This is a genomic window from Embleya sp. NPDC059237, assembly GCF_042754105.1.
In the GTDB taxonomy this organism is placed as follows: domain Bacteria; phylum Actinomycetota; class Actinomycetes; order Streptomycetales; family Streptomycetaceae; genus Embleya.
Map to the genome: position 1 here is coordinate 55,951 of NZ_JBHZAE010000021.1, position 54,590 is coordinate 110,540.

A 54,590-nucleotide genomic window follows, 5' to 3' on the forward strand; every position below is an offset into this window, starting at 1 on the left:
GAGGAGCCGGCCGACCCCGCCGGTCGGGACGGTGCCGGGCGCGGTCGACCACGCGCGGTGATGTCCGCGGTTCTTGAGCAGACCCTGGGCCACTGGTCGCGTGGCGGGCCGATCGCGTGCGTGGAGGCGGACTTCCACGGAGGAGACGGATACCAGATTGCCGCGGTGTGGCGAAACGGCGCGAGGGTGTGGGGTCCGGTCCATGCCCGGGACTTCACCGGTCCACGGGAGGACTGGCCGATCAACGCCGCGCTCGCGCTGCTCGATGTCGTTCCGGCCGGCATCGGGGGTGCGGATCACCACGACCTGTTCCTGGAAGTGGGGCTCGGTCGGGAGCAGGACACACACGGCTGGCAGTCGGCCGGACGGGCCGCGCAATGGGCGGCGACCTACGACGAGTGGCATCGGGCGCGGTCGGCGGAGGATGAGAGAACGGCGCTCGCCGCAGCGGAGTTCGAGAAATCCAGGAGACTCCCGAACGTCCCGGTGGCTCTGGACGGCAAGGCGATCATGGCACTGCTCGGCATACCTCCGGGCCCACTGATCGGTGCGGCCACTCGTCATCTACAGGATCTGCATCTCGAACACGGCCCCCTGTCACACGAAGAGGCCGCAACCCGGCTGCGAACCTGGGCCGCGAAACAGGACACGCGGCGGCCCGGCCGGTGATCCGCCTCGCTACAGACCGTTCCCCGACGAGCCGGGGCGCCGGCGGCCGACGATCTCGGCCGCCTCGGACGCCGGTTCCACGTTCCGCCGCCGCGACCCGTCTCGGTTGATGTCGACCGTGGTCACGGCGACAACGTAGGCGCGGCCCGGGCCGCGCCGGCATCTCGCGGCACGCGACATCGCCCCCGATTGGGTTAATGTCATAGTTCGTGCCGTTATGTCTGATGTGATCGTGCTTCGAGATTCGAGCACGAACCTTGGGAGAGAACATGCGTATTCGTACTGTCGCCGCGGCCGTCGTCCTGACCGGGATCACCGCGATCTTCGGGGCCGGCACCGCCCAGGCCGACGCCTTCGGCGGCCAGGAGTCCGCGACCATCGTCGCGTTCGGCGAAGGTCATCACGGTCAGGGCGAATTCTTCCTGGTCGGCGACGCCGACCGCGCCTTCGGCTTCGCGGGCTAACCGAGCAACACCCCCGGGGCCGACCTCGGTCCGCCCGAACGTCGCCCCGGGGCACCTCGGCCGTGCGGCGGTACGGCGCACCCCCGTCGCCGGGGTTGCGCCGTACCGCATCGGCGCGCCGCCGTCGGGCCTGTTTCGGGTGAATCTCGGACACCGGGCCCGGATCGGTGCCAGGGTGGCCGGGTGCCCGGTTGTGGGGTCCACACATTCGCCAAGCGGCGTGCCGTGCGGGCTGTGCCCCGCAGCCGGGCCGTAAGCGGGTCGCGGACGGGCGCCGGTCGGCACGACACCGGCGCCCGTCCGCGACCGACTGGATGCGGCTCGCCGCGCCGCGCCGGCGCATCGTCAGCCGGCGTCCTCGGCCCGCGTCGGCAGGGCCCGTTCGGCGTCGATCGCGGAGCAGCGGCCGACGATCTCGGCGGCCTCGGCCGCGAGTCGTGGAATCGGGAGTCACCGGCCGTCGGCGGGCGTGGTGGCTCTCAACGCCATTCGATCAGGTAGCGGTTGCGTGTTCCGGGCGGCAGGTCGACAACCTTGCGTGGGGTCGCTCCCGGGGCGAGGTCTTGTGTGTACAACGATTGCCGGTCGCCCTGGGTCGCGAGGAACGCGATGGAGGCGCCGTCGCGCGAGACCACCGGGTGATCGGGTTGGCGGTCGTTCGCCGGGAGTAGATCACGCGTGGACGCGACGGCGGAGTAGTCGTCGGCGAAGGTCACCAGGGCCAGGTTGTCGGCGGTGCGACAGATCAACCGATGGTCGTCGAGCCACAGTTGCGGCCCGCACATCGGGGCGGGCTTGTCGCCGGGCAGATACGTCGTCCCCGGAACGTTGCTCCGGTCGAAGGCGCGCGCGGACGACTCGGGTGCCTGCCGGGGTTGCAGAAGGGTCTCGTTGAACGTCGTGAACGCACCGTACGTGCCAGAGGGGTTGGCCGCGAAGCCGGACGAGCCGACGAAGGACGGCATCCAGTGGGTGTTCCCGGTCAGGACCAGACCGGAGCCCTGATCCGGCCCGTGGTCGGTCGTGGGTGCCGCTGCCGTCAGCGGTCGCGACATCACCTTGTGGGCAACCGCGTCGATGTACCAGAGGTCCCCGGTCCGGGGATGGATGACCGCATCGCCCTCCCTGGGCGTGCGGCCGAAGCCTTCATCGGCGGGTGTCGGGCCGACCACCGCCCCGGTGATCAGGTTCACTGCGCCGGCCCGCGCGCCGGTGCCGTTGCCCACGGGCAGCGCGACGGCGACGGTGGTCAGATCGCGATCGAACATCTGCCGCACCGACGAGGCGTTTCCGCCCGACCCGCACCCCCACGCCAGATCCGCCTTGTCGGGCAGGGGCACCTGGACAGCGGCCAATCGGCGACCGTCTCGCGCGGACCACGCCGACAGTTTGAATCCGGTTTCCGAACCCGGCTCGCCGAGACCGCACTCGAACACGATCAACGCATCGGCGGTGGCCAGTTTCGCACCGTCCACGCCGCCGTCCTTGGCCGTTCCACCGGGCGAGGGGCCCGTCCGTTCCGCGGGGATCGCCGGCTTCCCGCGCGAGTCCGAGTCGCCGCTGCAGCCTCCGACCGACACCGCCGCACCCAACACGGCCACGACGAACGACATCCTCGCGCGCAATAACCACGTCTGCATGCCGGAGATCGTAAGGAAACGAACACCTCCCCGGCACCCAAACCCGAACGTTGCCGAGCACCGCGCGACCACAGAGTCGGGAGTCGGCGGGCACGAGATCTCGACTGCCCGGCCGAGCCGAGGTCGAGGTCGGGGCGGGGTGAACAGCCACCCCACGAGGCCTGTCGGCGTCGCTGTGCGTCGGGGTCGCGCAGGCCGACTGCGTCATGCCGCCGGAACGGCTCCGCATAGACCAGCGTCCCCGTCATCCATGAAGCGGTCGGGTGTGCTCAGGTCTCGGGCAGGTCGAAAGCGGTGCGGTCGGCGGTGATCAGGTCGCCGAGCAGTGCGCTGGTGGTGGCGGCGAGATCTTGGAACGGGAGGTTCGGGGGCGGGTCGTTCTCGAAGGCGTGTCGGATGGTCCGCGCGAGCAGTTCGGCGTGCTGCTCCGGGCCGCCCGTCGCGGTCGAGCCCTCGGCACGCAGGAAGCCTTCGAAGGTCGCCTGGTAGGCGTAGCCGATCTCGTCCACGCTCAGGTCGTCGCGGAGCAGGCCGTGCTCGGCGAGCAGCGTGAGGTAGCCGCGCGCCGTCGCGGCATGCCGGTCGTCGCGGGCCGTGTCGGGCGAGCCGGCCAACTTGCCGAGCAGGTGGGGGTCGCCCAGGAGCAGTCCGCGCAGCAGCGGACGGTCCACGATCGCCAGGAAGTACACACGGGCGAAGTTGTGCAGCAGGCAGGTGTGCGGGTCCCGCTGAAGCGCCCGCCGCAGGCTCTCCACCGCGCGGAGTACCTCTCGCGCGAAGACCGCGCCGAACAACTGCTCGCGGGTCTTCCAGTGCAGGTAGACGGTGCCCTTGCCGATGCCCGCCTCGGCAGCCACGTCGTCCATGGTCACCCGCCGGTAGCCGTGGCGTGCCAGCAGATCCGCCGCGACGTCGAGGATGCGCGCGGCCCGTTCGGTGCGCTGATGCGGGTCGCGGAGTCGTTCGGGATGGGCACTCACACTCCCGAGCCTATGACTGGATTCGAGAAATCGTCAAACGACACTTGCGGTTGACTAACTTTCGATTTTCGTCATACCGTCACAGCCCGCTGGCGTCACCGCGACCGAGCGGCACCACCACGACAACAGGAGCCGAGACATGAACACCCCTTCCAAGCCCTCCCGCGGCAAGACGGTCCTGGTCACCGGCGCGACCGGGAACCAGGGCGGCGCCACCTCCCGCCACCTGCTCGCGGGCGGCTGGCACGTCCGCGCCCTCGTCCGGGACGACACCACGCCGGCGGCTCGCGCACTCGCCGCCGCCGGAGCCGAGTTGGTCTGCGGCAACCTGGACGACCGCGCCTCCATCGAGGAGGCGGCACGCGGTGCGTACGGGCTCTACAGCGTCCAGGCCGCGAACGACAACGAACTCGACCAGGGCATCAACGTCGCGAACGCCTCGAAGGTCGTGGGCGTGCGGCACCTGGTGTTCTCGTCGGTCGGCGGCGCGGAGAGCCAGAACCGCTTCTATCTGGAACGGGGTTGGGGGCAGATCGAGAAGTGGCGGATCGAGGAGCACATCCGCGCACTGGGCATACCCGCGACGATCCTTCGCCCCGCCGGGTTCATGGAGGACTTCACCAGCCCCGCGCGGTTCTTCCAAAACGGTTCACTGAACGTCCCGTGGCACGACGACCTGGTCATGCAGCTCATCGCCATCGACGACATCGGCGCCTTCGCCGCCTTGGCCTTCGCCGACCCGGACACCTACCTGGGCCGGGCCGTCGACCTGACCGGCGACCGGCTCACCGCCCCGCGGATCGCCGCGGAGCTCGGCGCGGCGGTCGGACGTCCCGTCCCGCACACCCGAATCCCGATCGACGTCCTGTGGGAACACGCTCCCGAGGCCGCGAAGGTCTTCACCTGGGCGAACGCCACCTTCTACGACACCGACCTCGCCCCGTTGCGTCAAGCCCACCCGGGCGTCATGGACTTCCGTACCTGGCTCGACCGCTTCGGCAGGGCCCGTCTGCCGACCCGGTTCGACGCCGCCGCGGGCCGACGCGACTGAGCAGACGGGCGAGGGGGCATGCGCGGCGCCCGGCCGCCGCCCGAAGTCTCAGACCTCGACCGCGTCCAGCGCGGGGGCGATGACCGCGAAGGCCCGGGCGGTCAGTTCGCCGGGATCGGCGGTGCCGTCGCCGCTGCTCCAGCGGTACAGCACGGTGTCGAACGCGGTGAGCGCCGTGCCCGCGGCAAGCCGGGGGTACAGCGTGGCGTCGGCGTCCAGGCCCTGCCTGCGGGCGAGTTCGGCGGCCAGGTCGTCGCGCCAAGCGGCCTGCTGTTCGAGGAAGCGAGCCCGCAGCGCGGGGGTGTCGAGGATCAGGCGCACGACGCGCAGCGCACGTTCGGCGTAGTCGTCGTGCCCGGCGCACGGGGCGAGGGCCGCCGCGACGGCGGCGTGCAGCGACACGGAAGGGGGTTCGTCGGGCGGGGCTTCGGCGAGCCGGGCGTGCATCGCGGCGCCCATGTCGGCGAAGAACCGGACGATGACGTCCTCTTTGGAGGCGAAGTACCGGAAGAAGGTGCGCTTCGAGACGCCTGCGGCGGCGGCGATCTCGTCGACGGTGACCGCGTCGTATCCGCGTTCGGCGAGCAGGGTGAGGGCGGATCGGCTCAGCTCGTCGGCGACGAGCAGGCGTTTCCGCTCGGCCAGGGTGGTCTCGGTTCGCGGGGTCACCCGCCGATCGTATCGCGATGCCATGCATGACGCATCAAGTCATGGTTGACACCGAGTGACATGGAAGGCAGTGTGTGCCGCATGTCTTCGGAAGCACCACGCCGGCGGTGGACCGCCGACCTCATCCCCGACCAGACCGGCCGTGTCGCCGTCGTCACCGGCGCCAACAGCGGCCTCGGACTGGCCACGGCCCGGGCGCTCGCCCGCCACGGCGCACACGTCGTCCTCGCGGTACGCGACCCGGACAGGGGCCGCCGCGCCGCGGACACGATCACCGCCGAGCACCCGGCCGCCTCCGTCGAGGTCCGCACCGTCGACCTGGCCGACCTGGACTCCGTCCGCGCGTTCGCCACGGCACTGCGCGTCGACCACTCGCGCATCGATCTCCTGGTGAACAACGCCGGGGTAATGGCGCCGCCCCGGACGCTCACCCGCCAGGGGCACGAACTCCAGTTCGCCGTACACCACTTGGGCCACTTCGCGATCACCGGCCTGCTGCTCGGCGCACTCGCGCGCGGACACGACCCGCGGGTGGTCACGGTCAGTTCCACCAACCACCGTCGAGGCCGCCTCCACTTCGACGACCCGACCGGCGAACGCTCCTACTCCCCCATGCGCTTCTACAACCAGGCCAAGTTCGCCAACGCCGTCTTCGGCCGGCAACTCCACCTGCGCCTGAGCGCCGCGGCCGGCCCGGTCCGCAGCGTGCTCGCCCATCCCGGCTACACCGCCACCAACCTCCAGACGGCGGCGCCGTCGGGCGTGGTCAGGCTGCTGTACGGCCGGATCCTGGCCCCGCTCGCCCAAACCCCCGACCGCGGCGCGCTCCCGCTGCTGTACGCGGCCACCTCGCCCGATGTCCGCGGCGGGGACTTCATCGGCCCCGACGGCTTCGCCGAACTCCGCGGCGCACCGACCCGCGTGCCCCTGGCCCGCGCGGCGTCCGACGCCGACACCGGACGCCGCCTGTGGCAGCTGTCGGAAGACCTGACCGGCGTCCGCTTCCCGATCCCGGAACCGGCCGATCGACCGGCGCCGCCCGGTCGGTAGGGCCTCGGGGACGCTACGGCAGCGGCTCGTGGTTGACCCAGACCACCTTGTACGGGTGGCGGCCCTGCCAACGCTTGATGAGGTCGACCGCCCCGGGCATGGCGAAGGTCGCGTTCAGGGCGTCGAGGTCGGTCAGGCGCAGTTGCAGGATGGCACTGGCAATGGCCACCGGAGCGTGGTCGTCGCCCGGGACGCGGATGTGATGCCGGGCCGCGAACGACTCGACCGGACCGGATCCGTTCACAAGCTCCTCGAACTCCTCCAGGTATCGATCCAGCTCACTCGCGGGAATCGGATTGTCGAAAGCGACGATCATCGTGTGGTGAATCATGCCCCCAGCGAACAGGCATTTTTCGCGCCCGTCCAAGATCCATCCGTTCTCGTTCAATGCCCTGGGGGAATGGATCGGGCGGTAGCCTGTCGGCATGGCCGAGCTGGAAACCCGCGAGTTGGAGTACTTCGTCGCGGTCGCCGAAGAACTGCATTTCGGTCGCGCCGCGGCCCGCCTGGCGATCGCGCAGCCGGCCCTGTCCAAGGCGATCCGCCGCCTGGAATCCCGACTCGGAGTGCAGTTGCTGGAGCGCTCCAGCAGGCACGTCGCCCTCACCCCCGCCGGCGAAGCGCTCCTGCACCATGGCCGGCACGCCCTCAACGCCGTCGGCGCGGCTGCCGAGAAGGCTCGCCGGGCCGGCGATCGGCAACCCCACCTGCGCCTGGTGATCAAACCCGGCGGTGACGCGAACCTCCTGTCCGGCATCCTGGCCGCCTACGCCGGCCGGCCCGACGCCCGCCAGGTGGACATCCTCTTCGGCGGAGCCACCGATCGCGCCGATCACGTCCGCGACGGCCGCGCCGATGTCGCCCTGCTGTACGCGCCGTTCGACGACATGACCGGCCTGGACCACGAAACCCTGACGGTCGAAGGACGTGTCGCGATCCTGCCGCCGGGCCACCGGCTCGCCACTCGCTCGCAGGTCACTCTCGCCGACCTCGCCCAGGAAACACTGCCCCGCTGGAAAGGCGTGCGCTGGACCGGAGTGCCCGAGGCCGGGCAGGGACCCGAGGTCACGGACGCGGCGCAAGCCCTGCACATGATCAGACTGGGACGCACCATCGCGATCCTGCCCCGCTCCCTGGCCCAGCCCATGCACCCCGACCTGGTCTACCGGCCCGTGATCGACGCCCCCAACAGCGAACTCGTCCTCGCCTGGTCGCAAAACGACCGCCGCAGACTGGTCGCCTCCTTCATCGCCGCCGCGGTGGACGCTGCAGGGACGACGTAAGAACACGGATGCTCCCGGCATCGACTGCCGTTCGCCTCGGCGACCATGGTCCGAGGGGCGCGCTGCCCGTCGGCGACAAGCACGGCCGGCCGGCGTCGGAGGAACGGGATACGGTCCGGCCCATGGCCGACACCGAACTGACCACGCTGCTCCACGTCCTGAACGGTAAGCGCCGGCACGTCCTGGGCATCCTGGAGGGCTTGGACGAGGAGGCACTGCGGCGCCCCGTACTCCCGTCCGGCTGGACGTGTCTGGGACTGGTGCACCATCTTGCCCTGGACGACGAGAAGTTCTGGTTCCGCGCGGTCGCCGCGGGAGAACAAACGGCGATCGAGGAGATCCTCGGGTCCGAGGACGCGTGGCGGCCCGCCCCCCGGAAGACGGCCGAGGAGATCTTCGCCCTCTACCGCCGGGAAGGCGAACTCGCGGACACCTTCCTGGCCGGCGCCGACCTGGACGCGGCCCCGAGGTGGTGGCCCGACTTCTTCGCCGACTGGCGGTACGACAACCTCCGCGAGGTCGTCCTGCACGTGATCACCGAGACCGCCACCCACGCCGGCCACCTGGACGCCGTTCGCGAACTCGTCGACGGCCGACAGCGACTGGTCATCACCTGACGAGGGAGCCGCGCGGCCCACGGGTTGCGGCGGTGGTCCCCGTGGTGGGCTACGCGACAGCGTCGAGCGAGGTGATGAGGCAGATCCGGCTTGCCGGGCCGAGTCGCACGGCTATCGCTTCCTGCAAAGGGTTCGTGCGGGTAGCCCGCCGGATGATGAGGTGGGCCGGTGACCAAACACGATGAGGCGGCGACTGTCCGACCGTCGACCCTGGCCTGGGTGAGCCGGCACGTGGAGGCCGGTGAACACATTGTCGGAACCGAGGTGCTGTACGGCGGCCTGACCGCCGAGATGCGAAAGCTGACCATCCGCACGCGAGGCGGAAACACCCGCCACCTGGTGCTGCGGACGTTCGTCGACGTGGAACACGCCGAGAACTGGTTGCACCGCGAGGCCGATGCCCTGTCCCTGCTCCCGGGAACCGGCGTGCCGGCTCCCGGGCTGGTCGCGGTCGATCCGACCGCCGCACACTGCGAGCATCCGTCGCTGCTCATGACACACCTGGCGGGCCGGACGGTCCTCGACGACGAGGGCTTGGAGGGGCGCATCCCCCTGTTGGCCCGTCAACTCGTGGCGATTCACGCGTTGCGGCCCGCCCGGCGGCCCCGAGAGTATGTGGCGTTGACGACCGCAGACACTGTCGTGATTCCGAAGGGCGCCGACACGGCGGCCTGGCGCGCCGCCGTCGACGTCATCCGCAAGCCACCGCCGTCCTACGAAGGGCGGTTTCTGCACCGGGACTTCCAGCCGGGCAACGTACTGTTCGACACGCCGCCTTCAAGGCCCGCAGCCGCCCGCATCACGGGGGTCGTCGACTGGGCGGCAACCTCCTGGGGCCCCGCGGATCTCGACGTGGCGCACTGCTCCGTCAATCTCGCACTACTGCACGGCCCGGCGTGGGGTCTACGGTTTCCCGAGGCGTACGAGCAGGCCGGCGGGGCGCCGGCCGCGGACGCGAACGAACGCCGGTACTGGCTGGTCCGGGACGGCCTGGCAGCCTCGGAGGAAGTGCGGTTGGTGGCGCGGACATGGCGAGAGGCAGGAAGACCAGACCTGACCACGCGAACCGTTGAGGAGCGACTGGATGCCTATGTCACCGCGCTGATGAACGCCCGGACCTGAGCCGAGGCGCGAGGAGACACCGCCGATCATGGGTCTCGAAGCCGGTATCCGGTGGAGGGGGAAACGGGGCTGCCTCCAGGCGGGGGACTCCCTCTCCTGTCACTGCCAGGGGGCCATGAGCCAGGGCCGCCGGTCCTGTCTATGCTCGGGCCCATGGCACTGGAATGGGAACAGATCATCGTCGACTCCGCCGACCCTGTCGCTCTCGGGCGCTGGTGGGCCGAGGCTCTGGGCTGGGTGGTGGTCGACGAATCCGAGGAGATCATCGAGATCCGACCCGAGCCGGACCGGATGCCGGGGCTGCTCTTCGTGCCTGTCCCCGAGGGCAAGACGTCGAAGAACCGGCTCCACCCCGACTTCCGCCCCGACGACCAGGAGGCCGAGGTCGCCCGGCTGCTCTCCCTCGGTGCCCGGCGCGCCGACACCGTGCAGGGCGAGCAGCACTGGGTGACCCTCCTCGACCCGGAGGGCAACGAGTTCTGCGTCCTGAGCGAGCGGCAGAGCTGAGCGAAAGCGCCGGCGGAAGCGCTGAGCGCAGGCCGCGCCGGGTGTTCGGTGGTGTGCTCAGGAGAAGTCCGCGGCGGTGATGCCGTCGGGGTGGTCGGGGGGCCACTCCACCAGTTCGATTCGGTAGCCGTCCGGGTCGGTGAGCCACGATGTCTTCGGGCCGCGAGGGCCGCCCGGGTACCGGACCGGTCCCGGCTCCAGGCCGGCGGCGGTCAGCCGCTCGACGGTGGCGGCCAGTGTGTCGACCTGGATCGCGAGGTGGTCGAAACCGGTACCCACGTCGACGGGTCCGCCGTCGGAGCGGTGGACCAGTTCGAGCGAGGCCGCCGGTTCGCCGGGGAAGGCGAGAATCGCGAGGTGACCCGCGTCGCCTGCCTGGACCCTGCCCAGTTCGACGTAGCCCAGCGCGGTGTAGAACCCGAGCGAGTGGTCCAGGTCGGTGACACGGTAGGAAACGAAGAGCGTCTTCACGCGGCCTCCTCGGGTCGGCGCACCCGGTGGCGACAGCCGAATCGGGTTGCTCATTCCGGCCTTCATCTCTCCTCCACGAACACGAACAAACACGGACACGGGTGGGTGTCACAGTGGAAGACTGCGGGCGGCGGGCGAACTCATCGCCCCGCCGACGAGGGGATTCCGGAGCAGCAGTCCATCGGTTGCCGTGGTTCGGGCCGCATGACCGGCAGGGTGGGCATCGTGGCGCGCCCCACACCGTCAAGGCGATCCCGGGACGGCGTTGCACGCCCGCCGTCCCGGGATCGTTGTGTTGTGTCACGCGGGGTCGTAGGAGGGTTTCGGGTTGTGCCGGGTCTCCGGTGTCCCGGCGGGTTCGCCGCGGGTGTTGGAGGCGCGTAGCGCGATGGCTCCGGCTGCCACGAGGCAAAGGGCGCCGATGAGCAGGGCCCGCTGGAATCCGGCGGTGAGTGCCTGCGCGGGCGAGGCGTGGGCGGCGAGCAGGTGGTTGGTACGGCTGGTCGCGATCCCGCTGAACACGGCCAGGCCGAGCGCCGATCCGAGTTGGAAGGAGGTGGTGATCAGGGCTGCGGCCAATCCGGCCTGATCCTCCGGCACGCCCGCGTTGGCGGCCGTTTGTACACCCGCGTACAGCAGCCCCAGCCCGGTCCCCATGATCACCAACGGAACGAGCAGGTTGCCGAGATAGGTGCCGTCCACCGGGATGCGGGAGAGCCACAGGATGCCGCCGGCGGCGAGCAGCGCACCGGAGACGATGATCGGACGGGTACCGGTGCGCACGAACATCTTCGTCGCCACGGTCGAGCCGAACCCGATGCCGACGCTCACCGGCACATACGCGAGCCCGGAACGCAGCTGCGAATAGCCCAGCACGTTCTGCATGTACAGGGTGACGAAGAAGAACATCGAGTAGAACCCGGCCCAGGCGATCACCTGGGTGGCATCGGCCGCCGCCAGCCCCTTGATCCGGAAGATCGACAACGGGACCAGCGGATGGGCGCGCCGCTGCTCGTTGACCCCGAACGCGGCCATCAGCGCCGCCGAGGCGACCAGTCCGCCGATGGTGCGTCCCGCACCCCAGCCCGCGTCCGGCGCCTTGACCAGCGTGAAGATCAGCAGCAGCATGCCGGCGGTGACCAGGATCGCGCCGAGTGCGTCGAAGTCGCCCGGCACGGACCGGCGGTGGTCGGTCTTCAGGATCCGCAGCGCCCCGAACAGCACCAGCGCGCACATCGGGAGGTTCACGAAGAACACCCACCGCCAGCCGAACTCCTGGGTGAGCAGCCCGCCGAAAAGCAACCCGACCGCCGACGCCGCCCCGCTGATCCCGGCCCACACGCCCAACGCCTTGTGCCGGTCGGCGCCCTGGAACGTGGTGGTCAGGATGGACAGCGCGGCCGGCGACATCATCGCCGCCCCGAAGCCCTGGGCGAGTCGGCCGCCGACCAGCATCCCCTGACCGGCGGCCAACCCGCAGGCCAGCGAGGAGGCCGCGAACAGCACGGTCCCGGCGATCAGCAGCCGCCGCCGGCCCAGCAGGTCCCCGGCCCGGCCACCCAGCAGCAGGAATCCGCCATAGGTGATCAGATAGCCGCTGACCACCCACTGCAGGTTCTGCACCGAGAACCCCAGATCCGTGCGGATGGTCGGCAGCGCGACGTTCACGATCGAGCCGTCCATGACGTCCAGGAACGTCACGGCGCACAGCAGCGCCAGCGTGATCTTGCCGCGTCCGGTCGCCAGGAACGACCCCTGCGGCGTCGACGCGGTCGTGGTGTCGCTCATGACGCGGCGGCTTCCGGCATGGGGCCGACCTCGACCCCGCCGAACCAGGCCCGCCACTCGGCCGCCGTCCCGGCGTGGGGCGCGTGGTCGGAGGGCGCGCGGAAGGAGAAAACGTACTCGGTCATGGTCTGTGGTCCTGTTCCGTATGCGGGGCGGCCCCGGACCGGGGCCGCCTCCAACCGGGTAGACACCGGCCCGGCCATGAATCGGGCGCACGGACACCGCCCAATGCGCGGGCCCGGCGGCGTCTGTATCGGTAGGCGCACCGTACGCCCCTGCGGAAAGAAGAAAAGCGAGGATGATGCATGCCGGTGGAGATGGGGATGGAGACGGAGATGGACACGACCGACCTGATCGCTCGGGCCCGGGCCGGCGACCACCACGCGTTCCACGACCTGGTCCAGGGCCATTCCCACGAGTTGCAGGTGCACTGCTACCGCATCCTCGGGTCACTGCAGGACGCCGAGGACGCGCTCCAGGAAACCCTCGTGTCCGCCTGGCGCGGCCTGGGCGACTTCGGCCAACGGTCGTCGCTGCGGACCTGGTTGTATCGGATCGCGACCAACCGGTGCCTGAGCATGTTGCGCGCCGACGGCCGCCGCCCCCGTATCACCCTCCCGCTGCCCGAGGCCACCCTGCCCGAACCCAGCGGCGCCGGGGACGCCCCGTCCTGGTTGGAGCCTTACCCCGACGTACTGCTGGACCGCCTCGTCGACCAGCGCCCCGGACCGGAGGCCCGCTACGAGACCACCGAGGCGATCTCGCTCGCGTTCATCACGGCCCTGCAACTGCTGCCGCCGCGGCAACGCGCCGTACTCGTGCTGCGCGACGTGCTCGGCTACCGCGCGAGCGAGGTGGCCGAGATGCTCGATACCACCCGGGAGTCGGTACAAAGCGCCCTCAAACGCGCCCGCGCCACCGTCGACAACCGCCTCGCCGACGCCGACGTCAATGTCGACGCCAACGCCGACGCCAACGGAGCAGGCCGCACAGGCAGCCGCATACCCGCCCGCCGACCCGACACCGCCGCCGAACACCGGCTCGTGACCCGGCTCACCGACGCCCTGGAACGCGCCGATCTGGACGCCCTGATCGACCTGCTCGTCACCGACGTGAGAATCTCCATGCCCCCGGCCATGCTGGAATACCGCGGCATCGAATCGGCCCAACGCTTCTTCGCCGCAGTCACCTTCCGCCCCGGCCGCGGCTACCGCGTGGTACCCACCCGCGCCAACGGGCAGCCGGCCTTCGGCTTGTACGTGGCCGACCCCCACGCCGGCGTCCACCGCGCCTACGCGCTCCTGGTCGTCACCGTCGCCGGCGATCACATCGCCGCCATCACCGGCTTCACCGCCAACGTCTTGACCCGCTTCGGACTTCCCCGAACCCTCCCCGAACCGGATTGACGGACGTGCGGCGCCGTCCTGTTGCCGGCGTTCCCCTCTTCGGCCGGGACCTGACGGGCCGGTTCGGGCGGCCCGTCAGGTGCGTGTGCTCAGCCGGTCGGGAGCGGGTGGTCGGCCTGGGTGTCGACGACGTCGGCCGGCACGCCCGGCGGGCGCCGCGTGCCGGACAGGATCGGGTCGAACCCGGTCTCACCGTGGAGGTAGCGGCGGAAGAACGCCGAGGCGTACGCACTCGTGAGGGTGCGTTGCGTGGGCTCGGTCAGCGAAACCTCGTCCAGTTTGCGATCGTCCTGGGAGAGGCAGGTACCGGGCTTGCTGCCCGGTACCGCGTCGTCCTGCGCGCCGACCTGGCCGCTGCTCGGTGACCACTGGGTGTTGAAGAAGGCGTGATTGGCTCCGTGTACGGTGAATTTGTGGATCGGGACGGTGTTCCGTCCGGCGTTCCACTCGAAGTAGTTGCCACCGCGCACCGCGTCGCACGTACCCCACATCACCGCGAACGGGACGTGGGTGACCGGCTCGTTGTCCCAGTTGCTGGTCGGCGCCAGGGCGAACACGCCCTTCACCGTCACACCCGCCGGCCAGTCGCCCCGGCGGAGGTCGGCGGCCTGCTGCATGACCCCGCCGCCGCCCATCGAGTGGCCCACCGTGCCGACGTTCGCCATGTCCACGCGTCCGCGGAAGTCGACCCGGCGGGGCCTGCCGTCGCGCGGATCGGTGAAGCGGTGCGCGAGTTCGCCGCCGCCGGTCGCGGACAGCCGCTGCCACATGGCCAGATGCCGATTGAGCAGGGCGGCTCGGGCGTGGTACACCGTGGGCGCCTGCCCGAACGACGTCGCGTTGATGCCGTTGGTACCGATCGACACCACCACGAAGCCTTGGGCGGCCAAGTCCCGGGCGAGGTAGTCGTATCCGTTCTTGCTGGAGATTTGTTCGGTCCCCGGCGCACACGGCCAACCGCGCAGCTTGTCGCCTGCGATGTCGGCCAACTTCTGCTGTCGCTCGGCTTCGGCGGTGTCGCCGGCCGCCATGGCCGCGTCCCTGGCCTTGAGCGCCGCCGCGAGGTTGACGGAGGCCGGGCGGTCGGCACAGGTGTCCCACAGACCGTGCTGGATCACCACCAACGGGAAGCGCCCGCGTGCCAGGTCGGTCGGGTAATGGACCACCCCGGCAAGCTCGTTCGCCCCCTCGTACTGGCCCGCCTCGACCGGCGGCGGCACGAAGGCCCGGTCGCCGAGGTTGTATTGCACCGACGCGACCCGGTGCGAGCCGGCTTGGACCCCGCCCGCCGCCTCCGCCGCCTCCGCCGGCGCCGGCACCACGAGCAGCGCCGCAACGGCCGCTGCGGCCAGGCACGTTCGGGCCCAACCAGTTCCGATCGTTGCTCGCCGGAAGTCCCGAATCCCCATGTATGCCTCCATGTCTTCGCGCACCGGGTGTCTCGACGACTCCGGTGATCTCAAAGGCATACGTGACTGGGAAGCGAAGGGTTGCAGCGGACGTCGAGCCGACCGGGCACCGTGCTGCCTCGGCCGGGTCGTGCCGGGGCCGCGCCGCCTCCGGGTGGTGGGGTCAGCAGCGGCGGGTGGAGCTCACCTGGTCCCGCTGCGGCGACTGGAGGTTGATGGTCTGGCCGTCGAGAATGTTGAGGATCTTGTTCCTGTAGCCGGCGTCGCGGAACAGGCACCAGTCGTCCTTGGTGTTGTTCCGGACCGACCAAACGTGGTCGTTGAGCCGACCGGACAGGACACTCAGGTCGGAGGCGCCGTCCTCGAGTTCGTAGTGCGCGCCGGTTCCGTTCGCGCCGTAGTAGATGCAGAATTTCCCGTCACCACACGGCCAAGCCGTGCTCGCCGTCGCCGGGGAGGCGGTGATCGCGACGGCTCCGACCAGCAATGCGGCGGCCGTTGCGACGGCGCGCGTCCTGGAGGTCATGGTGGCACTTCCTTTCACGCGGACGGGAGTCCCCCGAGGGTGCCGACGAAATCCCCTTCGCTCCCGATCGCCCACCCGCGACGTCGGTGGCCGGGGCGGCCGACGTGAGGATCGTACGCATCCGCGTGCACTTGCGAGCGCGGCCGAGCCCACGATCACCCGAAAGGATGCTCGTCGACCGCCGGGAGCGTCGCACGAGTGGTGGGTTCGGGCCCGCCGCGCTCTGTCGCGGGTGTGGTGTGTCGTCAGAGGCGGGCGATGACCTCGGCCGACGTCAGGGGCAGCGAGAACATGGGGTAGTCGTAGGTGATGGCGTTCTCGTGCTCCTCCTGGGATGTGGCGGCGACGCAGTCCGACAGGGTGATGACGCGGAAGCCGTTCTCGTACCCGGTGCGCATCGTCGACTCGACACAGCAGTTGGTGAGGAAGCCGCCGAGAATGATCGTCTCGATCCCCTTGCTCCGCAGGATGAAGTCGAGGTTCGTGCTCGCGAAGGTGTCGAGGCCGCGTTTGCCCTCGATCACGATGTCCCCTTCGGCCGGCGCGAGTTCGTCCACGATCGCGGCCCCCCAGGTGTTCTTGACGAAGGCCGAGCCGTCCACGACTCCCTTGAGGATGCCGTACGGGTGACGGGACAGTTCGCCGTATCCGGCGGCGAACGTGATGGGCGCGTGCATGATGGTGACGCCCGCGGCGCGGGCGGCCTCGACCAGGGCCACGGTGTTCGCGAGCATGCCGGTCTTCGCCATCACCGCGGCGACGGCGCCGTTGAGGGCCCCGCCCTCGCTGGTGAAGTCGTTCTGGTATTCGATCAGGACGAGCGCGGTCTTCGCCGGATCGAGGCGGAGGGTCTCGGACATGGCGGCTCCTTCGTGGCCTGGACCGTCAACGGCACCGGCCAGTCTGCCGGACGTGGACGCGGAACACCGGCACAACGACAACCTCGGGCATGGGCCGGCCGGGTGGCGTTCGAACGACTCACCGATTCGGCTCTGCCGGTGTCCGTGTCGACGCGCGGTCCGAATCTTGTGGAGTTCGGCGGTCCGCGGATGTCGAGAACGTGTCACCGGCTACGTCCCGGGAACATCAGCAGCGCAGCCGGCACCGGCCGCACGAGAAACAGGGAGACATCGGCATGGCGATTCAGCGGATGGACAACGTCGGGATCGTCGTCGAGGACATGGACGCCGCCATCGCGTTCTTCGTGGAACTCGGTATGGAACCGGAGGGCAGGGGCGAGGTCGAGGGCGGGTTCGCCGACCGCTGTACCGGACTCGAGGGCGTGCACTGTGACATCGCGATGCTCCGGACCCCGGACGGGCACAGCCGGCTCGAACTGGCGAAGTACCGCAACCCCGCACCGATCAGCGCCGGGCCGCGCAACCGGCCGCACAACATCCTGGGCACGCACCGCGTCATGTTCGCCGTCGACGACCTCGAGGACACCATTGCCCGCCTGCGCCCCCACGGCGCCGAACTCGTCGGCGAGATCGCCCGGTTCGAGGACACCTACCTGCTCTGCTACCTCCGCGGCCCGGACGGCATCATCGTCGGCCTGGCCGAGCAACTGCGCTGAACAGGGAGGTTACGGCCGGGCGAGGTCGACCGTGTCGGCCGCCGACGCCGGTGAGGATGTCGGGTCACGCGCCGAACCGGGTTGGATGGCGGCCCTGTTCGCGGCCGGGAGGGAACTGCCTCTGACGGGCGGCGGGCGGGTGTGGCTATGGTGCGATCGCAGGGTGCGTGACAGCCGTACACCAGGGGGTCGGCATGTCTTTCGCGACGTTGAGTCGGTGGGATCTGCAATATCCGGTCCTGTACCTCGCCATCACCGGCATCGCATCGGTCTTCGCGCTCGTGTGGCGTCGTCTGGCGCGCGGTCGGGTCGACCGCGACGTCGACCGGCACTCGATCCGCGACCACGACATGGCGTTCCTGGCGGGCGGCGCGGCCCGGGTGGCGGACACGGTGCTCGCGGCGCTGCTCGAACAGGGCCGGATCGAGGTCGGGTCCGACGGGCGCGTCTGGGTCTCCTCCTCGCCCGATGTCGACGGGAACGATGTCCGCGACGACGATCCCGTCGTGGACTGCGTGCTCGACGGGCTGCGCCGCGGCCATTCGCGGAGCAGTGCCGTCGAGGCACTGCGCCGGCCCGACGCACCGCTCGTCGCGATGGAGGGGAGTCTGGTCGAGCGTGGTCTGGTCGTCGCGCCCGAGCGCCGGCGCCGGGCTCGAATCCCGACCTACGTGATGTTTGCCGTCGCGGCCGGCGGGATCCCTCTGTTCGTGCTGCTTTCGGCATTCGGGGGCGGCCTCGAATTCGCGCCCGCGTCCGTGCTCGGTCTGTCCTGCGTCGGCGCGTTCTCCATCGCGGTCACGCTGGGGGACACACCGGTTCGGGCGAGTGCCACCGGACGCCGGGTCGTGAAGGCGATGCGCACCGATGTGAACGCACTTCGGGCCGTACGCCCGGCCGGCGGCGGAAAGGCCCCGAAGACCGCGACGCTCATGGCGGTCGCCTGTCTCGGCCTCACCGCGCTGGAGCCCTCCGCGGCACGTACGGCGCTGCTGAAGTCGATTCGTGGGTCGGGCACTCACGATGCCGAGTTCGCCTCCGACGTGTGGAATTCCCCAACCGGCTGTGCCACCGATGGATGCGGCGGTCACGACGGATGCGGCGGATGCGGATGCGGCGGATGCGGATGCGATTGAGCGAATCGGGCCGCCCGTGTCGGGGTGCGTGTAGGAACGGCTGCGTCCAGTGGGCGGGGTTGCATCCAGCCCGTAGTACGCCCCCGCGAAGTCTTTGCTCAGCGGCGACGGTGTCCGTGTCACCGCCGAGGTCGATCGCCGCCCGCATCATGTCGTCGAAGCCGGCAGTGGTGCGCAGTGCCCAGACGGCGGAGCCCAGGCAGGGTCAGACGAAGATGCCTCTCGAAGCAGGCGACCTGGATCTCAACTCCCACGCCGGGATGGCGACCTGGCGCAACCTGCCATCGGTGACCGCCGCCTGACCGGCAAGACCGGCACCGCTCCCGCCCTTCGGCACAATGCCCACGCCCGCGACGCCGCTGACCGCTCACCCTGCTCGGACCCACATGAACTGCGGCGAAGCCGTGCCGCGAGAGGCTGCGCCGTCTTCGAGTCGAACTGGTCGGCTGCGCCGAGCCGGGGCGTGGAAGAAGGGCCTGAGTTCATGGATGCGAGGGCGTCGCGTACGGGCGCGTTGGCGTCGTCCTTCACGGTGCCCCGGACCACGGCACCGGCGGTGGCCACTTGAAATCGCCGAGACGCCCTGCCGCGTCTATCCTTATAGGAGACGTCCGTAGAGGATTAAGTAGTACCTCCGGCGTCGATTAGCGCGGACCACTGCCCGGCCACCGCTGAGACCCTCCCGGAACTGACGTGTTCCCTGGACCTGCGTTTGCCAACGGAGTCCCAACGGAATGAGGAGTTCCGATGGACACTGTCACCTTCACCATGAAAGCCGCACAGGATGTCAAAGCCGGCCAAGCGGTCCGCACCACTGGATCACCGACCACCGTAACCCCTGCTGTCGAGAAGGAAAAGTTGCATACCACTCCGTTCTTTGGGGTTGCCCTGGAAAGGGCCGACATTGGACATGACGTCACAGTTCAAATAGGCGGTATTTTCAATGTCCCGCTGGACCCCGGTCGGGCCGGCGCGGTTGGCGTCGACAGCTCGGGACGAATCGTGCGCGCTTCGAATACAAAATGCATGAGCGCTCCGAACTGGATCGGCGACTGTGATGATTCGGGAATGGTGACCATCCGGCCCCACCGCGACACGCGGCTGAACGTGCTCGACTTTGGAGCGATAGGGGACGGAAAGGCCAACGACACGGGCCCACTCCAAGCAGCCCTGGACTGCGCAACGCGATTCAAAGCGCTGGATTGCAAAACGGGATTCGATACGGAGCAGGTGTCCGACGGCAAAGTCGTCTACCTTCCTCCAGGAGACTATCGGATTACCAGCCCTCTTGTCGTCAGACAGCATTGCATTCTGGAGGGAGCTGGGGGGCGTGTCCTCAGTGGTACTAAAAATACTCGCATACTTGCAGATGTAGTAGGCAGACCCGACGATCCGAAGCCGGCAGATTTCAACCTCTCCAGGGCGACCGGTATCGGTCCGGTCGGAGGGGAAACCGTCTATTGCGCGATTGCCCTGACGGGCGCCTGGACCACCACCTCCGAATCGGCTGAAGTGCCCTCTCGTGCCCGTGCGGACTATGCTGAGCTTCGTCAGTTCACCCTCGAGTCGTGCCCCGACCAAGGGATATCTGCTAAAACCTTTCATCAAGCCCGGCAAATGGACGCCGTACGGGTTCTGGCAACCGGCTCATTGATCGCGTCGATTGGGATCTCTGGCTTCAGGCGTAACGGAATAACGATATACGCAAGCGATCCGCCTTTTACGCCGCACGCTGATGCCAACGAAACGCAGATACGCGATTGCGTTCTCGATAACAATGGCCAACATGGGCTCGATATCGGCGGCGAGAGTCAGGGCAACAACGAGACCAACGCCATGCTGATCATGAGCGTTGACGCCTCCGGTAATGGGCGTGATGGAATTCATGATAATTCGTTTTTGGGCTGCACCTTCATTGCGTGTCACACCGCAGCAAACAAGCACCGAAACATCAGCTCCGAGCACAGTTCAATCACGTACTCCGTGTACCTCGGCTGCTACGCCGAAGTGGATGCGCCAGCGGTATTCAAGGGAGGGAATATCGCTGTAGTCGGAGGGGACATGGATATCACCCCAGACTCGACGTACTGGGGCTATGGCGCCGTCAGAGGAGGACCTGGACCCTCGGCCCTGAAAGTAAACAATAACTTTTCCAAGGTGGAATTTTATCGGATCGTCCTGGGGGGTATTTACATCGACCAGGGTGAGCTGAAGACGGGCGGGGAAGGATCCAAAGCGCAAGGATACCTGTATCGAGCGCAAAATTCCGGGCGTACTCGCGGGGTTGTTCTTCCCGACCATCCGAGTGGTGAGCCTGGTTGGAAGACAACGACCGGGAGCCTGACAGAAGATGGCGATGTGACATGGGAATGCTTGGGCAAAGTGGAGCCGGGCGCCGACGCCGGACCAATGGTCATAACGTCCAACACCCTCGGAAGCAAATCGGATTCCACGATCATTCAGGATTTTGATTCTGTCCCGCTGGACAGTCATTTGAATCCCGTCGGCAATGGGTCTTCCCTCTTCCGTACCCAAGTCCGGACAGATCGTCCTCCTGACACTCGCAAGGGCAGGATTGAAACGTCCATGCTGAGCGGAGCGCCTTTCCATACGTACTATCAAACCGCGTACGAAAACGGTCCGGTTCCCGGCGCGCTGATGCTTCCGGAAGCGTGGATTGGAAGACCTGACAATAACGGTGAGCGGCGAATCGGTGTAGTTTATAGCGGAACTCCCTTCGATACCTCGGTGGGTAGCTGCTACTTCTACCGCCCGGGTGATCTGATCCTCAATGCCTACAATGATTCAACGCGCCAAGGCCCGATCGGGTGGGCGGTGCAGGCTCCGTGTGGAAGGGGGAAACTGGCTCGTACCTGGACTCCCGGGACGCACTACCAAATAGGGCAAACCGTCAAGTCGACGCCTGCCAATGACTTCGTGTATCTGTTGACGACATACAAACCCGGTGACCCGTTGGACCCGCACCTCAAGGTCTCCGGTCCAAGTCAGCCGTCGTCCTGGAACCCGAACCAGCCCCAGCAGGTTGGAGCGGTGACTGAGGACAATTACCTAGAGTGGGTGACACTCTATGACCTGGATGTTCCCGCAAACAGAAGGTGCCTTGAACAGATTCCACAGAGCGTGCCAGATCAGAAAAACTCGAACGCGACGGAAATTGGCAAGCTGAGGGAGGATTTCAACGCACTTCTTGCCAAGCTGAGAGCGGCGCACCTGTTGGATTCCGCCATCGAGTGAGCTGGGCGTGGTGAACGTTGATGGCACGAATTGGGCGCCCAGCTCAGCGTGGAGCTCGCATAGCAGGCGGCACTCGGCGGGGGCTCCTTGATTCCCGGCAACGATCGGCAGGAGCGTCGCCGTTACCGGAGCGCCGTTGTGGCGGGGTGTCATCCCAGCCCTCGGCGAGCTTGAAGAGGATGTTCTCCTTGCCCGACACCTTCTTGAACGCGTTGATGAGCTGCTCGGTGCCCTTCTCCGCCCGCGCCCCGATCCGGTGCACCGTGGAGATCAGCAGCTCCACCAGCGTGTCAGTGATTTCCCGCTCCCGCTCGTGCAGCAGCGCGGCCGGCAAGGTCACCCGCAGCGGCACCGGGTGCGTCCGCAGGGGGAGGGCGACTCCACCGCGGCCCGCGCCCGCCGGCCGGCCACCACCTTCGGCGCGACGTCGATGAACAGATCTGGCGGCAACCCGATCGCCCACGCTCACGTTGCCCGGCGCTTCCTTGACAGCGTCCTTACCGGAACCTCGTGTCGGGGCGAGGACCGCCGCCCGGGCATCACCGGGGCGGCGGGGCGGGGCACCGTCAGCGGCGGCCGGTGGTCAGGACGACCAGGAACTGGCCGCCTCCCGCCTCGACGTCGGCGGTCACCGGCAGGCCCGGTACCAGTCGGGAGAACCGGTCCACGAGCCAGTCCGCCGCCTCCCGGGCGTCGCCCTCGGTCGGACAGCGGCCCACGATCTCACGGCCCCCCTTGCGCTCCAACCTCGCGGCAACGGCGATCAACGGCGCGGGTTCGACCACGTACAGGCGCTCCGGCCAGGCGATGGCCACCTTGACCGCGCCCTTGCGGCTGTTGCACCCGCGGTGCGCGAGCCGCTCGGCGACCTTGGCCTTCCGGTCGGCGGTCCGACTGTCGACGCTGGGCCCTTGCGGGTCGTTCACCGACTTGTCGAGGTCGACCTGTTCGTCGCACACCCAGCATCGCCGGCCGTCGCGTTCGGCCACGTCATCAAGAAGACTCATTCGAGCAAACTAGCCTGTCCGGCGGCCGTCCCGGCACACCAGGACCTCGGCGGAGCCTCGGAGGCAGGCCCGACGCCCGATTCGGTCAATCCCGCGGCGCCGTTTCGGGAGCGACGTCCTCGGGCAGCAGCGGCCGCATGAATGTGCGCTCGTAGCGCACGACGCACCCACTGTCGTCGCGAATGCGGTCCGCCGCCACGAAGTCGGGGTCCACGCCGAACAGTTCGCGATAACGCTCGTAAGCGGCCAGGCCGGGGAAGCTGAACAGGGCCAGGGCCCGGTCGCTCGCCCCCTCGGCGGGCAGGAAGTAGCCGTGGTGAGTCCCGCCGTGACGACCTACCAGTTCCATCCAACAACGCCCGAAGCGTTCGAACGCCTCGATCTTGCCGGGATCGATCGTGTAGTGGACGACGCAAGTGATCATCCGCGTACTCTTCCCCGCCTCGGGGATTCCATCACGGCTCGTGCCGGATCATTCCGGAGCCGCTACGCCGCAGGCGACGAGTGACGCCCGCACCTCGGCGAGTGTTCGTCGTGCGAGTTCGCCGAAGGTGTCGTCGTTGGCCGTGTCCGCCCAGCGCTGGTAGGCGATCTTCCAGGCGAGTACGCCCAGTTCGGCGGCCACGCGGGCGGTCAGGTCGGGCACGCCGCGGCGCTCGAGCGCGTCGATCATCGACGCGGTGAGGCCGAGTCCCTTCAACGCTTCGCGTTCGCGCAGTTCCGGATTGGCGGCGATCACCGCCGACCTCCGGGCGCCGAACTCGCGACGATCGGGCGTGAAGACCTGCGCGCCGATCATGTCCAGAGCATGCGCCACCGCTTCGAGCGGACCGGCCCCGGCCGGCGCCGCGTCGAGCCCGTCGACGAGCAATCCGGTCATGCCGCCCCCGCCGAACAGCACCTCCCGCTTGTCCGGGAAGTGCCGGAAGAAGGTGCTCTTCGTGAGCCCGGCGCGCTCCGCGATCTCGATCACCGTCGTGTTCTCGTAGCCCCGTTCCTCGAACAGTTCAAGGGCGGCGAGGACGAGTCGCTCGGGTGCGTCGGGTTGCCATCGGGCCATGAGGACATCGTACGGGACTTGGTCCCGTCACTGGTGTTACGGTGATGAGACCAAGTCCCGTCACGTTTCCCCTGGAGATACGCATGAGCCGAGCCGTTGTCTACGAGACGTTCGGAGGACCCGAGGTGCTGGAGGTGCGAGAGGTCGCCGAGCCGCATGCCGGGCCGGGCGGGATCCGCGTTCGCGTCACGGCGGCCGGTCTGAATCCCATGGACTGGGGTATCGCCGCGCAGCCCGAGGTCGCGGCCCGCTTCGGCGTCACCACACCATCCGGCTTCGGTTTCGACTTCGCCGGGGTCGTCGACGAGGTCGACACTCGCGCCACGGGTTTTGCCGTGGGCGACCGGGTCTTCGGCGGCGCGCTGGGCAGGGCCGTCGCCGATTTTGTGGTGGTCACGACGCCCACCGAGGCGACCGGGCCGCTCTGGCACACGCCGGAGGGCATCGGCGACGAGGTGGCGGCCACGCTTCCGGTCGCCGGCATGACCGCCGCCGCCGCGTTGGCGGTGATGGAACCGCGTTCGGGCGACACCGTCCTGGTCGGCGGCGCCGCGGGGGGTGTGGGCGTGTTCGCCATCCAGCTCGCGAAGCTCGCCGGCGCCAGGGTGATCGGGACCGCGGCGGAGAGCACGTTCGAGTTCCTGCGCCGGTTCGGTGTCGAGCCCGTGGCCTACGGCCCCGGATTGGCGGAGCGGGTACGGGCCCTGGCACCGGAGGGCGTGATCGCGGCGACCGATCTGTTCGGCGTCGAAACCGCCCAGACGGCGCTCGCGCTCGGTGTGCCGCCCGAGCGGATCGCCACGATCGCCGCAGGGCCCAATCCTCCCGGCGGCGTCCGCGCGACCGGCGGTTTCGACGCGGACCCGAATGCCATGAAGCAAATCACCGACGCGATCCTCGACGGCAGGATCACCGTGCCGATCGCCGCGACCTTCCCGATCGAGCGGATCCGCGACGCGGTGACGCTTCAGGCCGGACGCCACGTCCACGGCAAGATCGTGATCACGCCGGGACCTCGTCTGCGCTGAACGACGCGCCCACGCTCCGTTCGTCGCGGCGCCGGGCTCAGACCCAGTCGTTCGAACGGCTCCACACCGTCGCCGGCTTCACCACCCGCTTCCAAACCGGCCCGGTACGCCGCACGGAAAGGTTGCGCGACAGGGCCCACACGCCCCGTCGGTGGCCGGTTCCCGCCACTGGCGACACCGGGCCACGGCCGGCGGCGATCCGTCCGGAGCGGTCGCCGCCGGCACGGAGCATTATTCTAGTACTAGAATAGCGCCATGGACCGAGGCATGACCGCTGCCGAGCTCACGTTGCTCGGCCTGCTGGTGGAGCAACCCAGGCACGGCTACGAGTTGGAGGAGGTGATCTCCGAGCGCGGCATGCGCGAATGGACGGAGATCGGCTTCAGCTCGATCTACTACCTGCTGACCAAACTTCGAGAGCGGGGCCTGATCACCCAGACCGACCCGACCCGATCCCCGGGCGGCAAGACCCGCAAGGTCTACACCGCGACGCCCGAAGGGCACCGGGCATGCGCCGCCGCGGCCGAGGAGGCGATCGCGGAGCTGCATCCGGTGTTCCCGCGCATCCTGGTGGGCCTGGCCAATGCCCCGGCCATCGACCGGGAGCGTCTGCTCGCCGCCCTCGATCGGCGTTCCCGCGCACTCGCGGAACGCATCGAACACGTCGGCCGGGCCGCCACCGCGGACCGGCATGCCCCGGCTTTCGTCCGCGCGATCTTCGACCACGCCCTCGGTCAGCTGTCGGCCGAGGCGAAGTGGCTGTCCGACTACCGAGCATCGCTCGACACACCACCCCACGACCAGGAAGGTGCGGCACGGATGACCCCGTACGACGTGAAGCGCGAGCACAAGGGGCTGTACGCGCCCAAGAACACCACGTGGGCCGTCGTCGACGTCCCCGAGCAGCAGTTCATCGCCGTCGACGGCGCCGGGGATCCGAACACCTCATCCGCCTACGCCGACGCGGTCGCAGCCCTGTACTCGGTCGCCTACACCCTGAAGTTCGCCGCCAAGCGCGCGGACGCCGGCGACTTCGTCGTCGCTCCGCTGGAGGGCCTGTGGTGGGCGGACCGGCCGGAAGTGTTCACCACCCGCGCCAAGGACAGCTGGAACTGGACGATGCTCATCGCCATGCCCCCCTGGATCACGAAGACGATGATCGAGGAGGCGAAGGACACGGCCCTCGCCAAGAAGAAGCTGCCCACGATCTCCGAGGTACGACACCTGACGCTGCACGAAGGATCCAGCGCCCAGGTGCTGCACATCGGCCCCTACGACGACGAGGGGCCCATCCTGCACGAACTCCACCACACCTACTTCGAAGCCAACGGCCTACGGCACGGAGGTCTGCACCACGAGATCTATCTCAGCGACCCACGCAAGACGGCCCCGGAGAAGATGAAGACCGTCCTGCGCCAGCCGGTCCAACCCATCGAGCGGCCCGACAACTCGTAGAATCCCGGCACCGGTTCGTCGGCGAACCACACGCGCACGCCACGAACCGGCACCTCTGGGTGGACCTGAACTCGTAGGCTGCGCCGGACGCGTTCCGACCCCGATCTCGACGCCGGGGTCGGAACGCGCAGGTCCGGAGCGGACGGGCAGTCCCCCCGCGTTCAGGGCCGCGACGACCGGTGATCCCGGTACGGATCACGGCCGGACGCACGGTCGCTGCGGATCAGATCAGACGCAGGTACAGGGAGACGCTGTTACCGGACGCGTTCCAGGCGAACGTCTTCTTGTTGCCCTTGGGGCAGGCGTTGGCGCTGTTGACCGCCACCGAGCCGACGCTGCCGTAGACCTCGGCGCACTTTCCGTCGGCCTTGGTGTCCTTCACGTACCCGTCGACGTAGACCCGGCTGCCCGAACACCAAACGGTCCAGTGGGCCTCGGCGCCGTTGATGTAGACGTTCTTCGTCTCCGGGCAGCGGCCCAGCACGCTCACCTCTTGGGACGGCGCGGCGGGCGCCGCCGAGGCGACCGCCGTCCCGGAGCACGCCGCGAACGCCGCCACCGCAACGAGCCCTGTGATCATGCGTCGTTTCATGGTTTTTCTCCCGTCTGTCATTGGTTTGCAATGGCAGGACGACGCTATCCACGGGGTCGGCCGAGCGCGTCAAACGTGGGGTGTATCCATCCCCACCGCGGTCGTTCTACACCCGCACGTCGATGTACCGCCGTCGTGCCGGCCGCCGGGGATCGGACCTCGATCGCCGGGTTGAACTCGCTTGCAAGGCAACGGACTTGTGGCGTCCTTGCATCCCGAGGCGGATGCGGTTTCCGCACGGGTCCACGCGGCATCGCCGGCGTGGTTCCGCCGTGTGGGCATCCGTCTGCGAGAGTTGGCCCCTCGCGACGATAGCGGCCGGGGCGCCGCACGCACACGCACAAGGGAGTCGACGTGATACCGACCGAGGCGGACCTCACCGAAGCCGTGTACCGGGCCGCCGGTGCCGCCGTCTCGGACCTGTTCCGGGAATACCCGGAACACGACTTCTACTACTGCGCGTTGGTCACGCCGGGCGAGGCCTTCGGGCCGTCGCTGTCGGCCTGGTCGACCCAGGCCCTGGCCGCCGCGTCGGGCGGATCCGCGACCGAGGCCGACATGTTGCGGTGGTCCTACGCGGACTCGCCCTTCTGCACCTACGGGGAGCGCCACCTCGCCCCGATCCGCAGCCTGTTCGACGCCCGACCGCAGGTCTTCGAACTCCCCGACGACGAGGCGGAGGCCGAGTTCGAACTGCGGCTGCGCGCGATGGTCGCGGCCATGGCCCGCCTCGACGCCGAAGGACTCTTCGGCCACGGCGAGCAACGCCTGTCCATCGTCGCCGTCGTCGAGATCCCCGGCGACGAGGTCGAAAACGCCGCCCGCGCCTGTGCCCTGAACCCTCCGGCGGCCGTCGCCGCATATGTGGCCGAGAACTCGCCCGCATCACCACTCTGAAGCTCCCGGCCCTCCTCCCGCCGGAGCAAAACGACGACCCGCGAAGTCGTCGGAGGTGGTACGACGACCGTGCAACGGGGGTCCTTCGTCGGGCCCACCGGGCCGAATGACCCTGCCCGTCGCCGGTGGCCGGGAGCAGAGTCGGGTGGGTGAGCCGGCGAAGAAAGACGGCCTTGCCGGCCGTCCGCCGCAGAACAATCCCACAGATCGGTGAACGACCGTGCCCCACACGCCCCCGGCCCCGACCTCGTCGGCGAGGCACCCCGCTCTCGTGCGCGGACTGACCCGCGAGCAAGTGCGCGAGCGGCTCGCCGAACACGGCCCCAACGTCGTTCGACAGGCGCGACGGACTCCGGTGTGGACGCGCGTGACGGCCCAATTGCGCGATCCGCTGATCCTGGTGCTCCTGGCCGCCGCCATCCTGACCGCGCTGACCGGGGATCCGGCCGACACGGCCGTCATCCTCTTCGTCGTCGCGGTCAACACCCTGGTCGGCGTCGTTCAGGAGATCCGCGCCGACCGGGCCGTCACGGCCCTGTCGGACCTGTCGGTGCCGACCGTGCGCGTGGTGCGCGAGGGAACCGAAGGCGAGGTGGCCGCCGCGGATCTGGTCCCCGGCGACATCGTCCGGCTGGACGAGGGCGACATCGTGCCCGCCGACGCCGTCCTGTACGAGGCGTCGGGCCTGCTCGTCGACGAGGCCGCCCTGACCGGTGAATCGGTGCCGGTGGACAAGTCCGCACTCGATCCGGCCGGTGAGACCACCGCCGACAACGTGCTCCAGGCCGGCACGGTGATCATGCGCGGCCGGGCGCTGGCCGAGGTCACGGCAACCGGCGCACACGGTGCCCTCGGGCGAATCTCCGCCCTGATGCAGGAGCGCCCCGGCCCGACCCCGTTGCAGCGCAGACTCGCCCACCTGGGACGGGTACTCGCCGCCGTGGTCGTCGGGCTGTGCCTGCTCGTCTTCGTCCTGGGGCTGTTCCGGGGAGAGCCGACCGAGTCGATGGCGGTGACCGCAATCAGTCTGGCGGTCGCCGCGGTCCCCGAATCGTTGCCCGCGGTGGTCACCCTGGGACTGGCCCTGGGCGCCCGGCGGATGGCGACACGGGGCGCCATCGCGCGCAACCTGCCCGCCGTCGAGACGCTCGGGTCCGTCACGGTGCTCGCCACGGACAAGACCGGCACGCTGACCGAGGGCCGCATGGTCGCCGAACGAGTGTGGACCGCCCGGACGACGGCCGAACTCACCGGTACGGGCTACGCGCCCGATGGCCGGGTGCTCGTCGACGGGCGACCACTCGACGAAGGTTCCACCCCGGACATCCGCGAGTTGCTCGTCGCGGCGTCGCTGTGCAACGACGCCACTCTCGTACCCCCGGGAACCGACCCCGAGTGGTCGGCGCTCGGGGATCCGACCGAGGCGGCCCTGCTCGCCGCCGCCGGCAAGGTCGGGATCGACTTCGCCATGCTGCGCGAGGAGCACCCTCGGGTGGCGGAGGCTCCCTTCGACAGCGACCGCAAACGTATGACCACCGTGCACCGCGAGCACGACGGCCGCCTACGAGCCGTCCTCAAGGGCGCCCCGGAGGTCGTGCTGAGTGCGCGCTTCGTCACCGCCGACCCCGACCACCTGCACGCCGCGCGCTACGAGGCCGATCTCCTGGCGGCCGACGGATACCGGGTCCTGGCCGTCGCGACCCGCCGCCTGGACGCCGTACCCGAGCGCGCGGAGGCCGCGGAGGAGGGCATGTCCCTGCTCGGCCTGATCGCCATCAGCGATCCGCCTCGGGAGGCCGCCCGCGCCACCATCGCCGCATGCCACGACGCCGGTGTCACGCCCGTGATGATCACCGGCGATCACCCGTCCACCGCACGGGCCGTCGCCACTCGTCTGGGCATCCTGCGCGACGGCGACACCACCGTCCTGACCGGCGCCGACCTGAGCAACGACCCCGAACGGGACCCGACCACCGCACGAGTGTTCGCCCGAACGACTCCCGAACAGAAACTGACGATCATTCAGGCATGGCAGGCCCGGGGTGACGTCACGGCGATGACCGGAGACGGTGTCAACGACGGTCCCGCCCTGCGCCGCGCCGACATCGGGGTCGCCATGGGTGGACGCGGCACGGAGGTGGCCCGCCAAGCGGCGGATCTGATCCTGGCCGACGACGAGATCGGGACCGTCGTCGTCGCGGTGGAGGAGGGCAGGCGCGTCTACGACAACATCCGCCGCTTCCTCGTCTACGGCCTGTCCGGGGGCGCCGCCGAGATCGCCGTGATGATGCTCGGACCGCTCCTGGGACTGCCCCTGCCACTGCTCGCCGCCCAGATCCTGTGGATCAACCTGCTCACCCACGGCCTGACCGGCGTCGCCCTCGGCGCCGAACCCGCCGGTCCCGGCACCATGCTGCGCGCACCCCGCCCACCCGAGCAGAGCATTCTCGGCGACGGCCTGTGGCAGCGGATCCTGCGACTGGGCCTGTGCGTCACCGCGGTCAGCCTTGCCGCCGGGACGTGGGGCGACCAGACCGGGCGAGCCTGGCAGAGCCTGCTTTTCCTGACCCTGCTCGGCGCGCAACTCGGTGTCGTCACGGGCCTGCGGACCCGGCTGCTCACCCGCGCCAACCCGTTCCTGCCGATCACGGTCCTCGCCTCCGCCGCCCTGGGCCTGGCCGGGGTATACGTGCCGATGCTGCGGGACCTGCTGGGCACGCACGCCCTCCCGGCCGGGGACCTCCTGATCCCGCTCGCGGGCGCCGTACTCGGCTTCCTCGCCGCCCGCGCCGACCGATGGATCGCGGCGCGCGGGGCGCGAGCTCGCGGATAGCACTGGGTCGCGGGTACGGCTCACGGCCACGACGACGCCCCACCGGCCACGCCGTCCGCCGGCGTGGTGTCCCGGATGCGGATTGCTCGACGCACGACTGGGGTGGTGGCACCTCCCGGTCTGCGGCATCGACCCGTGTGGCCCCCGCCCGTAGGGCCGTTCGGCCCTTCACCCGACATGGGATGAAGCGCGAGCGTGTGGGCAGAGCGGAACCACGACGACGGACGAGAGGACGAACGATGACGATGGCCACGACTCCCGAGGCACCGGATCTGACGATGGTCGACGCGTGGTGGCGGGCGGCGAACTATCTCGCCGTGGGACAGATCTATCTCCGCGAGAATCCGCTGCTCGCCGAGCCGTTGCGGCCCGGGCACATCAAGCCGCGGCTGCTCGGGCACTGGGGCACCTCGCCCGGCCTGAACCTGATCTACGCGCACCTGAACCGGGTGATCCGCGAACGGGGCACCCACGCCATCCACGTGACCGGCCCCGGACACGGCGGCCCCTCCGCGCTCGCCGCGTCGTGGCTGGACGGCACCTACAGCGAGCGGCACCCGAACATCCCCCGGGACGCGGCCGGCATGGCCACCCTGTTCCGGCAGTTCTCCCAGCCCGGCGGCGTGCCCAGCCACATCGCCCCCGGCGTACCCGGCTCGATCCACGAGGGCGGCGAACTCGGGTACAGCCTCTCGCACGCGTTCGGCGCCGCCTTCGACAACCCCGACCTGGTCGTCGCGTGCGTGATCGGCGACGGCGAGGCCGAGACCGGGCCGCTGGCCGCGTCGTGGCACGGGAACAAGTTCCTCAGCCCCCGCACCGACGGCGCGGTCCTGCCGATCCTGCACCTCAACGGCTGGAAGATCGCCAACCCGACGCTGCTCGCCCGCATGCCGCGCGCCGAACTCGACGCGCTGCTCACCGGGTACGGCTGGCGCCCCATCCACATCGAGGGCGACGAACCCGCCCGCGTACACGCCCGGTTCGCCGCCGCCCTGGAAGAAGCCCTCGACGAGATCACGCACCTCAAGGCGACCGCGCACACCCGCCCCCGATGGCCGATGCTCGTGCTGCGCACCCCCAAGGGCTGGACCGGCCCGCACACCGTCGACGACACCCCCGTCGAGGGCACCTGGCGCTCCCACCAGGTCCCCCTCGCCGGCGTGCGCGAGAACCCGGAACACCTGGCCCTGCTCGACGGGTGGATGCGGTCCTACCGCCCCGACGAACTCTTCGACGCCGACGGGCACCCCACCCCGATCGTGCTCGCCAACGTCCCCGCCGGCGACACCCGACTCGGTGCGGTGCCCGAGGCCAACGGCGGCGCTCTGCTGCGCGAGTTGCCGCTGCCGGACCTGCACGACTTCGCGGTCAAGGTCTCCGAGCCCGGCGCGTCCTCCTCCGAACCCACGCGTGCGCTGGGCGAGTTGCTGCGCGAGGTCTTCGCCCGGACGGCAACCCGCCGCGATTTCCGCCTGTTCGGCCCGGACGAGACCGAGTCCAACCGCCTCGGCGCCGTCTACCAGGCCACCGCCAAGGCGTGGCAGGAGCCGATCACCGACCTCGACACCCACCTGGCCCCGGACGGGCGCGTGGTGGAGATCCTGTCCGAACACACCTGCCAGGGCATGCTGGAGGGCTACCTCCTCACCGGCCGACACGGTGTGTTCTCCTGCTACGAGGCGTTCACCCACATCGTGTCCTCGATGTTCAACCAACACGCCAAGTGGCTGCACGCCTGCCGCGAGATCGACTGGCGCCCACCCATCGCCTCGCTCAACTACCTGCTCACCTCCCACGTCTGGCGTCAGGACCAGAACGGCTTCTCCCACCAGGACCCCGGCTTCGTCGACAACGTCATCAACAAGCGCCCCGAGGTCGTCCGCGTCTACCTGCCCCCGGACACCAACACCCTTCTGTCGGTGGGCGATCACGCCCTGCGCAGCCGCGGCCTGGTCAACGTGATCGTCGCCGGCAAGACGCCGACCCCCGACTGGCTCACCATGGACGAGGCGGTCCTGCACTGCACGCGCGGCGCCGGGATCTGGGAGTGGGCCTCCAACGACGACGGCGACCCCGAGGTAGTCCTGGCCTGCGCCGGCGACGTACCCACCCTGGAAACCCTCGCCGCCGTCGACCTGATCCGCCGTCACCTGCCCGAACTGCGCGTGCGCGTGGTCAACATCGTCGACCTGATGCGGCTGGTCCCCGAGACGGAGCATCCGCACGGCATGCCCGACCGGGAATACGACGCGTTGTTCGGCACCGACGTCCCGGTGATCTTCGCCTACCACGGCTACCCGTGGCTGATCCACCGCCTCGCCTACCGCCGGCACAACCACGCCCACCTGCACGTGCGCGGCTACAAGGAGTACGGCACCACGACGACCCCGTTCGACATGGTCGTGCTCAACGACATGGACCGCTACCAGCGGGTGATCGACGTCATCGACCGCGTCCCCGGCCTGGGCACCCGCGCCGCGACGGTACGCCAGAGCATGGTCGACGCCCGCACCCGACACCACGCCTGGATCCTCGAACACGGCGAGGACATGCCGGAGGTACGCGACTGGACCTGGTCGACGGACATCCGCAAGCCGAGGCACTGAGTCGAACCGGGCCCGCGAAGTGACCGCACCACCCGAACCGGGTCGCGCAACCGGACACTTCGCGGGCCCCTCCATGCGCCGCCTCGCACCGAGACCAAGGAGAAACCCCGCCATGAGCAGCCGCACCGCCGCCTTACCCGCCCTCACCGCGGACCCCGACCCATCCGACATCGACGCCGCGGTGGACACCCTCGTCGCGGTGGTGTGGTTCCTGGCGCGCGGTGCCTCGCACGGTCGCGGTCCCTCCGGGCCGGCCGCTCCGTCGGCGATCGAGGTATTGGCTCAGCGCTACGCCCGCGGCGAGATCGACACCGAGGAGTACCGCGAGCGCCTGGCGGTCCTGACCACCGGCGCGCACACGCCGCGTGGAAGCAAGGGTCGTGGCCGCGAATCGGATACGCGGGGCGACTGATGGTCCGCGCGGGTGGGCTTCGATCGTCGGTCCCTGTGCGCTCAGTGCTCGATGCGGCCGGTCCAGTTCGGCTCCACGACCGCCCACTCGCGCTCCCAGGCGCGGGCTCGGCGGCGGGAGGTCAGCAGGTGCTCCGCGCCGAACGCCCCGGCCGTGACCATGAACGTCGCGGCGAACGCGAGCATCCCGGCGGTGATCGCGTCGACGACGATCGCGTCGTGGGTCGGTGGGGGCGGGGTGGGTCGGCCCTCGGCGTCGAGCCAGATGCCGGTCGTGTCGCCCGCCGCTCCCCCGAGCGGCACCTGCGCCACGCCGGTGTGGGTGGTGCCATCGGCCGCGACCCAGCTCACATCCGCCGCCACCGTCTCCGCGCCGGGTCTGGCCACGGTGGGCGGCTTGGTCATCAGCACGGCGGAAACCCGGTGCTTGTGCGCGAGTTCGCGGCTCCGAGCGGTCTCGCCGGAGTGGATCTGGACATGGACGGCCGCCAGGACGACCAGCGGCACCAGGATCAGGGCCAGGATCGTCAGCGCGAGCGTGGACCGCAGGTGCGTGACGTCGCAGCGCCGATACAGCGGCTCGCGGCCGAGGAGGGCGCGCATGCGGCGTCGCCCTCGTGCGAGCGTTCCGGGCCCGTGCGGCCTCGCGGCGTTCATGGCGCGGTGGCGGGTATCGGCACGACCGCCACCGGGCAGGACGCATGGTGCAGTACCGCGTGGGTGGTGGGGCCCAGGCGCATCGGGAAGGGGCCGTGGGCGCGGTGGGCGGCGACCACCAGCAGATCCGCGTGCGCGGCGACGCCGATCAACGCGTAGGCGGGCGCCCCGGTGGTGACCATGGCCTCGATCGTGACGTCCGGCGCCTTGGCCCTGATCGGCTCCAGGATCTCGGTCAGGAAATGGTCGTGGCCGGCCGCCATGTCCAGCGGGTCGCCCAGCAGTGGCGCCACCACGCCCGGGAAGTAGCCCGCCATCGTCAGGGTCCACACGTGGACGGGGATCACCCTGCCGCCGATGAGGCGCGCCCGCTCCACGGCGAACTCGACCGCCGGCGTGTCGCTGTGATCGGCGACGCCCACGACGACGCTCGGGGTGTCCACCTCGTCGGCCTCCTCGGGCACGACCACCACGGGGCAGGACGTGTGCGCGCACACCCGCAGGGACACCGATCCGAGCAGCAGGCCCGCGAAGCCGCCGTGGCCCCGCGTGCCCACCACGATCGTCTCCGCCCGCCGGCTCGCCTCCAGGATCGCGTCCGCGGCGGGTCCCTCGGCCAGTGAGGTCTCGACCGCCAGGTGGGGGTGTGCCGCGCGGCTCCGGGCTGCGGCCTCTTCCAGGAGGGCCCGGGCTCCCCGGCGGACCTCGTCCGCGCGGGCGTGGCCGCCGAGAGCGGCTTCCGGGACGGCCATCGTCAGGTAGAGGGGCGTCTTCGCGGCGGCGGCGGCGCGGGAACCCCACACGAGCGCGCGCTCACCTCCGGGCGAGCCGTCGTAGCCGACCAGGACCCCGAGGTCGGGGAGATGGGTTCCGGTGCTCATGACTTGTCCAATCGTCGCCGAACGACGTCTCGGGCGGCGGAGTCGGGTTTGCGACATCCGGTCGGCCCCTCACCCTCAGCCTGCGCCCACGCGACCGCCGGACACAGGGCTGCCCGGTACCGCGGGACCGGGACCTTCGGCCCGGTCGACCACCCCCACCGGCCCTGTGCCGGAGGTCGCGAAGGCTCGATGGTGGAGACAGGGCTCTTCCGGTCGGAACCGGTATCTCCCCCGCCTGCCCGCACCCTGACATTCGCCACGTGCTCACAACCGAGACGACCAACACCACCCGAAGGAGCTCGACATGGAATCGCTCGGCACCCGGTCCGACCGGGAAACGATGGACGTGGCCTCCCGGCGTGGTCTCGTGCCGGCCGGCGGCGCCGCCGAGGACCGCTCGAAGGGCCGGATCGTGGTCGGCCTGGACGGCTCGTACGGGTCCGCGGTCGCCCTGCGGTGGGCCGCGCGGGAGGCGGCGGAGCTCGGCGTCGTCCTGGACGTGGTCGCGGCCTGGACCGACGCAGACCCCGAACGTCCGACCCTGGACCACCCGGACGCCCCGCTGTCGGTGGCCCGCGAGCGGCTGGAGCGCGCGCTGGCGGACCTCGTGCGGGTGCCGATCCCGCCGGAGCGCATCGTGGCCACCCCGCTGCACGGCAGCGCCGGCGAGGTCCTGGTCGCCCGCGCACGCGACGCCCGGTTGCTCGTACTGGGCACCAGCGGCATCGAATGCCCCACGATCCCCGGCCCCACCGGGCTGTACTGCCTGCGCCACAGCGCCACCCCGGTGGTCTTCGTCCCCGCGCCGGACGCCTGATCCCACACAATCACCCGGCACCCGACCGCCCGACTGCCCGAGCCTGACGTCCAGGCTCGGGCGGTCGGTCGTTCACGGCGTCCCCGGGGTCCGGTTCCCGGCGACGCGGTTCACGGTCGCACCGGGCCCGGGTGCAGCCGACGTCCGGTGACGCGGCCCGAGGAGACGTAGTCGATGCCGCACGCGTCGAAGAAGTGGATCGAGTCGGGGGCACCGCCGTGTTCCCCGCCTACGCCGATGCGCAGGTTCGGTTGGGTGGCGCGGCCCAGGTCGACGCCGGTGCGCACCAGGCGGCCGACGCCGTCGCGGTCGATGGTCTCGAACGGGGAGGCCGCCTGGATGCCGCGTTCGAGGTAGGCGGTGAGGAAGGACGCCTCGGCGTCGTCGCGGGACAGGACCCGGGTGGTCCGGGTCAGGTCGTTGGTGCCGAAGGAGAAGAAGCCGGAGCGGGGTGGTGTTCAGGTGCGGAAGAGGGCGACCTTGAGCGCGCCGGTCACCGCCGCGCGGGAGAAGACGTCGTAGGCGGTCGGCATTCGGTCAGGCCGATGCGCGGTGCGGCAAGGTACCGGCGAAGACCGCGGCCTGGACGCGGCGTTCGAAGCCGAGTTTGTGCAGCATCGTGGAGACGTAGTTCTTGACGGTCTTCTCCGCCAGGTGCAGACGCTCGGCGATCTGGCGGTTGGTCAGGCCCTCGGCGACCAGGTCGAAGATCCGGCGTTCCTGGTCGGAGAGGGACGCCACGCGCGGGTCCTCGCGTGTTCCGGTGCGGACGCGGTCGAGGACCTTCGTGGTGATCGCCGGATCCAGGAGCGAGCGGCCGGCGGCGACCTCTCGGACCGCGCGCACCAGGTCGGCGCCGCGGATCTGTTTGAGGACGTATCCGGCGGCGCCGGCCATGATCGCGGAGAACAACGCGTCCTCGTCGTCGTACGAGGTCAGGATCAGCGCGTTGATCTCGGGAAAGGACGACCGCACCGCGCGGCACACGTCGACACCGCTGCCGTCCGGCAGGCGCCCGTCCAGGACGGCGACGTCGGGGCGCAGGGCCGGTATTCGTCGCACCGCTTCGAGGGCGGACGCCGATTCGCCGACGATCTCGATGTCCGCCTCGGCGCCGAGCAGGTCGGCCAGGCCGCGACGGACGATCTCGTGGTCGTCGAGGAGGAACACTCTGATCGTGGCGGGCGAATCCGCGTTCGACGCCGTCGGCGCGAGCGTGCGTGTGGCGCCGGAGAGGCGGGGCAGGCGGGCTCCGGCGACGGCTTCGGTGGTGATTCCGGTTTCCATGGTCTGCTCCCCGAGGGTGACGGACGCGTTCGCCCGGTCGGGTCGACGCGATGATCAGTCTCGGGGCGTGCGGGATCATCGCGACAGGGCCGGTGGTCCCGGGACCATCAGGGCCGGGTGGCCCCCGCCCCCACGGGCGCCGGGGACGATGCGCGGACGACCGCGGGATCGATCGGGCCTCGTCGGGGCGCGGCCGGGCCCACGAAACGGCAGGCGATCGTGCGGTCGAGTCCCACCAGGCGGATGACCCGGGCCGGTTGGCCGTGGACCCCGGTCAGAACCAGCGTGGTGTGGGCGCGGGCGCACTGGCGCCGAAGCCGTAGGAACAGGTCGATACCGGAGGTATCGCAGAAAACGAGCGCGCCCAGATCCAACCGAAGTTCGTCGGGGCCGGTTCGGGCGAGGGCGACCAGGGTCGGTTCGATGCTCGCCGCGCTGTCCAGGTCCAGTTCGCCGCGCACTTCCACGGTGAGGTGAGTGGCGGAAGACGCCGCACCACGGTGTCCGGTCGGGGTCGTCGCGATGGTGATCACTATGGTCTCGCTTCCTGGGCTGTCGCTTTCCGCCGGCGCGTCTGCGCGATCAGTTCAGCGGAAGTGCCGGCCGGGTGCCCAGAGGCGGACGGCTCCCGAACGGGGCCGAAGGTCCCGTCCGGGCTCGTCGACGTGTGGGCCCATGCGCTGGCCCGCCCCAGTGGTCAAGCGGCGTGTCCTTGGGGCTTCGAGGGACTCTGCGGTGGGGCGGGCTGCTCGATGGACGTCATGGGGACGGCAGCCGCCTGCTCGCCGTACTCGCCGCGGTCGCGCTTGAGGAGGATGTAGACGGGGATGCCCAGCAACACGGCGAACAGCCCGTAGTAGACGGTCTGGTAGCCGCTGCCCTGGATCGACCAGTAGGAGAATGCCAGGGCGGTGCCCGCCACGAGCACGTCCCGGACGAAGCGGCCCCGACTCCCCTGGCGGGCGTGCGTGAGCAGCCAGTACAGCTGGGCGGCGGCGGAGAACAGGTAGGGGATCGCCGCGGTCAGCACGCTCAGCAGCACGATGCTGGTGAAGACGTTGTCGAAGCTGGTGTAGGCGGCCACCGTGATCAGCGAGGCGAGGACGGTGGCGGCGAGGATGCCGAAGACGGGGGTGTCGCCGCGCTTGCGGGCGAACGCCTTGGGGAACAGGCCCTCGCGGGCCGCCGCGTAGGGCATCTCGGCGCAGATCATCGTCCAGCCGCCCAGCGCGCCGATCCCGGACACGATCGCGGCCACCGCGACCGCGTTGCCGGCCCACGAGCCGCCCGCCATGTTGTCGGCCGCGTCGGTGAACGGCGCCGTGGAGGAGACGAGTTCGGCGTGCGGGACGGCGCCGAAGACGGCGAGCGTGCCGAGCAGGTACACCGCCGCGCAGGCCAGGGTGCCGTAGACGGTGGCGCGCGGCACGTTGCGGCCGGGCTCGCGGACCCGGCCCGCGGCGACCGAGACCGTCTCCAGCCCGATGTAGCTGAACAACGCGATGGCCGCAGCGGCGGAGATCGCGCCCATCGGGGACCCGCCGTGGGCGTTGAAGGTGCCGAGGTTGTCCGTGTCGAGGAAGAGCAGACCGACGGTACCCATCAGGATCAACGGAACGAACTTGAGCACGGTGGTGACGACCTGGAAGGCGCCCATGCTGCGCAGTCCCGCCAGATTGATCGCCGCGGGGATCCACAGGCCCGCCAGCGCGATGGCCACCGATACCCACGTGTCGTGGCCGGTGTTGACGAACACCTCGACGTAGCCGACCCAGGCCACCACGATCGCGGCGTTGCCCGCCCAGGCGGTGATCCAGTACGACCAGGCGTTGAGGAATCCGGCGAACTCGCCGAACGCCTCCCGGGCGTACACGTAGGGACCGCCGCTGCCCGGAACCCGCCGGGACAACCCCCCGAACGTGACCGCGAGCGCCAGGGCGCCGACGGTGACGATGGCGAACGCGACCAGGGAGATCGGGCCGTACGGCGCAAGCGCGGCCGGCAGCGCGAACACGCCGGTGCCGATGATGCTGCCCACCACCAGAGCCGTGGCGGTGGGCAGACCGAACGTCGAGCCGGAGCGGCCCGCTTCATCGGTGGGCGCACCCGATTCCCCGGCTGTGCGGTGGTCGGTGGTCGTTCTTTTCCCGAGCATGGCGCGTCCTCGTCGTCGCGATGGGGTTCGACCGAGCGGGGCGGGATGCCGTGGACGTTCTGCGCCGGCCGAACGTTTGCAGCGTGGTGGCCGCCGTGTCGGCACGCCCGTGCCGAAGGTCCCGACCCGAACGCCGATGGTCACCCCGCCCGCCCCGGCCGTACGGCGCCTCGACGCCGGCTGCGCGGATCGGACCGGGCCGAACGGCCCGGTGCACCGGGCAACGCGGCCCTGTCCCGGCACCCGAATCGGCGACAGGCTCGTGGTGTCCGACCGAAGACGTCGCCATCGACGCCTCGCCGACTCGCCGCATTTCGACCAGGGGGTTCGCATGTTGCAACGCAAGATCGAGGACGTCATGACCCGTGACGTGGTCACCGTCGGCCCCGACACCGAGTTCCGCGACATCGTCGCCGCGTTGCACGCCCGGCGGATCAGCGCCCTGCCGGTCGTCGACGACGAGCGGCGGATCCTGGGCATCGTCTCGGAGGCGGACCTCCTGCGTGCCCAGGTGGAACAGGCCGAGGACACCCACCTCCTGCCGGGCCTGCGCCGACTGGCCAACCGACACACCAAGGGCGAGGGCCACACGGCGCACGAGTTGATGACCACTCCCGTGGTGAGCGTGGAACCCGTCGCCGGCACCCTGCGCGGCGCGCGTCTGATGGACCGCCATCACGTCAAGCGCCTCCCGGTGGTCGACGCGGACGGTCGGCTGATCGGCATCGTCAGCCGCTGCGACCTGCTGCGCACCTTCCTGCGTCCGGACGCCGAGATCCGCGCCGAGATCGAGCAGGACGTACTGCGCGCGGCGCTGTGGCTGGAGCCCGGCACGATCGTGGTGGACGTGCGCGACGCGGTGGTGTGCCTGTCCGGGGCGGTCGACAACCGCAGTCTCATCGACATCGTGCTGCGGCTGTGTCGTGCCGTCGACGGCGTCGAGAGCGTGACCCACACCCTGACCTTCGACTTCGACGACAGCCACATCAGGCCCGGACCGGCGCACTTCGGCCGCCGCGTGCTGCCCGGCCGTTGAGGAGAGCACCGTGTTCCACGTCTCCGGCCGCATCGGCCTCATCCCCAAGCAACACCTGGATCGGCTCCTGGCGTTCGGCCGGCCGGTCACGTTCGAGCCGGGCACCCGCCTGTTCGAGGAGAACCGGCCGGCCCGCGCCTTCTGGCTCGTCGAGGGCGGCTCCGTCTGCCTGGACGTGCACGTCCCCGGCGGGCCCGCGGCGACCGTCGAGACACTGGGACCGGGTGAACTCGTCGGCTGGAGCTGGCTGTTCCCGCCCTACCGGTGGCACCTGGGTGGCCGCGCCGTCGGCACTGTCCGGGCCGTGGAGTTCGACGCGGGCGCGGTGCGGGCCGAATGCGAGCGCGATCCCGACTTCGGCCGAGCGATCACCCTCGCGTGCGCGCAGGTGGTCGCCGACCGCCTCCAGGCGAGTCGACTGCGACTGCTGGACCTGTACGGGCCCCACCACTCGACGAACAACGAACCCGCGGAGGGCTGAGAGGGCGCAGGCTCCGGAACCTTTCGGTGGCCGGGGCCTGTGGCGTGCCCGGAGGGCGTCGACGCGGGCCGCGTTTGATCGAAGGGCCGAACGGCCCTGCCGGTGGCCGCCGGCTTCGGTACACGCTGTCGTATCCCGCGGTCGGCGGGGCGACCCGTATTCCATCCACACTCGATTCCAGGAGTTCGACGTGAACGACAACTCTTCCACCGGCGCAACGGCCGCCCACGACGACGGGGCCGTGCGCGGTCACGTCGTCGTGGGCGTGGACGGTTCGCCCATTTCGGATCTCGCGACGCATCGGGCCGCCGACGAGGCGGCGCTGCGTCACGTGCCTCTGGAGGTCATGCATGTCGTCGACCGGGTCCCGGCCGATGGCGACGAGGACCGTGCGGCGCGGTTACGGCAGGAGGCGCGGATTCTGGTGGGTGACGCCGCCGAGCGTGCCCGACGACGCCGACCCGAACTGGAGGTCGTCACCACGGTCGCCCTCGCCCCGACCATCCCCACTCTGGAGGAGGCCTGCGAGCGCGCGGCGCTCGTCGTGCTCGGCAGTCGTGGTCGGGGCGGCTTCGCGGGCCTGCTGCTGGGCTCGGTCTCGTTGTCCGTCGCGGCCTCGTCTCGCTGCCCCGTTCTCATCGTCCACGCACGACACGGCAACGCCCCGGCGGACGAACCGGGCACCGTCGTGGTGGGCGTCTCCGACTTCGACTGCCACCCCGCCGTCGAGGCCGCGTTCGTGGCGGCCCAGGCACGAGGTGTGCCGTTGCGTGCGCTGCACGCCTGGACACCGCCGGTGTCCCCGGCCGCGCCCTATGCGGCCCCGCTGTGGTCCGGCGACGAGGGACGCAGGGCCGCCGAGGCCACGCTCGGCGCGGCTCTCGCTCCGTTCGTGGACAAGTATCCCGAGGTGTCCGTCACCGAGCAGGTCGTGTGTGACATTCCCACTCACGCGCTTTTGTCCGCCACGGACGAGGCCGATCTGATCGTGCTGGCCGCCCATCGCCGTCACGGCCGCTTCGGCCCCAACCTCGGCCACGTCGCCCATGCCCTGCTGCATCACAGCAAGGCTCCGGTTCTGCTGATCCCCATCGATTGACGCGTCCCCCAGCACAGGTCGGCCGAGGCCGCCGGGCGTTCAACCGCCCGGCGGCCTCGACGTGTTCGGTGTGTCAGTCCGATGGCACGACCAAGAGCGGCGCGTGCGCGTGGTGCAGCAAGGCGATCGCCGTGTGTCCAAGGCGGGGTCCGAAGTGGTGCGGCGAGGGATGCCGCCCGACGACGACCAGGCCCGCGTCCCGCGACGCCGCGACGAGTGCGGCGCCGGCACCTCCCTGGACGACGCGTTCCTCGACCGCCACCCGCGGGTGGGTCTCCCGCAGCGGCGACACCACGGTCGCGAGCACCCGGCGCGCGAACTCCTGGGCGCGGTGGTAGGGCGTCTCGGCCCCCTGTGGCTCTCGCAGCGCTCGCGGGACATCGGGGAAATCCCAGGCGTGCACCACGATCAGGCCCACCTCACGTGCTCGGGCCTCGGCGAAGGCGCGCTCCAGCGCGGGTCGGCTGTCCTCGTCGGCAACGCCCACCACCACGGGCCGCTCGGCCGCCACCCGGGTGCGGACCACAAGGAGGGGGCAGGGCGCCCGACCGGCCAGGGCCAGGCTCACCGACCCGAGCAGGATCCCGGCGAACGCACCGTGTCCACGGCTTCCCACGACCAGCAGATCGGCCCGCTTGGCGACCTCCAGCAGCCCCGCCACGGGGCTGTCGCGCACGACCGAGGAACGTATCCCGATCTCGTGCTGTCGCGACCGGGCAACGTCCGTGGCCTCCCGGCGGATCCGTTCGACGTGGTCGCTCAGCGCCTCGCGGTAGCCGGCGTACCGCTCGTGCGCCGATCCCTCCCAGGCGAACACGATCTCCAACTCCGCGCCCCGGCGGGCGGTTTCGTCGGCGGCCTCGATCACGGCGGCGGTCGCCTCGGGCGAACCGTCGGTCGCCGCGACGACGAGCGGTGTCCGGTCCATGTCACGTCTCCATTCACGCGGGTGGGTGACGCCTCGTGCTCACCGTCGCGCTCGCTCCCGGACGCCCGACAGGGCCGACCGGCCCTGCGCGGGGGCCGATCGACCCGTCCGGTGCCGACGCCTGCGTCAACGGATCGTGCCCATCCCGGCTCGCACGTGCCGCTTGAAGGCCGGTGGAAAGGCCCGGATCAGCCGGTCGAGTGCATCGGCCAACTCCCGTACCGCAGCCTGTCCGTAGGCGTTGAGCGTGGGCTCGGACCGGGCTTGGTGAGCGAGCACTTCGTCGTCCACCGCGGCGGCGGCGCAGCGGGCGACCTCGCCGGGCATCACGAGCAGGCTCTGCGCGTTGTCGGCGAGCAGGCACCACGGTGGCACGGTGGTGGGGACCATCGGTGCCAGACGCCGCCAGGACGGTCCGACGGTCATCGAGGCCGCGACCGGCGCGAGTCGGCGGCGCAGGTCGAGGAACGGGGTCAGGAACGTGCTCAGGTCGGTTTCCGCCTGGTGCACCTCGTGGACCACCGCGGCGCGCACCGTGGCCATCGCCCCGAATCGCATCGCCGCGGCGCCTGCCAGGGCGCCGATGAGTGTGCCGCCGGCGGTGATCCACGCGATGGTGACCTCGGACGCGGCCACGGCTCCCCCGACCCTCGGCGTGCGTGCGGTGTACCGGTCACGCTCGCACGCGCCGTTGTGCTCCCGATCCCGGGTCGCCGTTTCCGGTCAGTGGGCACGGAGTCCGTGTGCGCGGAACTGCGCGCGGACGCGCTCGACCAGTCCGGCCCGCGGCAGTGGCGTATCTCGCAACGGGAAGGTGATGCCCAGGTCGTCGTACTTGGCGGCGCCGAGTTTGTGGAAGGGCAGCACGTCGACGCGTTCGACGTTGCCCAACCCTGCCGCGAACGCCGCGAGTTCGTCGATCATCGCGGGATCCTCGGTCAGCCCCGGGACCAGCACGAAGCGCAGCCACACCGGGATGCCCAGGTCGGCCAGGCGCCGGGCGAACACGAGCGTGGGCGCGAGTTCGCGGCCGGTGAGTCGACGGTAGGCGTCGGGATCGAAGGACTTGACGTCGAGCAGGACGAGGTCGGTCGCGGACAACAGGCGATCGCCGGCGCGGGCCCCGAGGTATCCGGAGGTGTCCAGCGCGGTGTGCAGGCCCAGTTCGCGACAGCGGCACAACACCGCCTCGACGAACGGGGCCTGGAGCAGGGGTTCGCCGCCGGTGATCGTGACGCCCCCGCCGCTCGCACGCAGGAAGTCCCGGCATGCCTTGATCTCGTCCATCACCGCGTCGACGTCCGTGCGCCGGCCGTCGCGCAGGTGCCAGGTGTCCGGGTTGGCGCAGTACAGGCAGCGCAGCGGGCAGCCGTTCACGAACAGCACGAAGCGGGTCCCGGGCCCGTCCACGCCCGTGGACATGTCCCACGAGTGCACCAGCCCGATGTCGCCGTTGTTGCGGGGGTGGGTGCCGTGCACGGTCGGGCCCGGGATCGCTCGCACCGTGCTCACCGGGCCTCGTGGAAGGTCCGGCCGATCACGTCGAGCTGCTGCTCGCGGGTCAGGCGGACGAAGCGGACCGCGTATCCGGAGACGCGGATGGTCAGGTCCGGGTACCGCTCGGGGTGTTCCATGGCGTCGGTGAGCGTGGCCCGGTCGAGCACGTTGACGTTCATGTGGAAGCCGCCGGAGGCGAAGTAGCCGTCGAGCAGGCCGACCAGGTTGTCGGCGCGCTCGCTCGGATCGTGGCCGAGTCCCTCGGGGGTCACGGTCGAGGTCAGCGAGATGCCGTCGCGGGCCGACTCGTAGGGGATCTTGGCGACCGACAGCGCGGAGGCGGCCATGCCGTGCCGGTCGCGGCCGTTCATCGGGTTGGCCCCGGGCGCGAACGGTGTACCGGCGCGGCGCCCGTCGGGGGTGTTGCCGGTGTGTTTGCCGTAGACCACGTTGGAGGTGATGGTCAGCACCGACAGCGTGTGCTCGGCGTCCCGATAGGTGGGGTGGCGCCGCAGTTTGGTCAGGAACGAGCGCACCAGGCCGACCGCGATCGTGTCGGCGCGGTCGTCGTTGTTGCCGAACGCGGGATACTCCCCCAGGACGCGGTAGTCGACGGCCAGGCCGGTGTCCGCGTCGCGGATCACCTCGACTCCCGCGTGCCGAACCGCCGAGAGGCTGTCCGCGACCACCGAGAGTCCGGCGATGCCGCAGGCCATGGTGCGGTGTACGGGATGGTCGTGCAGCGCCATCTCCAGGCGCTCGTAGGCGTACTTGTCGTGCATGTGGTGGATGATGTTGAGCGCGTCGACATAGACGCCCGCCAGCCAGTCCAGGACGTGGTCGAACGCCGCGTCGAGCTCCGCCGGATCGAGCCGATCACCGGTCAGCGGAAGGGACTTCGGGCCGACCTGCTCGCCGCTGATCTCGTCCCGGCCGCCGTTGATCGCGTACAGCAGGGCCTTGGCGAGGTTGACCCGGGCGCCGAAGAACTGCATGTCCTTGCCCACGGCCATCGCCGACACGCAGCACGCGATCGCGGTGTCGTCCCCGGTGCGCGGGCGCATCAGGTCGTCGGACTCGTACTGGATCGAGCTGGTGTCGATGGAAACCTGCGCGCAATAGCGCCTGAAGGCGAGCGGCAACCCGGGCGACCACAGCACGGTCAGGTTCGGCTCGGGCGCGGGCCCCAGGTTGTACAGGGTCCGCAGGTAGCGGAAGGAGGTGCGCGAGACCAGCGGACGCCCGTCGGTGCCGATGCCGCCGAGGGATTCGGTGACCCAGGTGGGGTCGCCGGAGAACAGCGTGTCGTACTCGGGGGTGCGCAGGAAGCGGATGATCCGCAGCTTGATCACGAAGTCGTCGATCAGCTCCTGGGCGCGGCTCTCGTCGATGCGGCCCTCGCGCAGGTCCCGCTCCAGGTAGACGTCCAGGAACGTGGAGGTGCGGCCGAGCGACATCGCGGCGCCGTTCTGCTCCTTGGTCGCGGCCAGGTAGGCCAGGTACAGCCACTGCACGGCCTCGTGCGCGGTGGCCGCAGGGCGGGCGACGTCGCAGCCGTAGGTCGCGGCCATCTCCTTCAACTCGACCAGGGCGCACATCTGTTCGGCCAGTTCCTCCCGATCCCGGATCACCTCGGCGGTGGCGGACAGCGAATCAAGGGCGCTGCGGTCGGCCCGCTTGGCCTCGATCAGCCGGTCCACGCCGTACAGGGCCACGCGCCGGTAGTCGCCGATGATCCGCCCCCGGCCGTAGGCGTCCGGGAGCCCGGTGATCAGACCCGCTCGGCGCGCGCGCAGGATCTCGGGGGTGTACGCGTCGAAGACGGCGTCGTTGTGGGTCTTGCGGTAGGTGCCGAACACCGCGCGCACGAACGGGTCCATCTCGTAGCCGTAGGCGCGCAGGCCGCTCTCGACCATGCGCAGCCCGCCGCCCGGCATGATCGCCCGCTTGAGCGGGGCGTCGGTCTGCAGGCCGACGATCAGCTCCCGGTCGCGGTCGATCCAGCCGGGGGCGTGCGAGGTGATCGTGGACGGCGTCGCGGTGTCCACGTCCAACACACCCTTGCGGCGCTCCTCGGGGAACAGCGCGGACACCCGCTCCCACACCGCGCGCGTGCGCACGGTGGCCTCGCACAGGAAGTCCGCGTCGCCGGTGTAGGGCATGTGGTTGGTGTGGATGAAGTCGCGGACGTCGACGCCGTGTTGCCAAGCCCCGGAGCGGAAGTCGCGCCAGGGCGCGAGGTCGACATCCGAGGGGGATGTGGTGGTGGTCGTCATGGTGGCCTCTCGATGGACTCGATCGACTCGATCTCGGCACCTCACACACTGGCCGCCCCCCACCGCGCCGGGCAGGGGCGGACGGCCCGATCGACGCTGCCGAACGGCCCGGCCCCGGGGGGTGTCGAGCCGGTTCGCCGAGGGACGTCACGTGCCCTTTCCGGTGGCGACGAGTGAACGTGTCTGGTGAGCGATCTCGATGTCCTCGCGGGCGGTGACGACGAGCGTGCGGACCGGGCCGCCGGCGGCGCCCACGTCGGCGTCGCCGCGCGCCTCGGCGTTGGCGCGCGGGTCGAGGCGCACGCCCAGGAAGGCGAGTTCGCGAACGGCGTCGGCCCGGATGGCGTCGTCGTGTTCGCCGACTCCGCCGGTGAAGGCGAGCACGTCCAGGCCGCCCATCGCGGCGGCCATGGCGGCGATCTTCGTCCGGAGTCGATAGGCGTAGATCCGGCGGGCGATCGCGGCGCGCCGATCGCCGGCCTCGGCCGCGGCGCGGATGGCCCGCATGTCCCCGCCGTGTCCGGCCAGCGCCGCCATGCCTCCGCCGTGTTCCAGCGCCTGTTCGAGGTCTTCCACGGCGACGCCTTGGCGCTGGAGCCACAGGATCAGGCCCGGGTCGACGTCGCCCGCCCGGGTCGCCATGACCAACCCCTCGGCCGGGGTGAATCCCATGGTCGTGTCGACCGACTCGCCGCCGCGTACGGCGGCCAGCGAGGCCCCCGCGCCCAGGTGGCAACTCACCACCCGTGCCGACGCCGGGTCCACGCCCGCCAGTTCGCAGGCCCGCCGGGCGGCATACGCGTGGGACAGGCCGTGGAAGCCGTACCGGCGCAGCCCCCACTTCGTGCGCCAGCCCTCGGGCAGGGCGTACGTACTCGCCTCAGCCGGCAGCGTGCGGTGGAACGCGGTGTCGAAGCAGGCGACCGCCGGCACGCCCGGCAGCGCGCGACGAACCGCGTCGATCCCCGCGAGCGCCCGCCCCTGGTGCAGCGGCGCCAACGGCGCGAGGCCGGCGATCCGCGCGAACACCGACGGATCGAGCCGGGTCGCACCGGTGAACTCCGCTGCGCCGTGCACCACCCGGTGTCCGACGGCGTCGACGGTCCCGGCATCGCGCAGAAATCCGGACACCGCCCCGTCCGGAATCACATCGGGGCACTCGATGGTCGACGCGCACACGACGGTGTCGCGCGCGTCGAGTACCGACAGCTTCACGGTCGACGACCCGGCGTTGACGACAAGGACTCGATCGGGGCTCGTCATGTGTACTCCTTCGCGATTGATCTGCATTCGATGCGCGGACCCGGGGATCGCATCCGCGGCGCACTCTCGGCAACCGAGACTCGCACGGGTTCAGGCGTCACCCATCCGGGGACGCAACCTGCGACCGGTGACATCCCTCGGACGGACCCGGGTCCACACCTCCGGGACGCCTTCGGACCAGGTGCGGGCCTCCGCCGTCGCCAACCGGGCCGTCTCGGCCGGATCGGTCACGGGCTCGGCGTCGCCGATCACGAGCACACTCCACCCCAACCGGGCGATCCGAATCAGCTCGTCCACCTCGAAGGCCACCCGCCCGACCAGATCGGCGGGCCGCGAGCCCACCGCGCTGCGGTAGATCACATCCGTGCCGTCCATCAGGTAGTCGACCGGCAGCGAACGGCTCCCGGGTCATCGCCGGGGCAACGCGCCCGACGTCGTGCAGGAACAGTCGGGCCCGGCACTCCTCCTCGGTCATCACGACCAACTCCCGCGTCTCGGGCGCGGCAGGGGACGCGGGTGCCGGTTCCGGCGCGGGCGGCGCCTCCGCGATGCCGCGCAACAGGTGTTCGGCGCTGGTACCCAGTGCCGCCGCCAAACCCGTGAGCGCCGCGAACGACACCGGCGCGGACCCCTCCTCCAAGTGTTCGAGCCAGTCCACCGACAGGTCCGTACGGCGCGCGAGTTGCCGCACGGTGAGCCCGAGGCCACGTCGCCGCAGCCGTACGCCGACCGCCAGGACAAGGTGGTCGGGGCGGTGTGTACCCGCCGTTTCATCGTCCATGTGTGCCGCCTCCGTGGATAGGTGCGCTATCTCCTCCGACGGTTGCGCCACAGGGAGGATTCCGGCAGGGCCGTTGGACCCGCTCGAACGGAAATCGGCCGGGTTCGAGGGCACTTGCGAGGCGTTCGGCCGGATCACTCGCCCTGGATTTCGGGTGTGCGGTGATACAGCGTCACAGGGACATACGGCCAGGCCGGGGTGAAGGGGGCGAGGGCCGTCCGGACGGCACCTCGTACACGGCGGAAGGCGGTTGCCGTCGGGGAGGCGGCGACCGTGATGTCGGCGACGACGACGCTCTCGCGCGCTGTCAGGCCGACGTGCACGTCGGCCGGCGCGGTCACCCCGGCGAGCGCGCGGGACACCGCACGTGCCACCACCCGGTGCGCGGTGGGACCGACCGGGGAGAACGCGCGGTGGCACGCGGCCTCGACATCCGCCGGCCCGCACACCACGTCCGCGTGCGACAGTGTCCAGGTCCCGCCCAGGGTGTCGACGGGTCCACAGACCACCAGCGGGACACCGGCCACGAGCGCGCACATCGCGCCCTGCTCGCGTGCCGTCTGCGGCCCGGCCTCGGTGCGCACGTCCACGACGACGTCGACGTCCGGTGCGAGCAGTGGGCATCCGCCCCCCACTGTCCAGGCCACACACGGTGCCTCGGTATCGACCGCCGATCCCCCGTGGCAGCGCAGCACCCTGTGCCCGGCCGCGGTCAGCTCGCCCGCGACCGGCTCGCAGCCGCCTGTGTGCGACTCGGTCAGCACGATTTTCAACCCCCGTCGACGCATGATCCCTCCCCTGGGTCGCGTCCCAATCTGCCCGCCGACGCGATGCCGCGGAAGGGCCGAACGTCGCTCCGCAGATGACGCGTTCGAGCCAGTGCGCCCCTTCATTCGAGCTGCCGCGCGCCGGCCCACTCCGGGTGGCGCACTCCGGGTGGCGAATCAGGACGCGGGAGACACCCGGGCCGAACGGCCCCGGACGCCGGGCAACGCGGCCCTGTCACACCGTCGACGGCGGTCGCATGCTGAGGATGTCCCCCGGGAGGTGACACGGTGAACGTCCTCATCGCGTACGCGAGCGCGCGCGGCAGTACGCAGGCAATCGCCCACCCCATCGGAGAGCGCCTGCGCGGGCGCGGACCGCACGCGCGGGTCGGCCCGATGGACGACGTCGACGAGCACTGCCTCGAACTCGCCGACCGTCCGATCTGGCTGTTCGACGTCGGCTCGGCCCGCGTGCTCGGAGGCGGCTTCGAGCGCCGCGCCCCCACTCCCGAGAGCGTCGCGAGGATCTCCGCCGTCGCGAAGGTGCACGATCATCACCGCTTCGCCGACGCCATCGCCCGCGACGATCTTTCGTTCCGCGGTCGGCTGTTCCTCCGTCTGGTGGGGGGACGGTACGGCGATTTCCGGAACCGGGACGAGATCGAGGCGTGGGCGGACACCATCGCCGCCGAGTTCGTTCCGCGAGCGCCCACGTCGGGAGGTACGACATGACACACGGCACGATCGGGGACGTGATGACGCGTGACGTCGTCACCGTCGGCTCCGGCGCCCGCTTCCGTGACATCGCGAGGGTGCTGGAGACGTGGCAGGTGAGTGCACTTCCGGTGGTGGACGATGCCCATCGGCTGCTCGGCATCGTCTCGGAGGCGGACCTGCTGCACGTGCGCGTTGCCGGCGCCGAGATGTCGCGGACACGGCAGGGCTGGGCACGGGAACGCGAGGTATCGCCACCCGATGAGGCACTCACCGCGCGAGGTCTGATGACCGCTCCGGTGATCACCGTGGCAACGACCTCGAGTACCCGTTGGGCGGCTCGGCTGATGGACCGCCACCGCGTCAAGCGCCTTCCGGTGGTGGACCGGTCCGGGCGGCTGGTGGGCATCGTCAGCCGAGGCGACCTGCTGGGCGCCCTCGTGCGCTCAGACGCGGAGATCCGCGCGGAGATCGAGCGCGAGGTCCTCGGCGAGGCCCTGTGTCTGGCTCCCGGAACGATCGAGGTCGAGGTCCGCGACGGCGTCGTACATCTCACGGGCGAGGTCGACCACCCCACCCTCGTCGACGTCGTGACACGGCTGTGCGCCGCCGTGGACGGCGTCGAGGAGGTCACCCACGGACTCACCCGAGCCCGCGGTCCCGAACGCCCCTTCCACCCGCCGAAGGGCGGATGTGTGGAAGGGTGGTAGACGAAGGGCCCCGACGCACAGACACCGACGCCCACCCGCCGACAGCGGGCTCGGGCAACACCGGTGGGTACGCGTCGGGACCCACCGGTCTCAGGTCCGGTGGCGCTCGTTGCCCTGGTGCAACTCGGTCATGTACACGGCGGCCTGGACGCGCCGTTCGAGACCGAGTTTGTTCAGGACCGCCGAGACGTAGTTCTTGACCGTCTTCTCCGCCAGGCCGAGGCTTTCGGCGATCTCGCGGTTGGTCTGCCCCTGGGCAATGTGCTCCAGGACCTGTTGTTCCCGTTCGCTGAGCCCGGTCGGCCCCGGCTCCGCGGCCGGTCCCTGACGTACACGTTCCAGGACGCGCGTGGTCACCGCCGGGTCGAGCAGCGACTGTCCCGCGGCGACCGCACGCACGGCGGCGATCAGGTCCCGGCCGCGGATCTGCTTGAGCACGTAGCCCGCCGCGCCGGCCATGATCGCCGCGAACAGCGCGTCCTCGTCGTCGTACGAGGTCAGGATCAACGCGTTGATCTCGGGGAAGCGCGAACGCACCTCGCGGCACACGTCGATGCCGCTGCCGTCCGGCAGGCGCCCGTCGAGAATGGCGACGTCCGGCCGCAACGCCGGGATGCGCCGGGCCGCTTCGGCGGCCGAGCCCGACTCGCCGACGATCTCGATGTCGGGTTCACCACCGAGCAGGTCGGCCAGCCCCCTGCGAACCACCTCGTGGTCGTCCAGCAGGAACACACGGATGGGCGATGTCGACACGGCCCTCCTCCCGAGATCGCACGTAACTCCATTGTCGGACGTCGTGGACGCCCGTGCCTGTCACACCGTCACCGTATCGGGCGGTGCAGCCCCAGGAGAACGGTCAGCAGGTCACGGTCGGTGAGAACCCCGAGCGCCGCGCCGCCGGCGTCGAGGACGAGCAGCGCGTCGCGGCGGTGCCTGAGCAACTGCTCACCCGCCGTCACCACGTCGGTGTCGGGGGAGACGAAGGTCGTCTCGGTGTCTGCGACGACGCGTCCGGCGGTGTGCTGCTTGAGGCCCAGCGGGTCCAGGGTCCAGACGGCGGCAAGGTCGCGGTCACTGATCAGGCCCAGGGCCCGATCGCCGTCGACGACGCCGACGTGGTGCAGCCGAGTGGTGATCATGTTGTCCATCACCGCCCACAACGTGTCCTCGGCAGCCACCGTGACCACCGGTCCGTGCATCACCTCGCGCACGGTCGGAATGCGCGGGCTCGTGTCCGGGATGGACTGCGTCGTCTCGGTCATGGCGTTACTCCTGTCGCGTGTGTGGCCACGGGGATCGGGTGGCGGTCTTCCCCGTCCGGCGCGGCACCGACGGGACCGTGAGGTCGGGCCGGACGTGGTCCGGGGTCCGCTTCGCCGTGGGCATGGGTTTCTCCTCGATGAGAGGTACACCCCCACCCTGCGCCGCCCCCGCCGGTGCGCACAGGGTCTCCCGGCCCTGTCACGAGGTCTTCCCCAGGGCCGACCGGCCTTGTTCGGGATGTCGTCGACCGAAATCGCGAATCTTCCATGCTGCGAACAGGAGACGCGTGCGACGTGGTTTGACACGATGGACGCGACAGCCGTTTCGACGGTCTTCGATCCTCTGGAGGGTTTGTGGCGTCGGATCAGCGACCGGCATTGCCGCGGATGCGTCTGGACGAGTTGTTGGACGAGCTCCAGGCGCACGTGGAGGTGGTGCGTTCGGCCCGGGATCGGGTGAACGGGCTGCTGGAGGCGGTGCTGTCGGTGGGCAGCGATCTGGACCTGGAGACCGTGCTGCGCCGCATCGTCGAATCGGCGGTGTCGCTGGTCGACGCCGAATACGGCGCCCTCGGCGTCATCGGCGACGAGGAACGCCTGGCCCGATTCCTACCCGTGGGCATGGACCCCGCCACCATCCTGCGCATCGGCCCCTTCCCCACCGGACGCGGCATCCTCGGCCTGATCATCCGCGACCCCCACCCCCTGCGCCTGCACGACCTCACCCAACACCCCGACTCGTTCGGCTTCCCGCCCGGCCACCCACCCATGAACACCTTCGTCGGCGTGCCCATCCGCATCCGCGACACCGTCTTCGGCAACCTCTACCTCACCGAGAAACACGGCGGCGCCGACTTCGACGAGGACGACGAGGCCGTCCTGCGCACCCTGGCCGCCGCCGCGGGCGTGGCCATCGACAACGCCCGCCTGTACGACGACGTCCGCCGCCGCGAACGATGGCTCACCGCCAGCTCCGACCTCACCCGCAGCCTGCTCTCCGGCCGACCCCCCGCCGACGTGCTCCGCTCCTTCACCACGACCATCCGCGAGATGGCCGACGCCGATCTGGTGACCCTGGCGGTGCCGGTGGCCGGCAGCGACGACCTGGTGGTGGAGGCCGCCTCGGGCCCACTCGCGGACGGCGTTCGCGGTCTGGTCCTGTCCGGCGAAAGCACCCTGATGGGCAAGGTGTTCGCCTCCGGCGAGACGATCGTCAGCAACGATCTCAGTCGCAATCCCAGCGCGGTGGTGGCCAAGACGGTGGCGCCCGAGCTGGGTTCGGCGTTCCTGCTGCCGCTCGGCACTCGCGAAAGCATCCGCGGCGTGCTGCAGGTCGCCAATCGAGTGGATCGCCCGCAGTTGTCGGACGCGGTGCTGCGCATGGTCACCGGCTTCGCCGACCACGCCGCACTCGCCCTGGAAATCGCCGAACGACGCCGCGACGCCGAACTGCTCACCGTGCTCCAGGACCGCGACCGCATCGCCCGCGACCTCCACGACCTCGCCATCCAACGACTCTTCGCCACCGGCATGACCCTCCAAAGCGCCACCCGCTTCATCGACCACCCCGAAGCCCTCGAACGCGTCGAAACCGCCGTGGACGCCCTCGACGACACCATCAAAGTCATCCGATCCACGATCTTCTCCCTCAAGACCCGCAACCGCGACACCGACACCGCACTGCGCTCACGCTGCCTGCGCGAAGTCGACGCCGCCACCGAAACCCTCGGCTACGCCCCCACCCTGCGCGTCGACGGCCTCCTCGACACCACCGTCCCCGAAACCATCGCCGTCCACCTGATCGCGGTCCTACGCGAAGCACTCGCCAACACCGCCCGCCACGCACACGCAACCCACGCCGAAGTACACGTGGAAACCGACGGAACCGAAGTATGGCTACACGTCCGCGACAACGGCGACGGCCCACCCACACCCCCAACCCGCGACAGCGGCCTCGCCAACATGCGCGAACGCGCCGAAACCCTCGGCGGAACCTGCACATTCGGCCCGGCACCCGACCACGGCGCACTACTCGAATGGCGCGTACCACTGGGTTGACCGCGTTCGCCTTCGGGTCACTCGGCCCCCGTCGCCGGGCCCATCGGCCCCTGTGTGGCGGGCGCGGTATGCGTTGACATGGACTCGAAAAAGGCAACGCCGCCCGCGCGGTTGCCCCTTCGAGAAGGGACGAGTCCATGTCTGCCATTCCGCCCCCTCCCACCGGACACGTGGTCGTCGGCGTGGACGGATCGCCCGCCGCGCTCTCCGCCGTCACACAGGCCGCCCTGGAAGCGGCGAACCGGCATCTGCCGTTGGAGATCGTCAGCGCCTGGACCCTGCCCGGCGACGGGCAACTCGACGCCTACGTACGGCAGATGCGCCGGGAGGCCGAGGAGGCGACGAAGGCGGCCGTCGCCCACGTACGGGCCCTGCACCCGCAGATCTGGACGATCGCCCGGGTCCGCCGA

At 70.2% G+C, this 54,590-nt stretch carries 55 protein-coding genes and 3 pseudogenes (2 of these 58 only partly in view); 26 read left to right on the forward strand and 32 right to left on the reverse strand.

What is annotated here, in order from left to right:
- Together ACFXKZ_RS43220 and ACFXKZ_RS43225 are read left to right on the forward strand one after the other, a co-directional pair.
- A protein-coding gene (locus tag ACFXKZ_RS43220; protein ID WP_380010574.1) for a hypothetical protein crosses the window boundary here: on the forward strand, positions 1–669 show its 3' portion. It extends 132 nt beyond the left edge of the window; only the last 669 of its 801 coding nucleotides appear in the window; the start codon falls outside the window, past its left edge; it ends in the stop codon at positions 667–669.
- A gap of 269 nt (positions 670–938) precedes the next feature.
- Positions 939–1,133: a hypothetical protein gene (locus tag ACFXKZ_RS43225; RefSeq protein WP_380010577.1), complete on the forward strand. Its 195-nt coding sequence runs from the start codon at positions 939–941 to the stop codon at positions 1,131–1,133.
- Positions 1,134–1,612: 479 nt separating this feature from the next.
- On the opposite strand, the gene ACFXKZ_RS43230 is transcribed toward ACFXKZ_RS43225, so the two are convergent.
- Entirely contained in the window at positions 1,613–2,773 is a 1,161-nt protein-coding gene (locus ACFXKZ_RS43230; protein ID WP_380010580.1) for a hypothetical protein, read from the reverse strand.
- Between the two features lie 269 nt (positions 2,774–3,042).
- Entirely contained in the window at positions 3,043–3,753 is a 711-nt protein-coding gene (locus tag ACFXKZ_RS43235) for a TetR/AcrR family transcriptional regulator (RefSeq protein ID WP_380010583.1), read from the reverse strand.
- A 139-nt stretch (positions 3,754–3,892) separates the two neighbouring features.
- Between ACFXKZ_RS43235 and ACFXKZ_RS43240 the strand changes: the two genes are divergently transcribed.
- Positions 3,893–4,804 carry an NmrA/HSCARG family protein gene (locus ACFXKZ_RS43240; protein ID WP_380010586.1) on the forward strand — a complete coding sequence of 304 codons (912 nt, stop codon included), beginning with the start codon at positions 3,893–3,895 and terminating at the stop codon, positions 4,802–4,804.
- Positions 4,805–4,852: 48 nt separating this feature from the next.
- Here ACFXKZ_RS43240 and ACFXKZ_RS43245 read toward each other — a convergent pair whose 3' ends face one another.
- Positions 4,853–5,497 (reverse strand): TetR family transcriptional regulator, encoded by a 645-nt coding sequence (locus ACFXKZ_RS43245; protein WP_380010589.1) that lies wholly within the window; start codon positions 5,495–5,497, stop codon positions 4,853–4,855.
- Between the two features lie 57 nt (positions 5,498–5,554).
- On the opposite strand from ACFXKZ_RS43245, the gene ACFXKZ_RS43250 reads away from it, so the two are divergent.
- Positions 5,555–6,523 (forward strand): oxidoreductase, encoded by a 969-nt coding sequence (locus ACFXKZ_RS43250; RefSeq protein ID WP_380010592.1) that lies wholly within the window; start codon positions 5,555–5,557, stop codon positions 6,521–6,523.
- 13 nt (positions 6,524–6,536) lie between these two features.
- Here ACFXKZ_RS43250 and ACFXKZ_RS43255 read toward each other — a convergent pair whose 3' ends face one another.
- Positions 6,537–6,854 (reverse strand): hypothetical protein, encoded by a 318-nt coding sequence (locus tag ACFXKZ_RS43255; RefSeq protein ID WP_380010595.1) that lies wholly within the window; start codon positions 6,852–6,854, stop codon positions 6,537–6,539.
- 94 nt (positions 6,855–6,948) lie between these two features.
- On the opposite strand from ACFXKZ_RS43255, the gene ACFXKZ_RS43260 reads away from it, so the two are divergent.
- From ACFXKZ_RS43260 to ACFXKZ_RS43275, 4 genes are all read left to right on the forward strand, one after another.
- Positions 6,949–7,806 carry a LysR family transcriptional regulator gene (locus ACFXKZ_RS43260; protein ID WP_380010597.1) on the forward strand — a complete coding sequence of 286 codons (858 nt, stop codon included), beginning with the start codon at positions 6,949–6,951 and terminating at the stop codon, positions 7,804–7,806.
- Positions 7,807–7,928: 122 nt separating this feature from the next.
- Positions 7,929–8,423 carry a DinB family protein gene (locus tag ACFXKZ_RS43265; RefSeq protein ID WP_380010600.1) on the forward strand — a complete coding sequence of 165 codons (495 nt, stop codon included), beginning with the start codon at positions 7,929–7,931 and terminating at the stop codon, positions 8,421–8,423.
- Between the two features lie 168 nt (positions 8,424–8,591).
- On the forward strand, positions 8,592–9,545 hold the full coding sequence (locus ACFXKZ_RS43270; protein WP_380010603.1) for a phosphotransferase family protein: 954 nt from the start codon (positions 8,592–8,594) through the stop codon (positions 9,543–9,545).
- Between the two features lie 153 nt (positions 9,546–9,698).
- On the forward strand, positions 9,699–10,052 hold the full coding sequence (locus ACFXKZ_RS43275; RefSeq protein ID WP_380010606.1) for a VOC family protein: 354 nt from the start codon (positions 9,699–9,701) through the stop codon (positions 10,050–10,052).
- Positions 10,053–10,109: 57 nt separating this feature from the next.
- Here ACFXKZ_RS43275 and ACFXKZ_RS43280 read toward each other — a convergent pair whose 3' ends face one another.
- The 3 genes from ACFXKZ_RS43280 to ACFXKZ_RS43290 all read right to left on the reverse strand — a co-directional run bounded on the left by ACFXKZ_RS43280 (position 10,110) and on the right by ACFXKZ_RS43290 (position 12,436).
- On the reverse strand, positions 10,110–10,523 hold the full coding sequence (locus ACFXKZ_RS43280; protein ID WP_380010609.1) for a VOC family protein: 414 nt from the start codon (positions 10,521–10,523) through the stop codon (positions 10,110–10,112).
- A gap of 300 nt (positions 10,524–10,823) precedes the next feature.
- Positions 10,824–12,311: an MFS transporter gene (locus tag ACFXKZ_RS43285; protein ID WP_380010612.1), complete on the reverse strand. Its 1,488-nt coding sequence runs from the start codon at positions 12,309–12,311 to the stop codon at positions 10,824–10,826.
- A complete protein-coding gene (locus ACFXKZ_RS43290; protein WP_380010615.1) occupies positions 12,308–12,436 on the reverse strand; it encodes a hypothetical protein in 129 nt (42 codons plus the stop codon). Before ACFXKZ_RS43290 ends, ACFXKZ_RS43285 begins: the two co-directional genes overlap by 4 nt.
- Before the next feature lie 180 nt (positions 12,437–12,616).
- Between ACFXKZ_RS43290 and ACFXKZ_RS43295 the strand changes: the two genes are divergently transcribed.
- The gene (locus ACFXKZ_RS43295) at positions 12,617–13,717 is read left to right on the forward strand and encodes a sigma-70 family RNA polymerase sigma factor (protein WP_380010618.1); all 1,101 of its coding nucleotides are present in this window, start codon (positions 12,617–12,619) and stop codon (positions 13,715–13,717) included.
- Positions 13,718–13,806: 89 nt separating this feature from the next.
- On the opposite strand, the gene ACFXKZ_RS43300 is transcribed toward ACFXKZ_RS43295, so the two are convergent.
- The 3 genes from ACFXKZ_RS43300 to ACFXKZ_RS43310 form a co-directional block, all read right to left on the reverse strand.
- Entirely contained in the window at positions 13,807–15,126 is a 1,320-nt protein-coding gene (locus tag ACFXKZ_RS43300; RefSeq protein ID WP_380010621.1) for an alpha/beta hydrolase, read from the reverse strand.
- Between the two features lie 163 nt (positions 15,127–15,289).
- A complete protein-coding gene (locus ACFXKZ_RS43305; protein WP_380010624.1) occupies positions 15,290–15,652 on the reverse strand; it encodes a peptidase inhibitor family I36 protein in 363 nt (120 codons plus the stop codon).
- 245 nt (positions 15,653–15,897) lie between these two features.
- Positions 15,898–16,512: a cysteine hydrolase family protein gene (locus ACFXKZ_RS43310; RefSeq protein ID WP_380010627.1), complete on the reverse strand. Its 615-nt coding sequence runs from the start codon at positions 16,510–16,512 to the stop codon at positions 15,898–15,900.
- Positions 16,513–16,787: 275 nt separating this feature from the next.
- Between ACFXKZ_RS43310 and ACFXKZ_RS43315 the strand changes: the two genes are divergently transcribed.
- Together ACFXKZ_RS43315 and ACFXKZ_RS43320 are read left to right on the forward strand one after the other, a co-directional pair.
- A complete protein-coding gene (locus ACFXKZ_RS43315) occupies positions 16,788–17,228 on the forward strand; it encodes a VOC family protein (protein WP_380010630.1) in 441 nt (146 codons plus the stop codon).
- A gap of 194 nt (positions 17,229–17,422) precedes the next feature.
- On the forward strand, positions 17,423–18,364 hold the full coding sequence (locus tag ACFXKZ_RS43320; RefSeq protein WP_380010633.1) for a TIGR04222 domain-containing membrane protein: 942 nt from the start codon (positions 17,423–17,425) through the stop codon (positions 18,362–18,364).
- Between the two features lie 13 nt (positions 18,365–18,377).
- Here the strand turns inward: ACFXKZ_RS43320 and ACFXKZ_RS43325 are convergent.
- Positions 18,378–18,569 (reverse strand): annotated as a pseudogene (locus tag ACFXKZ_RS43325) (ADP-ribosylglycohydrolase family protein); the annotation flags it as partial.
- A 542-nt stretch (positions 18,570–19,111) separates the two neighbouring features.
- Between ACFXKZ_RS43325 and ACFXKZ_RS43330 the strand changes: the two are divergent.
- Positions 19,112–21,619 carry a capsid cement protein gene (locus tag ACFXKZ_RS43330; RefSeq protein ID WP_380010636.1) on the forward strand — a complete coding sequence of 836 codons (2,508 nt, stop codon included), beginning with the start codon at positions 19,112–19,114 and terminating at the stop codon, positions 21,617–21,619.
- Between the two features lie 43 nt (positions 21,620–21,662).
- Here ACFXKZ_RS43330 and ACFXKZ_RS43335 read toward each other — a convergent pair whose 3' ends face one another.
- The 4 genes from ACFXKZ_RS43335 to ACFXKZ_RS43350 all read right to left on the reverse strand — a co-directional run bounded on the left by ACFXKZ_RS43335 (position 21,663) and on the right by ACFXKZ_RS43350 (position 23,686).
- Positions 21,663–21,971: a hypothetical protein gene (locus tag ACFXKZ_RS43335; RefSeq protein ID WP_380010639.1), complete on the reverse strand. Its 309-nt coding sequence runs from the start codon at positions 21,969–21,971 to the stop codon at positions 21,663–21,665.
- 214 nt (positions 21,972–22,185) lie between these two features.
- Positions 22,186–22,626, reverse strand: coding sequence for a hypothetical protein (locus tag ACFXKZ_RS43340; RefSeq protein ID WP_380010642.1), 441 nt, complete (start codon positions 22,624–22,626; stop codon positions 22,186–22,188).
- Between the two features lie 85 nt (positions 22,627–22,711).
- Positions 22,712–23,050: an NIPSNAP family protein gene (locus ACFXKZ_RS43345; RefSeq protein ID WP_380010645.1), complete on the reverse strand. Its 339-nt coding sequence runs from the start codon at positions 23,048–23,050 to the stop codon at positions 22,712–22,714.
- Positions 23,051–23,098: 48 nt separating this feature from the next.
- Positions 23,099–23,686, reverse strand: a complete 588-nt coding sequence (locus ACFXKZ_RS43350) for a TetR/AcrR family transcriptional regulator (RefSeq protein WP_380010648.1) — start codon at positions 23,684–23,686, stop codon at positions 23,099–23,101.
- A gap of 83 nt (positions 23,687–23,769) precedes the next feature.
- Between ACFXKZ_RS43350 and ACFXKZ_RS43355 the strand changes: the two genes are divergently transcribed.
- Both ACFXKZ_RS43355 and ACFXKZ_RS43360 read left to right on the forward strand, forming a co-directional pair.
- Positions 23,770–24,714 (forward strand): NADP-dependent oxidoreductase, encoded by a 945-nt coding sequence (locus tag ACFXKZ_RS43355; protein WP_380010651.1) that lies wholly within the window; start codon positions 23,770–23,772, stop codon positions 24,712–24,714.
- A 267-nt stretch (positions 24,715–24,981) separates the two neighbouring features.
- Positions 24,982–26,169: a GyrI-like domain-containing protein gene (locus ACFXKZ_RS43360; protein WP_380010654.1), complete on the forward strand. Its 1,188-nt coding sequence runs from the start codon at positions 24,982–24,984 to the stop codon at positions 26,167–26,169.
- Between the two features lie 223 nt (positions 26,170–26,392).
- Here ACFXKZ_RS43360 and ACFXKZ_RS43365 read toward each other — a convergent pair whose 3' ends face one another.
- Positions 26,393–26,749, reverse strand: a complete 357-nt coding sequence (locus tag ACFXKZ_RS43365; protein WP_380010657.1) for a hypothetical protein — start codon at positions 26,747–26,749, stop codon at positions 26,393–26,395.
- Positions 26,750–27,115: 366 nt separating this feature from the next.
- Between ACFXKZ_RS43365 and ACFXKZ_RS43370 the strand changes: the two genes are divergently transcribed.
- From ACFXKZ_RS43370 to ACFXKZ_RS43385, 4 genes are all read left to right on the forward strand, one after another.
- Positions 27,116–27,658, forward strand: a complete 543-nt coding sequence (locus ACFXKZ_RS43370; protein WP_380010660.1) for a DUF4303 domain-containing protein — start codon at positions 27,116–27,118, stop codon at positions 27,656–27,658.
- Positions 27,659–27,929: 271 nt separating this feature from the next.
- Entirely contained in the window at positions 27,930–30,491 is a 2,562-nt protein-coding gene (locus tag ACFXKZ_RS43375; RefSeq protein ID WP_380010663.1) for a cation-translocating P-type ATPase, read from the forward strand.
- A 239-nt stretch (positions 30,492–30,730) separates the two neighbouring features.
- Positions 30,731–33,100 carry a phosphoketolase gene (locus tag ACFXKZ_RS43380; RefSeq protein ID WP_380010666.1) on the forward strand — a complete coding sequence of 790 codons (2,370 nt, stop codon included), beginning with the start codon at positions 30,731–30,733 and terminating at the stop codon, positions 33,098–33,100.
- Between the two features lie 112 nt (positions 33,101–33,212).
- On the forward strand, positions 33,213–33,512 hold the full coding sequence (locus tag ACFXKZ_RS43385) for an SHOCT domain-containing protein (RefSeq protein ID WP_380010669.1): 300 nt from the start codon (positions 33,213–33,215) through the stop codon (positions 33,510–33,512).
- Positions 33,513–33,553: 41 nt separating this feature from the next.
- Here ACFXKZ_RS43385 and ACFXKZ_RS43390 read toward each other — a convergent pair whose 3' ends face one another.
- Both ACFXKZ_RS43390 and ACFXKZ_RS43395 read right to left on the reverse strand, forming a co-directional pair.
- Positions 33,554–34,114: a hypothetical protein gene (locus ACFXKZ_RS43390; RefSeq protein WP_380010672.1), complete on the reverse strand. Its 561-nt coding sequence runs from the start codon at positions 34,112–34,114 to the stop codon at positions 33,554–33,556.
- Between the two features lie 50 nt (positions 34,115–34,164).
- Positions 34,165–35,049, reverse strand: coding sequence for a universal stress protein (locus ACFXKZ_RS43395; RefSeq protein ID WP_380010675.1), 885 nt, complete (start codon positions 35,047–35,049; stop codon positions 34,165–34,167).
- A 304-nt stretch (positions 35,050–35,353) separates the two neighbouring features.
- Here ACFXKZ_RS43395 and ACFXKZ_RS43400 point away from each other — a divergent pair, with 304 nt between their 5' ends.
- Entirely contained in the window at positions 35,354–35,866 is a 513-nt protein-coding gene (locus ACFXKZ_RS43400) for a universal stress protein (protein WP_380010678.1), read from the forward strand.
- 110 nt (positions 35,867–35,976) lie between these two features.
- Here ACFXKZ_RS43400 and ACFXKZ_RS43405 read toward each other — a convergent pair.
- The 4 genes and pseudogenes from ACFXKZ_RS43405 to ACFXKZ_RS43420 all read right to left on the reverse strand — a co-directional run.
- Positions 35,977–36,306 (reverse strand): annotated as a pseudogene (locus tag ACFXKZ_RS43405) (putative PEP-binding protein); the annotation flags it as partial.
- A gap of 97 nt (positions 36,307–36,403) precedes the next feature.
- Complete coding sequence (locus ACFXKZ_RS43410; RefSeq protein ID WP_380010681.1) at positions 36,404–37,153, reverse strand: response regulator; 750 nt, start codon at positions 37,151–37,153, stop codon at positions 36,404–36,406.
- A 107-nt stretch (positions 37,154–37,260) separates the two neighbouring features.
- Entirely contained in the window at positions 37,261–37,620 is a 360-nt protein-coding gene (locus ACFXKZ_RS43415; RefSeq protein ID WP_380010684.1) for an STAS domain-containing protein, read from the reverse strand.
- Between the two features lie 230 nt (positions 37,621–37,850).
- The gene (locus ACFXKZ_RS43420; RefSeq protein ID WP_380010978.1) at positions 37,851–39,194 is read right to left on the reverse strand and encodes an amino acid permease; all 1,344 of its coding nucleotides are present in this window, start codon (positions 39,192–39,194) and stop codon (positions 37,851–37,853) included.
- A 445-nt stretch (positions 39,195–39,639) separates the two neighbouring features.
- Here ACFXKZ_RS43420 and ACFXKZ_RS43425 point away from each other — a divergent pair, with 445 nt between their 5' ends.
- The 3 genes from ACFXKZ_RS43425 (at position 39,640) to ACFXKZ_RS43435 (ending at position 41,924) form a co-directional block, all read left to right on the forward strand.
- A complete protein-coding gene (locus tag ACFXKZ_RS43425; protein WP_380010686.1) occupies positions 39,640–40,344 on the forward strand; it encodes a CBS domain-containing protein in 705 nt (234 codons plus the stop codon).
- Between the two features lie 10 nt (positions 40,345–40,354).
- Complete coding sequence (locus ACFXKZ_RS43430) at positions 40,355–40,825, forward strand: Crp/Fnr family transcriptional regulator (RefSeq protein ID WP_380010689.1); 471 nt, start codon at positions 40,355–40,357, stop codon at positions 40,823–40,825.
- A gap of 190 nt (positions 40,826–41,015) precedes the next feature.
- Complete coding sequence (locus ACFXKZ_RS43435; RefSeq protein ID WP_380010692.1) at positions 41,016–41,924, forward strand: universal stress protein; 909 nt, start codon at positions 41,016–41,018, stop codon at positions 41,922–41,924.
- A 73-nt stretch (positions 41,925–41,997) separates the two neighbouring features.
- Here the strand turns inward: ACFXKZ_RS43435 and ACFXKZ_RS43440 are convergent, their stop codons facing one another.
- The 8 genes and pseudogenes from ACFXKZ_RS43440 to ACFXKZ_RS43475 form a co-directional block, all read right to left on the reverse strand.
- Entirely contained in the window at positions 41,998–42,852 is an 855-nt protein-coding gene (locus ACFXKZ_RS43440; protein WP_380010695.1) for a universal stress protein, read from the reverse strand.
- 126 nt (positions 42,853–42,978) lie between these two features.
- On the reverse strand, positions 42,979–43,488 hold the full coding sequence (locus tag ACFXKZ_RS43445) for a hypothetical protein (protein WP_380010698.1): 510 nt from the start codon (positions 43,486–43,488) through the stop codon (positions 42,979–42,981).
- A gap of 87 nt (positions 43,489–43,575) precedes the next feature.
- Positions 43,576–44,355 carry a pyruvate formate-lyase-activating protein gene (gene pflA, locus ACFXKZ_RS43450; RefSeq protein ID WP_380010981.1) on the reverse strand — a complete coding sequence of 260 codons (780 nt, stop codon included), beginning with the start codon at positions 44,353–44,355 and terminating at the stop codon, positions 43,576–43,578.
- Positions 44,356–44,360: 5 nt separating this feature from the next.
- Entirely contained in the window at positions 44,361–46,625 is a 2,265-nt protein-coding gene (pflB, locus tag ACFXKZ_RS43455; protein ID WP_380010701.1) for a formate C-acetyltransferase, read from the reverse strand.
- A gap of 147 nt (positions 46,626–46,772) precedes the next feature.
- Positions 46,773–47,888 (reverse strand): acetate/propionate family kinase, encoded by a 1,116-nt coding sequence (locus ACFXKZ_RS43460; protein WP_380010704.1) that lies wholly within the window; start codon positions 47,886–47,888, stop codon positions 46,773–46,775.
- 90 nt (positions 47,889–47,978) lie between these two features.
- Complete coding sequence (locus ACFXKZ_RS43465; protein WP_380010984.1) at positions 47,979–48,281, reverse strand: pyridoxamine 5'-phosphate oxidase family protein; 303 nt, start codon at positions 48,279–48,281, stop codon at positions 47,979–47,981.
- 181 nt (positions 48,282–48,462) lie between these two features.
- Positions 48,463–48,669, reverse strand: a pseudogene (locus ACFXKZ_RS43470) (helix-turn-helix domain-containing protein); the annotation flags it as partial.
- Between the two features lie 134 nt (positions 48,670–48,803).
- Entirely contained in the window at positions 48,804–49,457 is a 654-nt protein-coding gene (locus ACFXKZ_RS43475) for a hypothetical protein (RefSeq protein WP_380010707.1), read from the reverse strand.
- A 267-nt stretch (positions 49,458–49,724) separates the two neighbouring features.
- Between ACFXKZ_RS43475 and ACFXKZ_RS43480 the strand changes: the two genes are divergently transcribed.
- Together ACFXKZ_RS43480 and ACFXKZ_RS43485 are read left to right on the forward strand one after the other, a co-directional pair.
- On the forward strand, positions 49,725–50,168 hold the full coding sequence (locus tag ACFXKZ_RS43480; RefSeq protein WP_380010710.1) for a hypothetical protein: 444 nt from the start codon (positions 49,725–49,727) through the stop codon (positions 50,166–50,168).
- Positions 50,165–50,860: a CBS domain-containing protein gene (locus tag ACFXKZ_RS43485; protein WP_380010713.1), complete on the forward strand. Its 696-nt coding sequence runs from the start codon at positions 50,165–50,167 to the stop codon at positions 50,858–50,860. Before ACFXKZ_RS43480 ends, ACFXKZ_RS43485 begins: the two co-directional genes overlap by 4 nt.
- A gap of 90 nt (positions 50,861–50,950) precedes the next feature.
- Here ACFXKZ_RS43485 and ACFXKZ_RS43490 read toward each other — a convergent pair whose 3' ends face one another.
- Complete coding sequence (locus tag ACFXKZ_RS43490) at positions 50,951–51,613, reverse strand: response regulator (RefSeq protein ID WP_380010716.1); 663 nt, start codon at positions 51,611–51,613, stop codon at positions 50,951–50,953.
- Positions 51,614–51,681: 68 nt separating this feature from the next.
- Positions 51,682–52,122, reverse strand: coding sequence for a CBS domain-containing protein (locus tag ACFXKZ_RS43495; protein WP_380010719.1), 441 nt, complete (start codon positions 52,120–52,122; stop codon positions 51,682–51,684).
- Between the two features lie 387 nt (positions 52,123–52,509).
- On the opposite strand from ACFXKZ_RS43495, the gene ACFXKZ_RS43500 reads away from it, so the two are divergent.
- Together ACFXKZ_RS43500 and ACFXKZ_RS43505 are read left to right on the forward strand one after the other, a co-directional pair.
- A complete protein-coding gene (locus tag ACFXKZ_RS43500; RefSeq protein ID WP_380010722.1) occupies positions 52,510–54,180 on the forward strand; it encodes a GAF domain-containing protein in 1,671 nt (556 codons plus the stop codon).
- 137 nt (positions 54,181–54,317) lie between these two features.
- Positions 54,318–54,590, forward strand: partial view of a universal stress protein gene (locus ACFXKZ_RS43505; RefSeq protein ID WP_380010725.1) — the 5' portion only. 618 nt of this gene lie beyond the right edge of the window; 273 of the gene's 891 nt are visible here — the first part of the coding sequence; its start codon is at positions 54,318–54,320; its stop codon lies beyond the right edge, outside the window.

Excerpts from the sequence above, each read along its gene's own strand:
- ACFXKZ_RS43355 (WP_380010651.1), top strand. The coding sequence starts at position 23,770 with ATGAGCCGAGCCGTTGTCTACGAGACGTTCGGAGGACCCGAGGTGCTG.
- ACFXKZ_RS43230 (WP_380010580.1), bottom strand. The coding sequence starts at position 2,773 with ATGCAGACGTGGTTATTGCGCGCGAGGATGTCGTTCGTCGTGGCCGTG.
- ACFXKZ_RS43260 (WP_380010597.1), top strand. The coding sequence starts at position 6,949 with ATGGCCGAGCTGGAAACCCGCGAGTTGGAGTACTTCGTCGCGGTCGCC.
- ACFXKZ_RS43410 (WP_380010681.1), bottom strand. The coding sequence starts at position 37,153 with ATGGAAACCGGAATCACCACCGAAGCCGTCGCCGGAGCCCGCCTGCCC.
- pflB (WP_380010701.1), bottom strand. The coding sequence starts at position 46,625 with ATGACGACCACCACCACATCCCCCTCGGATGTCGACCTCGCGCCCTGG.
- ACFXKZ_RS43315 (WP_380010630.1), top strand. The coding sequence starts at position 16,788 with ATGGCGATTCAGCGGATGGACAACGTCGGGATCGTCGTCGAGGACATG.
- ACFXKZ_RS43385 (WP_380010669.1), top strand. The coding sequence starts at position 33,213 with ATGAGCAGCCGCACCGCCGCCTTACCCGCCCTCACCGCGGACCCCGAC.
- ACFXKZ_RS43485 (WP_380010713.1), top strand. The coding sequence starts at position 50,165 with ATGACACACGGCACGATCGGGGACGTGATGACGCGTGACGTCGTCACC.
- ACFXKZ_RS43395 (WP_380010675.1), bottom strand. The coding sequence starts at position 35,049 with ATGAGCACCGGAACCCATCTCCCCGACCTCGGGGTCCTGGTCGGCTAC.
- ACFXKZ_RS43265 (WP_380010600.1), top strand. The coding sequence starts at position 7,929 with ATGGCCGACACCGAACTGACCACGCTGCTCCACGTCCTGAACGGTAAG.
- ACFXKZ_RS43300 (WP_380010621.1), bottom strand. The coding sequence starts at position 15,126 with ATGGGGATTCGGGACTTCCGGCGAGCAACGATCGGAACTGGTTGGGCC.
- ACFXKZ_RS43285 (WP_380010612.1), bottom strand. The coding sequence starts at position 12,311 with ATGAGCGACACCACGACCGCGTCGACGCCGCAGGGGTCGTTCCTGGCG.
- ACFXKZ_RS43350 (WP_380010648.1), bottom strand. The coding sequence starts at position 23,686 with ATGGCCCGATGGCAACCCGACGCACCCGAGCGACTCGTCCTCGCCGCC.
- ACFXKZ_RS43345 (WP_380010645.1), bottom strand. The coding sequence starts at position 23,050 with ATGATCACTTGCGTCGTCCACTACACGATCGATCCCGGCAAGATCGAG.
- ACFXKZ_RS43365 (WP_380010657.1), bottom strand. The coding sequence starts at position 26,749 with ATGATCACAGGGCTCGTTGCGGTGGCGGCGTTCGCGGCGTGCTCCGGG.
- ACFXKZ_RS43400 (WP_380010678.1), top strand. The coding sequence starts at position 35,354 with ATGGAATCGCTCGGCACCCGGTCCGACCGGGAAACGATGGACGTGGCC.
- ACFXKZ_RS43500 (WP_380010722.1), top strand. The coding sequence starts at position 52,510 with ATGCGTCTGGACGAGTTGTTGGACGAGCTCCAGGCGCACGTGGAGGTG.
- ACFXKZ_RS43475 (WP_380010707.1), bottom strand. The coding sequence starts at position 49,457 with ATGCGTCGACGGGGGTTGAAAATCGTGCTGACCGAGTCGCACACAGGC.
- ACFXKZ_RS43390 (WP_380010672.1), bottom strand. The coding sequence starts at position 34,114 with ATGCGCGCCCTCCTCGGCCGCGAGCCGCTGTATCGGCGCTGCGACGTC.
- ACFXKZ_RS43250 (WP_380010592.1), top strand. The coding sequence starts at position 5,555 with ATGTCTTCGGAAGCACCACGCCGGCGGTGGACCGCCGACCTCATCCCC.
- ACFXKZ_RS43245 (WP_380010589.1), bottom strand. The coding sequence starts at position 5,497 with ATGGCATCGCGATACGATCGGCGGGTGACCCCGCGAACCGAGACCACC.
- ACFXKZ_RS43290 (WP_380010615.1), bottom strand. The coding sequence starts at position 12,436 with ATGACCGAGTACGTTTTCTCCTTCCGCGCGCCCTCCGACCACGCGCCC.
- ACFXKZ_RS43495 (WP_380010719.1), bottom strand. The coding sequence starts at position 52,122 with ATGACCGAGACGACGCAGTCCATCCCGGACACGAGCCCGCGCATTCCG.
- ACFXKZ_RS43310 (WP_380010627.1), bottom strand. The coding sequence starts at position 16,512 with ATGTCCGAGACCCTCCGCCTCGATCCGGCGAAGACCGCGCTCGTCCTG.
- ACFXKZ_RS43240 (WP_380010586.1), top strand. The coding sequence starts at position 3,893 with ATGAACACCCCTTCCAAGCCCTCCCGCGGCAAGACGGTCCTGGTCACC.
- ACFXKZ_RS43255 (WP_380010595.1), bottom strand. The coding sequence starts at position 6,854 with ATGATTCACCACACGATGATCGTCGCTTTCGACAATCCGATTCCCGCG.
- ACFXKZ_RS43295 (WP_380010618.1), top strand. The coding sequence starts at position 12,617 with ATGCCGGTGGAGATGGGGATGGAGACGGAGATGGACACGACCGACCTG.
- ACFXKZ_RS43380 (WP_380010666.1), top strand. The coding sequence starts at position 30,731 with ATGACGATGGCCACGACTCCCGAGGCACCGGATCTGACGATGGTCGAC.
- ACFXKZ_RS43360 (WP_380010654.1), top strand. The coding sequence starts at position 24,982 with ATGACCGCTGCCGAGCTCACGTTGCTCGGCCTGCTGGTGGAGCAACCC.
- ACFXKZ_RS43425 (WP_380010686.1), top strand. The coding sequence starts at position 39,640 with ATGTTGCAACGCAAGATCGAGGACGTCATGACCCGTGACGTGGTCACC.
- ACFXKZ_RS43460 (WP_380010704.1), bottom strand. The coding sequence starts at position 47,888 with ATGACGAGCCCCGATCGAGTCCTTGTCGTCAACGCCGGGTCGTCGACC.
- ACFXKZ_RS43320 (WP_380010633.1), top strand. The coding sequence starts at position 17,423 with ATGTCTTTCGCGACGTTGAGTCGGTGGGATCTGCAATATCCGGTCCTG.
- ACFXKZ_RS43330 (WP_380010636.1), top strand. The coding sequence starts at position 19,112 with ATGGACACTGTCACCTTCACCATGAAAGCCGCACAGGATGTCAAAGCC.
- ACFXKZ_RS43305 (WP_380010624.1), bottom strand. The coding sequence starts at position 15,652 with ATGACCTCCAGGACGCGCGCCGTCGCAACGGCCGCCGCATTGCTGGTC.
- ACFXKZ_RS43340 (WP_380010642.1), bottom strand. The coding sequence starts at position 22,626 with ATGAGTCTTCTTGATGACGTGGCCGAACGCGACGGCCGGCGATGCTGG.
- ACFXKZ_RS43275 (WP_380010606.1), top strand. The coding sequence starts at position 9,699 with ATGGCACTGGAATGGGAACAGATCATCGTCGACTCCGCCGACCCTGTC.
- ACFXKZ_RS43440 (WP_380010695.1), bottom strand. The coding sequence starts at position 42,852 with ATGGACCGGACACCGCTCGTCGTCGCGGCGACCGACGGTTCGCCCGAG.
- ACFXKZ_RS43225 (WP_380010577.1), top strand. The coding sequence starts at position 939 with ATGCGTATTCGTACTGTCGCCGCGGCCGTCGTCCTGACCGGGATCACC.